The 56227-nt window shown below is 73.5% G+C and carries 48 protein-coding genes and 1 tRNA gene (1 of these 49 cut by a window edge); 20 read left to right on the top strand and 29 right to left on the bottom strand.

The window, feature by feature from the left end; translation table 11 throughout:
• Positions 1 to 205 carry the start of a transcription-repair coupling factor gene (gene mfd, locus ACFWAR_RS08690; RefSeq protein ID WP_385774520.1) on the bottom strand. It extends 3335 nt beyond the left edge of the window, so 205 of the gene's 3540 nt are visible here — the first part of the coding sequence; its start codon is at positions 203 to 205; its stop codon lies beyond the left edge, outside the window.
• A 216-nt stretch (positions 206 to 421) separates the two neighbouring features.
• On the opposite strand from mfd, the gene ACFWAR_RS08685 reads away from it, so the two are divergent.
• Genes ACFWAR_RS08685 through ACFWAR_RS08675 form a run of 3 tightly spaced genes read left to right on the top strand, consistent with a single transcriptional unit; the run spans position 422 to position 2932 of the window.
• Positions 422 to 910 (top strand): SigE family RNA polymerase sigma factor, encoded by a 489-nt coding sequence (locus tag ACFWAR_RS08685; protein ID WP_385774518.1) that lies wholly within the window; start codon positions 422 to 424, stop codon positions 908 to 910.
• Positions 903 to 1484, top strand: a complete 582-nt coding sequence (locus tag ACFWAR_RS08680) for a hypothetical protein (protein WP_385774516.1) — start codon at positions 903 to 905, stop codon at positions 1482 to 1484. The genes ACFWAR_RS08685 and ACFWAR_RS08680 overlap by 8 nt, the downstream gene beginning before the upstream one ends.
• Positions 1481 to 2932 (top strand): DUF2079 domain-containing protein, encoded by a 1452-nt coding sequence (locus ACFWAR_RS08675; protein ID WP_385774514.1) that lies wholly within the window; start codon positions 1481 to 1483, stop codon positions 2930 to 2932. Before ACFWAR_RS08680 ends, ACFWAR_RS08675 begins: the two co-directional genes overlap by 4 nt.
• Positions 2933 to 3371: 439 nt before the next feature.
• On the opposite strand, the gene ACFWAR_RS08670 is transcribed toward ACFWAR_RS08675, so the two are convergent.
• Both ACFWAR_RS08670 and ACFWAR_RS08665 read right to left on the bottom strand, forming a co-directional pair.
• A complete protein-coding gene (locus tag ACFWAR_RS08670; RefSeq protein ID WP_385774512.1) occupies positions 3372 to 5948 on the bottom strand; it encodes an ABC transporter permease in 2577 nt (858 codons plus the stop codon).
• Positions 5945 to 6721 (bottom strand): ABC transporter ATP-binding protein, encoded by a 777-nt coding sequence (locus ACFWAR_RS08665; RefSeq protein WP_385774687.1) that lies wholly within the window; start codon positions 6719 to 6721, stop codon positions 5945 to 5947. Before ACFWAR_RS08665 ends, ACFWAR_RS08670 begins: the two co-directional genes overlap by 4 nt.
• A 357-nt stretch (positions 6722 to 7078) precedes the next feature.
• Here ACFWAR_RS08665 and ACFWAR_RS08660 point away from each other — a divergent pair, with 357 nt between their 5' ends.
• Entirely contained in the window at positions 7079 to 8686 is a 1608-nt protein-coding gene (locus tag ACFWAR_RS08660) for an MDR family MFS transporter (protein WP_385774510.1), read from the top strand.
• 81 nt (positions 8687 to 8767) lie between these two features.
• Positions 8768 to 9736 carry a hypothetical protein gene (locus ACFWAR_RS08655; protein WP_385774508.1) on the top strand — a complete coding sequence of 323 codons (969 nt, stop codon included), beginning with the start codon at positions 8768 to 8770 and terminating at the stop codon, positions 9734 to 9736.
• A gap of 72 nt (positions 9737 to 9808) precedes the next feature.
• On the opposite strand, the gene ACFWAR_RS08650 is transcribed toward ACFWAR_RS08655, so the two are convergent.
• On the bottom strand, positions 9809 to 10726 hold the full coding sequence (locus ACFWAR_RS08650; RefSeq protein ID WP_385774506.1) for an ion transporter: 918 nt from the start codon (positions 10724 to 10726) through the stop codon (positions 9809 to 9811).
• Between the two features lie 182 nt (positions 10727 to 10908).
• Positions 10909 to 11478 (bottom strand): CGNR zinc finger domain-containing protein, encoded by a 570-nt coding sequence (locus tag ACFWAR_RS08645; RefSeq protein ID WP_385774504.1) that lies wholly within the window; start codon positions 11476 to 11478, stop codon positions 10909 to 10911.
• 97 nt (positions 11479 to 11575) lie between these two features.
• Here ACFWAR_RS08645 and ACFWAR_RS08640 point away from each other — a divergent pair, with 97 nt between their 5' ends.
• Positions 11576 to 12487 carry an alpha/beta fold hydrolase gene (locus ACFWAR_RS08640; protein WP_385774502.1) on the top strand — a complete coding sequence of 304 codons (912 nt, stop codon included), beginning with the start codon at positions 11576 to 11578 and terminating at the stop codon, positions 12485 to 12487.
• 28 nt (positions 12488 to 12515) lie between these two features.
• Here the strand turns inward: ACFWAR_RS08640 and ACFWAR_RS08635 are convergent, their stop codons facing one another.
• The 3 genes from ACFWAR_RS08635 to ACFWAR_RS08625 form a co-directional block, all read right to left on the bottom strand.
• Positions 12516 to 13397: a cellulose-binding protein gene (locus tag ACFWAR_RS08635; RefSeq protein WP_385774500.1), complete on the bottom strand. Its 882-nt coding sequence runs from the start codon at positions 13395 to 13397 to the stop codon at positions 12516 to 12518.
• Between the two features lie 232 nt (positions 13398 to 13629).
• Complete coding sequence (locus ACFWAR_RS08630; RefSeq protein WP_385774498.1) at positions 13630 to 16191, bottom strand: SUKH-4 family immunity protein; 2562 nt, start codon at positions 16189 to 16191, stop codon at positions 13630 to 13632.
• 7 nt (positions 16192 to 16198) lie between these two features.
• Entirely contained in the window at positions 16199 to 17182 is a 984-nt protein-coding gene (locus tag ACFWAR_RS08625) for an SMI1/KNR4 family protein (RefSeq protein WP_354380536.1), read from the bottom strand.
• Positions 17183 to 17434: 252 nt separating this feature from the next.
• Here ACFWAR_RS08625 and ACFWAR_RS08620 point away from each other — a divergent pair, with 252 nt between their 5' ends.
• Together ACFWAR_RS08620 and ACFWAR_RS08615 are read left to right on the top strand one after the other, a co-directional pair.
• Positions 17435 to 18022, top strand: coding sequence for a YwqJ-related putative deaminase (locus ACFWAR_RS08620; protein WP_385774496.1), 588 nt, complete (start codon positions 17435 to 17437; stop codon positions 18020 to 18022).
• Positions 18023 to 18032: 10 nt separating this feature from the next.
• Positions 18033 to 18539: an SUKH-3 domain-containing protein gene (locus ACFWAR_RS08615; protein ID WP_385774494.1), complete on the top strand. Its 507-nt coding sequence runs from the start codon at positions 18033 to 18035 to the stop codon at positions 18537 to 18539.
• A gap of 79 nt (positions 18540 to 18618) precedes the next feature.
• Here the strand turns inward: ACFWAR_RS08615 and ACFWAR_RS08610 are convergent, their stop codons facing one another.
• The gene (locus tag ACFWAR_RS08610; protein WP_385774492.1) at positions 18619 to 19887 is read right to left on the bottom strand and encodes a sensor histidine kinase; all 1269 of its coding nucleotides are present in this window, start codon (positions 19885 to 19887) and stop codon (positions 18619 to 18621) included.
• A gap of 158 nt (positions 19888 to 20045) precedes the next feature.
• On the opposite strand from ACFWAR_RS08610, the gene ACFWAR_RS08605 reads away from it, so the two are divergent.
• From ACFWAR_RS08605 to pth, 5 genes are all read left to right on the top strand, one after another.
• Positions 20046 to 20120 (top strand) — tRNA-Gln (locus ACFWAR_RS08605).
• 108 nt (positions 20121 to 20228) lie between these two features.
• Positions 20229 to 21674, top strand: a complete 1446-nt coding sequence (gene glmU / locus ACFWAR_RS08600) for a bifunctional UDP-N-acetylglucosamine diphosphorylase/glucosamine-1-phosphate N-acetyltransferase GlmU (RefSeq protein WP_385774490.1) — start codon at positions 20229 to 20231, stop codon at positions 21672 to 21674.
• Between the two features lie 135 nt (positions 21675 to 21809).
• Complete coding sequence (locus ACFWAR_RS08595) at positions 21810 to 22787, top strand: ribose-phosphate diphosphokinase (protein ID WP_112451977.1); 978 nt, start codon at positions 21810 to 21812, stop codon at positions 22785 to 22787.
• Between the two features lie 178 nt (positions 22788 to 22965).
• The gene (locus ACFWAR_RS08590; protein ID WP_385774488.1) at positions 22966 to 23541 is read left to right on the top strand and encodes a 50S ribosomal protein L25/general stress protein Ctc; all 576 of its coding nucleotides are present in this window, start codon (positions 22966 to 22968) and stop codon (positions 23539 to 23541) included.
• Positions 23542 to 23625: 84 nt separating this feature from the next.
• Complete coding sequence (pth, locus tag ACFWAR_RS08585; protein ID WP_385774486.1) at positions 23626 to 24216, top strand: aminoacyl-tRNA hydrolase; 591 nt, start codon at positions 23626 to 23628, stop codon at positions 24214 to 24216.
• Between the two features lie 65 nt (positions 24217 to 24281).
• Here the strand turns inward: pth and ppc are convergent, their stop codons facing one another.
• Positions 24282 to 27044 carry a phosphoenolpyruvate carboxylase gene (ppc, locus tag ACFWAR_RS08580; RefSeq protein WP_385774484.1) on the bottom strand — a complete coding sequence of 921 codons (2763 nt, stop codon included), beginning with the start codon at positions 27042 to 27044 and terminating at the stop codon, positions 24282 to 24284.
• Between the two features lie 334 nt (positions 27045 to 27378).
• On the opposite strand from ppc, the gene ACFWAR_RS08575 reads away from it, so the two are divergent.
• Both ACFWAR_RS08575 and ACFWAR_RS08570 read left to right on the top strand, forming a co-directional pair.
• Positions 27379 to 28362, top strand: a complete 984-nt coding sequence (locus tag ACFWAR_RS08575) for an acyl-CoA desaturase (RefSeq protein WP_385774482.1) — start codon at positions 27379 to 27381, stop codon at positions 28360 to 28362.
• Positions 28362 to 29033, top strand: coding sequence for a TetR family transcriptional regulator (locus ACFWAR_RS08570; RefSeq protein WP_385774685.1), 672 nt, complete (start codon positions 28362 to 28364; stop codon positions 29031 to 29033). The genes ACFWAR_RS08575 and ACFWAR_RS08570 overlap by 1 nt, the downstream gene beginning before the upstream one ends.
• A 107-nt stretch (positions 29034 to 29140) precedes the next feature.
• Here the strand turns inward: ACFWAR_RS08570 and ACFWAR_RS08565 are convergent, their stop codons facing one another.
• Both ACFWAR_RS08565 and ACFWAR_RS08560 read right to left on the bottom strand, forming a co-directional pair.
• Positions 29141 to 29509: a VOC family protein gene (locus ACFWAR_RS08565; protein WP_385774480.1), complete on the bottom strand. Its 369-nt coding sequence runs from the start codon at positions 29507 to 29509 to the stop codon at positions 29141 to 29143.
• Positions 29510 to 29513: 4 nt separating this feature from the next.
• The gene (locus ACFWAR_RS08560) at positions 29514 to 30365 is read right to left on the bottom strand and encodes a trans-aconitate 2-methyltransferase (RefSeq protein ID WP_385774478.1); all 852 of its coding nucleotides are present in this window, start codon (positions 30363 to 30365) and stop codon (positions 29514 to 29516) included.
• Positions 30366 to 30554: 189 nt separating this feature from the next.
• On the opposite strand from ACFWAR_RS08560, the gene ACFWAR_RS08555 reads away from it, so the two are divergent.
• Positions 30555 to 31052 carry a MarR family transcriptional regulator gene (locus ACFWAR_RS08555; protein ID WP_330330854.1) on the top strand — a complete coding sequence of 166 codons (498 nt, stop codon included), beginning with the start codon at positions 30555 to 30557 and terminating at the stop codon, positions 31050 to 31052.
• Here ACFWAR_RS08555 and ACFWAR_RS08550 read toward each other — a convergent pair.
• The 3 genes from ACFWAR_RS08550 to ACFWAR_RS08540 form a co-directional block, all read right to left on the bottom strand.
• Complete coding sequence (locus ACFWAR_RS08550; protein WP_385774476.1) at positions 31011 to 31793, bottom strand: LuxR C-terminal-related transcriptional regulator; 783 nt, start codon at positions 31791 to 31793, stop codon at positions 31011 to 31013. The two genes, ACFWAR_RS08555 and ACFWAR_RS08550, sit on opposite strands and share 42 nt — an antisense overlap.
• A 490-nt stretch (positions 31794 to 32283) precedes the next feature.
• A complete protein-coding gene (gene galE / locus ACFWAR_RS08545; RefSeq protein WP_385774474.1) occupies positions 32284 to 33270 on the bottom strand; it encodes a UDP-glucose 4-epimerase GalE in 987 nt (328 codons plus the stop codon).
• A gap of 113 nt (positions 33271 to 33383) precedes the next feature.
• Complete coding sequence (locus ACFWAR_RS08540) at positions 33384 to 34052, bottom strand: LuxR C-terminal-related transcriptional regulator (RefSeq protein ID WP_354380561.1); 669 nt, start codon at positions 34050 to 34052, stop codon at positions 33384 to 33386.
• Between the two features lie 403 nt (positions 34053 to 34455).
• On the opposite strand from ACFWAR_RS08540, the gene ACFWAR_RS08535 reads away from it, so the two are divergent.
• Entirely contained in the window at positions 34456 to 35064 is a 609-nt protein-coding gene (locus ACFWAR_RS08535; protein ID WP_385774472.1) for a hypothetical protein, read from the top strand.
• Between the two features lie 117 nt (positions 35065 to 35181).
• On the opposite strand, the gene ACFWAR_RS08530 is transcribed toward ACFWAR_RS08535, so the two are convergent.
• From ACFWAR_RS08530 to rsmI, 10 genes are all read right to left on the bottom strand, one after another.
• The gene (locus tag ACFWAR_RS08530) at positions 35182 to 35592 is read right to left on the bottom strand and encodes a hypothetical protein (protein ID WP_385774470.1); all 411 of its coding nucleotides are present in this window, start codon (positions 35590 to 35592) and stop codon (positions 35182 to 35184) included.
• Between the two features lie 130 nt (positions 35593 to 35722).
• Positions 35723 to 37438: a PQQ-binding-like beta-propeller repeat protein gene (locus tag ACFWAR_RS08525; RefSeq protein WP_385774468.1), complete on the bottom strand. Its 1716-nt coding sequence runs from the start codon at positions 37436 to 37438 to the stop codon at positions 35723 to 35725.
• 61 nt (positions 37439 to 37499) lie between these two features.
• Positions 37500 to 39194 (bottom strand): PQQ-binding-like beta-propeller repeat protein, encoded by a 1695-nt coding sequence (locus ACFWAR_RS08520; RefSeq protein ID WP_385774466.1) that lies wholly within the window; start codon positions 39192 to 39194, stop codon positions 37500 to 37502.
• Between the two features lie 154 nt (positions 39195 to 39348).
• On the bottom strand, positions 39349 to 41151 hold the full coding sequence (locus tag ACFWAR_RS08515; protein WP_385774464.1) for an ABC-F family ATP-binding cassette domain-containing protein: 1803 nt from the start codon (positions 41149 to 41151) through the stop codon (positions 39349 to 39351).
• A 164-nt stretch (positions 41152 to 41315) separates the two neighbouring features.
• Entirely contained in the window at positions 41316 to 42245 is a 930-nt protein-coding gene (locus tag ACFWAR_RS08510) for a 4-(cytidine 5'-diphospho)-2-C-methyl-D-erythritol kinase (RefSeq protein WP_385774462.1), read from the bottom strand.
• Positions 42242 to 43099, bottom strand: coding sequence for a 16S rRNA (adenine(1518)-N(6)/adenine(1519)-N(6))-dimethyltransferase RsmA (rsmA, locus tag ACFWAR_RS08505; RefSeq protein ID WP_385774683.1), 858 nt, complete (start codon positions 43097 to 43099; stop codon positions 42242 to 42244). Before rsmA ends, ACFWAR_RS08510 begins: the two co-directional genes overlap by 4 nt.
• A gap of 92 nt (positions 43100 to 43191) precedes the next feature.
• Positions 43192 to 44607 (bottom strand): ubiquitin-like domain-containing protein, encoded by a 1416-nt coding sequence (locus tag ACFWAR_RS08500; protein ID WP_385774681.1) that lies wholly within the window; start codon positions 44605 to 44607, stop codon positions 43192 to 43194.
• Positions 44608 to 45335: 728 nt separating this feature from the next.
• Positions 45336 to 46247: a TatD family hydrolase gene (locus ACFWAR_RS08495; RefSeq protein WP_385774460.1), complete on the bottom strand. Its 912-nt coding sequence runs from the start codon at positions 46245 to 46247 to the stop codon at positions 45336 to 45338.
• 69 nt (positions 46248 to 46316) lie between these two features.
• Complete coding sequence (locus ACFWAR_RS08490) at positions 46317 to 46826, bottom strand: hypothetical protein (protein ID WP_385774458.1); 510 nt, start codon at positions 46824 to 46826, stop codon at positions 46317 to 46319.
• A gap of 162 nt (positions 46827 to 46988) precedes the next feature.
• Positions 46989 to 47897 carry a 16S rRNA (cytidine(1402)-2'-O)-methyltransferase gene (gene rsmI / locus ACFWAR_RS08485; RefSeq protein WP_385774456.1) on the bottom strand — a complete coding sequence of 303 codons (909 nt, stop codon included), beginning with the start codon at positions 47895 to 47897 and terminating at the stop codon, positions 46989 to 46991.
• A 109-nt stretch (positions 47898 to 48006) separates the two neighbouring features.
• Here rsmI and ACFWAR_RS08480 point away from each other — a divergent pair, with 109 nt between their 5' ends.
• Positions 48007 to 49788, top strand: coding sequence for a dolichyl-phosphate-mannose--protein mannosyltransferase (locus ACFWAR_RS08480; RefSeq protein WP_385774454.1), 1782 nt, complete (start codon positions 48007 to 48009; stop codon positions 49786 to 49788).
• A gap of 91 nt (positions 49789 to 49879) precedes the next feature.
• Positions 49880 to 51508 carry a penicillin-binding transpeptidase domain-containing protein gene (locus ACFWAR_RS08475; protein ID WP_385774451.1) on the top strand — a complete coding sequence of 543 codons (1629 nt, stop codon included), beginning with the start codon at positions 49880 to 49882 and terminating at the stop codon, positions 51506 to 51508.
• Between the two features lie 207 nt (positions 51509 to 51715).
• On the opposite strand, the gene ACFWAR_RS08470 is transcribed toward ACFWAR_RS08475, so the two are convergent.
• The 4 genes from ACFWAR_RS08470 to ACFWAR_RS08455 are packed head-to-tail and all read right to left on the bottom strand — an operon-like array spanning position 51716 to position 55533.
• Positions 51716 to 52885 carry a serine hydrolase domain-containing protein gene (locus tag ACFWAR_RS08470; RefSeq protein WP_385774448.1) on the bottom strand — a complete coding sequence of 390 codons (1170 nt, stop codon included), beginning with the start codon at positions 52883 to 52885 and terminating at the stop codon, positions 51716 to 51718.
• A gap of 44 nt (positions 52886 to 52929) precedes the next feature.
• On the bottom strand, positions 52930 to 53718 hold the full coding sequence (locus ACFWAR_RS08465; RefSeq protein ID WP_385774446.1) for an energy-coupling factor ABC transporter ATP-binding protein: 789 nt from the start codon (positions 53716 to 53718) through the stop codon (positions 52930 to 52932).
• On the bottom strand, positions 53706 to 54467 hold the full coding sequence (gene cbiQ / locus ACFWAR_RS08460; RefSeq protein WP_354380511.1) for a cobalt ECF transporter T component CbiQ: 762 nt from the start codon (positions 54465 to 54467) through the stop codon (positions 53706 to 53708). Before cbiQ ends, ACFWAR_RS08465 begins: the two co-directional genes overlap by 13 nt.
• A 1-nt stretch (position 54468) precedes the next feature.
• On the bottom strand, positions 54469 to 55533 hold the full coding sequence (locus ACFWAR_RS08455; protein WP_385774444.1) for an energy-coupling factor ABC transporter permease: 1065 nt from the start codon (positions 55531 to 55533) through the stop codon (positions 54469 to 54471).
• Positions 55534 to 55735: 202 nt separating this feature from the next.
• On the opposite strand from ACFWAR_RS08455, the gene ACFWAR_RS08450 reads away from it, so the two are divergent.
• Positions 55736 to 56134, top strand: a complete 399-nt coding sequence (locus ACFWAR_RS08450; RefSeq protein WP_385774442.1) for an SsgA family sporulation/cell division regulator — start codon at positions 55736 to 55738, stop codon at positions 56132 to 56134.
• Positions 56135 to 56227 lie beyond the last annotated feature (93 nt).

The raw sequence follows: 56227 nt of genomic DNA, 5'->3' as shown, positions 1-56227 counted from the left end.
CCAGGTCCTCGGCCTCCCGCCCGGTCGCGGTGACCGCGAGCACGGTCCGCTCGGTCCGCCGGGCCAGCGCCGCGATGGCGAAGGGCCGCGCCGCCGCCGGACCGACCAGGTCCAGCTGCATCCGGTTCCCGTCCGCGGCCGCCTGGACCGCCTCGGTGAGCGCGGGATCCCGGGTGACGGCGTCGAGCAGTCCGTACAGGCTCATGAAGGCGGCTTTCCGTCCGGTGAGGGGGCAACGCGAAGGGCCCGACACGTGAGACGGGCCGGGGTTCCCACCTTACGGCGCACCCCGACGCCGCGCGCGGGGGATTGCCGCCCGGGCGTCGGCCCGGCCTGCGCCGAAGATCTTGGGCCGCGACGTCAACCTGGACGGGGGGCAGGGGCGTATACCCATCGAAATCTGTCCAGCACCGGGAGCCGCATGACCGTCGAGGAGTTCGAGGAGTTCTACGCGCACTCCGTGAAACACCTGGTGGGACAGGTCTACCTGATGATCGGCGACCTGCACGAGGCGCAGGACGTGGTGCAGGAGGCCTTCGTACGGGCCTGGGCCAGGAGGTCCCGGCTCTCCCGGGACGCCGGGCCCGAGGCCTGGATCCGCACGGTGGCCTGGCGGCTCGCCGTGAGCCGCTGGCGTCGGCGCGGGCGGGCCGCCGAGGCCTGGCGGCGCCACGGCGCCCCGGCACCGGCCGGGGCCGATTCACCCGATCCCGCGACGGTGGCGCTCGTCGGCGCCCTGCGCACGCTGCCCGAGCGGCAGCGGCGGGTGGCCGTCCTCTTCTACGTCTGCGACCTGTCCGTGCAGCAGGTGGCCACCGAGACCGGCATCGCGGAGGGCACCGTCAAGACCCACCTGTCCCGGGCGCGCGCCGCGCTCCGGCCGCACTTCGAGGAGGCGCGCGGTGAGTGATTCCCCGGACCCCCAGGACCCCGCCCGCTACGACGACCTGCTCGGCGACGCCTTCAAGCGGGCCGCCGGGGAGGGCGGCGGCCGGGTGCTGCCCGCCCCGGTCGCCCTGGTCGAGGCGCGCGGGACCCGGTACAGGCGGCGCCGGATGGCGGCCGTGTCCGCCTGCGCGGTGTGCGTGCTGGGCGCGGGCGGCGCGCTCGCCGCCGTCGGCCTCGGTACGGGCCCCGGGCAGCGGGAGGTGCCCCCGGCCGCGCCCTCCGCGCCCCGGATCAGCGGGCCGCACGCCGACCGGTCCGGGCCGCAGGGGCTGCCCCCGTCGGGCCCGTCCGGGTCGGTCTTCCCGTCGGGGCCGCCCGAAAGCGGCGTTCCCGGGTTCGGATCGCCCTCCCCCGGCGGCGTTCCCGGCACCGGCGACGGGGCGGGCATCACCGCGACCCCCTCGGCCCCGGACCCGGGAACCAGCGCCCCCGGGGACCCCGGGCTCACCCCGAGCCCCGGCTCCTCCGGGCACTCGGGCTCCCCCGGGCCCTCCCGGTCACCGGGCGGACCGGGCAGCGAAAGCCCGCTCCGGTGACCGCGCTGCACGCCCCGCCGCGGGCCGCGCCGCCCGCCGCCGCGCCCGGGGGCGGTGCGGCGGCGGGTCCCGGGTCGGCGCCCCGACCGCCGGGGCACCGGTCCCCGTACCTCCTCGGCGCGGTCCTCTTCGTCCTCTACGCGCTGCTCTCGGTGCTGCGCTACGAGCGCCTGGAGACCATGTCCTGGGACCTCGGGATATTCGAGCAGGCGATCCGGTCCTACGCCCACCTGCGCGCGCCCGTCGTCGACCTCAAGGGGCCGGGCACCAACGTCCTGGGCGACCACTTCAGCCCGGTCACCGCGCTGCTCGCGCCCCTCTACCGGCTCTTCCCGACCCCGGTCACCCTGCTCCTCGCGCAGGCCGCGCTCTTCGCCCTCTCGGCCGTGCCCGTCGCCCGGGCCGGGGTCCGGCTGCTGGGGCGGGCGCGCGGGCTGGCCGTCGGGGCGGCGTACGGCCTGTCCTGGGGGATCCAGCGGGCCGTCGAGTTCGACTTCCACGAGATCTGCTTCGCGGTCCCGCTGATCGCCTTCGCCCTGGAGGCGCTGCTGCTGCGGCGTTGGCGGGCGGCCCTGCTGTGGGCGCTGCCGCTGGTGCTGGTCAAGGAGGACCTCGGGCTCACGCTCGCCGCGCTGGCCTGCGTGGTCGCCCGGCGGGCCCGGGCGGACGATCCGCGCGCGGCCCGGCTCGCCGTGCTGGCCGCCGCGGCCGGGACGGCCGCGTGCGCGCTGGTCTTCACCGTGGTCATACCGGCCTTCAACACCGCCGGGAGCTACGACTACTGGGCCAAGATGACGGGCGGGGGGCCCGGCGCCGCCCTGGCCGACGGGCTCGACGTCAAACTCGCCACCCTCGGCTGGCTGCTGATCCCCACCACCGGGCTGCTGGCCCCGCGCTCACCGCTGCTGCTGGTGGCCGTGCCCACCCTGGGCTGGCGGTTCCTGTCCGGGGACCCGCACTACTGGTCCACCGACTGGCACTACAGCGCGGTCCTGATGCCGGTCCTCGCGCTGGCCCTCGTCGACGCGGTGGACCGGGCCCGGCGCTCGCCGCGGCCGTGGCTGCGGGCGTACGCGCTCCAGCTGCCCTCCGCGGTGCTGGCCACCGCGCTCGCGCTCACCGTGACGGTGCTGCCGATGGGCCGGCTGGCCGAGCCGGGGACGTACCGGATACCGGACCGGGTGGCGGCGGCCGAGCGGCTCCTCGCGGGCATCCCGGACGGGGCGAGCGTGGAGGCGGACGTCGCGCCGATCGCCCGGCTGACCTCGCGGTGCCGGGTCTTCTGGATCGGCGGCACCCGTGGCCTCGTGCCCGACTGGATCGTCTTCGCGGACACCCCGGGCGACACCGGTGACCCCCGCGCCGAGGCCCGCCGCCTCCACCCGACCGCGGAGTTCGTCCGCACGGACGAAGCCGGCGGCCTCGTCCTGCTCCGCCGGGTCCCGTAGCCGCCGCCTCCCCGCCGGGGGGCGAGGCCGCCCGGGGGCGCCTCAAACGCCGGCGAGGCTGGGATGGTCGGCCCCGCCCGGAGGCTGAAACGGCCGGGCAGGACCAAGGCCAGCTCCGCCGTCCGCCTCAAACGCCGGCGGGGCTGGATTCCCAGCCCCACCGGCCTTTGAGACGCCCACGGCGGGACCGACACTTCCAGCCCCGCCCGGCCGTTCCAACCTCCGGAGGGGTCGACACATCCAGCCTCGCCGGCCTTTGAGACGCCCACGGCGGAGCCGACACATCCAGCCTCGCCGGCGTTTGAGGCGCCCCCGGAGGGCCGACAAGGCTGCGGCCCCGGGACCGGCCCCGAGGGGCAGGGGCCGGGGCCGCGGCCACATCCAGCCCCGCCGGCGATTGAGGCGCCCCCGGAGGGGACGGGCGGCCGCCGCTACGCGGTCACTCGCTGCCGATCGCGTTCAGGACATTCATCCGGCCCGCCCGAAAGGCCGGGACCAGCGCCGCGAAGAGGCCCACGAAGGCCGACCCGGCGAAGACGCCCAGGATCGTCGGCCACGGAATCTCCAGCACCTTAAGGCCCTGGAGCGCCAGCAGCTGCTGCCCGGCGACCCCCCAGCCCATGCCCAGCCCCAGCCCCAGCAGCGCACCGAAGAGGGCGATGACCACCGACTCCAGACGGATCATGCGGCGCAACTGGCGGCGGGAGAGCCCGATGGCCCGCATCAGCCCGATCTCGCGGGTCCGCTCGACCACCGAGAGGGCGAGCGTGTTCACCACGCCCAGCACCGCCACGATGATCGCGAGGGCGAGCAGGCCGTAGACGATGTTGAGCAGCTGGCCGACCTGGTCCTTGAGGCTCTTCTTGTAGTCGGCCTGGTTGCGCACGTCGTACTGCGGGTACGCGGCCATCGCGTCCTTCATGGCGCTGTAGGCGGCGTCCTGCTTCCCGTCCCGGGCCTTGGCGAACATGATCAGGTTCTGCGGCATCTTGTCGGCTGGCACGTACTGGGCCGCCGTCGCGATGCTCGTGTACATCGCGCCCCGGTCGATGCTGCCCTCGTCCGAGGTGATCGCCCCGACCTTGAGCTTGGCGCTCGATCCGGCCTTGAAGGCGACCGTCACCTCGTCACCGAGCTTCAGGCCGTGGTCCTTCGCGTAGCCCTCGCCGACCGACAGCGCGTTCTTCGCGTACGCCCCCGCCAGCTCGCCGGAGACGGTCTTCTTGCGCACGTCCTGGGCGTAGGTCGGGTCGGCGGCGGACAGCGTCTTGTCCTCGGCCCTGCCGTCCGGCGTGGTGATCTTCGCGTCGAGGACCTTGTACGCGGTGACGTGGTCGATGTCGGGGACGGAGCGCAGCGCCTGGTCGGCCTGCGGGAGCACCGGCTGGCCGTTCTGCGACTGGATGATGAAGTCCGCCCCGACCGAGCGGTCGAGCTCGTCGGTGGCGGAGGCCACCATCGAGGAGCCGACCACCGACAGGCAGGCCACCAGCGCCAGGCCGATCATCAGCGCGGCCGCGGTGGCGCCCGTACGGCGCGGATTGCGCAGCGCGTTGCGCTCGGCGAGCCGACCGACCGAGCCGAAGGGCCGCAGCACCGCACCGGCGAGCACCTTGACCACACCACCGGCCAGCAGCGGGCCGATCACGATGAAGCCGATCAGGGTGAGGACCACGCCCAGGCCGAGCCACAGCGACCCGGTGGTCGCCTTGGCGGCGCCCGCGGCGGCGAACAGGGCGGCGCCACCGGTACCGGTGAGGACCAGGCCGATGACCGCGCGGACCACGCCCGCCTTGCGGTCGCCGGGGGTACCGGCGTCGCGCAGGGCGGCCATCGGGGAGACCTTCCCGGCGCGCCGGGCCGGGAGGTAGGCGGAGACGACGGTGACGACGACCCCGAGCAGGATGCCGAGGACCGGGGTGGTCCACAGCACGGTCAGGTCGTCGGTGGACAGGTGCATCCCCATCTGACCCATGAGCTTCATGAGCCCCACGGCCAGGCCGACGCCCGCGCCGACGCCGAGCACCGAGCCGACCACGCCGAGCAGCAGGGCCTCGACGAGGACGGAGCGGTTGACCTGCCCGCGGTCGGCGCCGATGGCGCGCATCAGGCCGATCTCCCGGGTGCGCTGGGCGACCAGCATCGAGAAGGTGTTGAAGATCAGGAAGATGCCGACGAGGAAGGCGATCCCGGCGAAGGCGAGCATGGCGTACTTCATGACGTCGAGGAAGGAACCGACGTCCTTGCGGCCCGCGTCCGCGGACTCCTTGGCGGTCTGCAACTTGTAGGTGCCCGCGCCGACGGCGGCGGCGACGTTCTTCTTCACCTGGTCGTCGCTCACGCCGTCCTCGGCGACGACGTTGACGTGCGTGAAGGAACCGGGGGCGCCGAGCAGGACCTGCTGGGCGGTGGGGGTGTCGAAGTAGACGACGGCCGCGCCCGGGTTGGTCACCGTGAAGGTGGCGATGCCGGTGATCTTCGCGCGCAGGTCACCGGTGAGGGCGATCGTGCGCAGCTCGTCCCCGAGCGCGAGGTGGTGCTTCTTCGCCGTGTCGGCGTCGACCATCACCTCGGTGGGCCCGCGCGGCGCGTGCCCGGAGCTGATCTTCATGGACTTGAGCTCGTTGTCGTTCCAGCTGCCCGCGATGGTCGGGGCGCCGGTCGTCGAGCCCATGTTCTCGTTCTTGGCGTTGACCACGGTCACGGCCATCGAGATGACGCCGCCCTCGGCGGACTTGACGCCCTCGACCTTCTTGATCTGGTCGACGACCGATCCGGCGAGCGCGTCGGGGCGGCCGCGCTGCTGGGTCTCGCCCTCGTCCGCGGCCTCCTTGGGGGTGACCGTGACATCGGCGCTGGTGACCCCGAACAGCTTGTCGAAGGTCGTGTTCATCGTGTCGGTGAAGACGAGCGTGCCGCAGACGAAGGCGACGGAGAGCAGCACGGCTATCGCCGAGAGCGCCATCCGGCCCTTGTGCGCGGCGAAGTTGCGCAGCGAGGTCTTCATGACGGTCATGACGTCCGCCCGCGCGCGTCGAAGTCCTTCATGCGGTCCAGGACCGACTCGGCGGTCGGGTCGAACATCTCGTCCACGATCCGGCCGTCGGCGAGGTAGAGCACCCGGTCCGCGTAGGACGCGGCGACCGGGTCGTGGGTGACCATGACGATCGTCTGGCCCAGCTCGTCGACCGAGCGGCGCAGGAAGCCGAGGACCTCGGCCCCGGCCCGGGAGTCCAGGTTGCCGGTCGGCTCGTCGCCGAAGATGATCTCGGGGCGCGCGGCCAGGGCGCGGGCCACGGCCACGCGCTGCTGCTGGCCGCCGGACAGCTGGGTCGGGCGGTGCCCCAGGCGCCCGGAGAGGCCGACGGTCTCCACGACCCGGTTCAGCCACTCCGCGTCGGGCCTGCGGCCCGCGATGTCCATCGGGAGCGTGATGTTCTCCAGCGCGTTCAGCGTCGGGAGCAGGTTGAACGCCTGGAAGATGAAGCCGATCCGGTCCCGGCGCAGCTGGGTGAGCTTCTTGTCCTTCAACCCGGTGATCTCGGTGTCGGCGAGGTGGATCTGCCCGCTGCTCACCGTGTCGAGACCGGCCAGGCAGTGCATCAGCGTGGACTTGCCGGAGCCCGACGGGCCCATGATCGCGGTGAAGCGGCTGCGGTGGATGTCCACGTCGACGCCGTCGAGGGCGACGACGCGGGTCTCGCCCGTGCCGTAGGCCTTGACGACCTGCCGCGCTCGCGCCGCGACGGCCACATGCCCTCCAGCTCCCCCGTGCCGGGTATCGGTCATTGCGGTTGTCACGGCGCTCTCCTCGGTGTTCTTCCGGACCGGTTCCCGGTCCGCGTCGAAGTCTGTGCGGCGGTGGCGGGCGGCGCCCTGGTGCCAGTGGCCGGATGCATACGGGGGCCAGCCCCACCCCCGTGGGAGCCGCCCCGTGCGGGCCGCCCCCCGCGGCCCGTAGGAACCAGTTAAGAAGCAGGGGGGACTTTCGGCCTCCTCCGTCGGGACGAAAGGCCTCTGCTCCTTACTGGGGAGCACCCCCTAGGGGACGTCCACCCTGTGGGCGAGGGGGCCTGGGGGATACCGCCGGTAGGACCGCGGTGAGATGGTGTTCTCCGCCGATGCGTGCACAGTGAAGGGATCTTGGTGGCTACGGGGGAAGCGGGAACAGGGGCGGGAGCCGACGCCGACGTGGAGACGGGCGGGACCGACGGGGCGCGCGCCCGGCCCCGTACCGCCGTGGTCGCCGCACTGATGCTGACGATGGGTCTGGTCGCCCTCGACAGCACGATCGTGGCCACCGCCGTCCCGCAGATCGTCGGCGACCTCGGCGGCTTCTCCGTCTTCTCCTGGCTCTTCTCCGGCTACCTGCTCGCCGTCACCGTCTCCCTGCCCGTGTACGGGAAGCTGTCCGACACCTTCGGCCGCAAGCCCGTGCTCCTCTTCGGCGTGGCCCTGTTCCTGGTCGGCTCGCTGCTGTGCGCGGCCGCCTGGAACATGGCCGCGCTGATCGCCTTCCGGATCGTCCAGGGCCTGGGCGGCGGCGCCCTCCAGGGCACGGTGCAGACCTTGGCCGCCGACCTCTACCCACTCAAGGAGCGGCCGCGGATCCAGTCCCGTATGTCCACCGTGTGGGCCACCTCGTCCGTCGCCGGTCCCGCGGTCGGCGGGCTGCTCGCCGCCTACGCGGACTGGCGCTGGATCTTCCTGATCAACCTGCCGTTGGGCGGTCTGGCGCTGTGGCTGATCGTCCGGCACCTGGTCGAGCCGGTACGGGCCGCGGGCGCCCGGGGCCGGATCGACTGGGCGGGCGCGCTGGCCGTGTTCGCCTGCGGCGGGCTGCTGCTCTTCGCGCTGGTCCAGGGCGGGGTCGCCTGGCCCTGGCTGTCCGCGCCCTCGCTGGGCCTGCTGGCCGGGAGCGCGGCGCTGGCCGCGGTGGTGGTCCGGGTGGAGCGCCGGGCCGAGGAACCGATACTGCCGGGGTGGGTGTGGCGTCGGCGCACCATCGCGGCCGTCAACCTCGCCATGGCCGCGCTGGGGCTGCTGATGGTGGCCCCGATGGTGTTCATGCCGACGTACGCGCAGGCCGTGCTCGGCCTCGGGCCCATAGGCGCCGGGTTCGTCATGTCGGCGATGACCCTGAGCTGGCCGATATCCGCCGCGTTCAGCCAGCACGTCTACCGGCGCATCGGCTTCCGCGACAGCGCCGTCATCGGGATGTCCCTGGCCGCCGCCGTCCTCTTCTCCTTCACCCTGCTCCCGGCGCACGCCCGGCCCTGGCAGCCCGCGCTGGTCATGCTGGCGCTGGGCTGCGCGCTCGGGTTGTTCCAACTGCCGCTGATGATCGGCGTGCAGTCCACGGTGGGCTGGGCCGAGCGCGGCACCACCACCGCCTCCGTCCTCTTCTCCCGGCAGGTCGGCCAGAGCGTCGGCGCGGCGCTGCTGGGCGCCGTCGCCAACGCCACCATCGCGGCCCGGCTGGCCGACGCCCCGATGGGCGGGCTGCCGGCCCACCTGGACGACGTGTCCAAGGCCCTGGCGGAGCCGGGCGCGCTGCCCGCCGGGGCCGCCGACTACCTGCGGGGCGCGGTGGCCACCGCCGTGGACCACATCTACCTGGGGGCGACCGCGGCCGCGGTGGCGGCGGTGCTGGTCCTGCTCCTGCTCGCGCCGCGCAGGTTCCCGGTGCTGACGGAGGCCCAGGAGCGCGCGGACCGGGCGGAGCGGACGGACCCGGGCGACCCGCGGGGCTGACGTCCCGTCGGCGTGGCGCGCTTGTCATGGACCCGGCTACGCGGTACACCACGGACGGGGACCGAACTGGGGGAAACGACGATGGCCTGGCTACCCGCTCTACTCACGCTCGTGGCCGCGCTCGGCCTGGCCTACTGGGCCCTGCGCGCCCACCCCGGCCTGGTCACCGGCCGCGACGGCAGACTGTCCACGTCCAAGACGCTCGCCGCCGCGTGGACCGGTCTGCTCGTGTGGATGCTGATCGTCCTGCTCGGCTACGGACTCACCCGGGGCATCGGCTACTTCCGCGGCCCCGAGAACCCCTTCGGCCCCCTGACCGACGTCTATCTGCCGCTGCTCGGGGGCCCGTACCTGGCCCTCATCGGGGCCAAGGGCGTGGTCGGCCTGCGCGTGCAGAACGGGCGGCTCTTCAAGCCGGAGAAGCAGCCCGCCCCCGGCGCGCCGCCCGCGCAGCCGCTGCCGATGGGCGAGATCGTCTCCAACGACTCCGGCCAGACCGACCTGATGGACCTCCAGTACGTCGCCTTCAGCATCGTCACGATGCTCTACGTCGCCGCCTTCTTCGTGGCCGACGTGGGCGCGGGCCTGCCGAAGCTGCCGACGGAGATCTGGGCGCTCACCGGGGCCCCGGCCGCGGCCTACCTGCTCAACAAGGTGGCCACCCGGCCCAATCCGGTCATCACCCGCGTCACGCGCTCGGGGGACCGCCTGCTCATCGAGGGCGGCGGCTTCGGTGACGACGCCGTGCACGGCCGGGCCAAGGTCACCATCGGCGCGGAGCCGCAGCAGGAGGCCGACCTGGGCGCCGACGGCTCACTGACCCTGGTCCGCCCGGCTCCCGCCACCGGCCCCGAGGCCCCCTTCACGGTGTACGTCACGGCCCGCGGCCTGCGCAGCGACCCGTACCCCTACGAACCCCCGGCCCCGACCCCCGAGGCGCCTCCCGCGGGTGCCCCGGCCGCAACCCTGGCGGCGGCCCCGGTCGTGGCCCAGCGGACCGCCCCGGCGGACCACCCGGAACCGGAGCCGGAACCGGAGCCGCGGGGCTAGGCGGTTTCCTCCGGATCCCGCCGGTCTCCGACCGACCCTCCGGCGGAGTTCTGGGCGCCCCCGGGGGGCGGGTCAGCGCGCCGACTCCAGCTCGCGCTCCGGCGCGCGTTCCCCCGGCGGCTTCGCGGGGGCCGGGAGGCGGGTGAGGCTCGCCTCCAGGTCGTCCAGGGCGAGCCGGGCCGCGGCGATCCGGTCCCGGACCTCGTCGGCCGGATCGGTGTCGTGCGCGGCGCGCTCCCGCGCCCGGGCGTCGGCCTTCTCCATCTCGCGCGCCTCGTCGAGGGAGTTGAGGACCACCCCGATCAGCACGTTGACCAGGACGAACGAGGCGAGCAGGGCGTAAGAGGCGTAGTAGACGATGCTGAACCGGGAGATCTCCAGCCCGGCCCGGACGGCGTCGGTCAAGCCGTCGAGGGTGGTCAGCAGGAACAGCGTCAGCATGGCCCGTCCGATCGAGCCGAAGTGGCCGGGGTCGGACCCCGCGAAGCAGACCCAGCCCACCATCGCGTACACGTACAGCACCAGCGCCCCGACGAACAGGAAGCTGGCCGTGCCCGGCAGGCTGCGGCCGACCGCGAGCAGCAGGATCCGCAGGTGCGGCAGGAAACGGGCGGTGCGCAGGACGCGGGCCAGCCGCAACAGCCGCAGGAGGGTGGTGTTCTCGCGCAGGAACGGGAGGAAGGCCGAGGCCACGATCACGAGGTCGAAGATGTTCCACGGGTCGCGGAAGAATGCTTTCGGCCGGTCGGCGAAGGCGCCCAGCCGCAGCAGCATCTCGAGGGTGAAGAGGGTCAGGCACGCCTCCTCCGCGAGATGCAGGGCCGGGCCGTACGTCCGGGCGAGCCCGCTGTAGGTCTCCGCCCCCATCAGCCCCGCGTTGATCAGGATGACGGCGAAGACGCCCACCCCGAACCTCGGCGCTTCGGTGATCTTCCGGCAGCGGGCCGCCAGTCCGCTTCTACCGGTCGCGCCCGCGGTCAGGTCCGTCATTTCGCTCCTCGTACAGGTGTCCGCCACTGTCGGCACGGGGCCGCGACCGGGCGGAGCACGAGCGCCCGCGCCGGTCCGTCCCTCCGTCCCTCCGCCCGTCTAACGCCGCGCGGTCGTACGGGTTTCAGCGAAGACCACCGCCGCGCGGGCGGCGACGCGGCCGCCCCGCGGGTACGGATCCGCTAGAGCTCGCCCTTGGTGTGACGGGCGTAGTGGCGCGCCACCCGGGCCCGGTTGCCGCAGAGGGCGGCCACGCACCAGCGCCGCCGCGGGTTCGCCGGCAGGAAGAGCAACGCGCACTCCACCCCCTCGCAGCCGCGGACGTCCGCCACCCGGGGGTCGGTCAGCAGGTCCGCCACCGCCCCGGCCAGCTCCGCCGCGAGCCGACGCCCGGGATCGGTCGCCCGCAGCCGCACGGCCGCGGTGAGCCCTCCGGCCGGCGTCCAGCCGAGCTCGCGGTGGGCCGGGGCCGCGGCCAGGGCCTCGTTCAGCACCCGCAGCGCGCCGACCGGCGGCTCCTCGCCCCGCCGGACCGCCTCCAGCGCCTCCCGCGCGGCCCCCCGCACCGCGTGGACGCGGGCCAGCTCCGCGCCGGTCGCCGGGGCGGCGAGCGGGGTCAGCCGCCCCGGCTGCGCGTCCAGCCAGGCCGCGAGACCCGCCGGGTCGGCGATCAGGTCCCCCACGGCCGGAGTGCTGGTGTTGACGAGGTCCAGGGCCAGCGGCTCGCCGAGGAGCGGAAAGGTCACGGTCATGCCCCCACCCTACCGCCGGACTAATGCATGAGACACCTCTTGACCCATTAGGTCATCTCGGCAAGACTCATGCCACCAAGCCACGGGGAGGCATGTGATGAGCACTCCGCTCAGCGTTTCGGTTCCGCAGGTTCCGCAGGTGCACCAGGTGCACCAGGTCCGCCACGGACACGTCGACGTGCAGGGCGTCCGCGTCTTCTACCGCGAGACCGGCCCCGCCGACGGCCCGGTCCTCCTGCTGCTGCACGGCTTCCCGACCGCCTCGCACCAGTTCCGCCGACTGATGGACGCGCTCGGCACCTCCCACCGCCTGATCGCCCCGGACTACCCCGGCTTCGGGCACACCGAGGCCCCCGAGGGCTTCACCTACACCTTCGACCGGCTCGCGGACATCGTCGAGGGCTTCACCCTGGCCCTCGGCCTCGACCGCTTCGCCCTCTACGTCTTCGACTTCGGCGCCCCGGTCGGCCTGCGCCTCGCCACCCGCGCGCCCGAGCGGATCACCGGCCTCATCGTCCAGAACGGCAACGCCTACGAGGACGGACTCTCCGACATGGCCCGCGAGTTCTCGGGGCTGCGCCGCGCGGTACCGGGCCACGAGGAGCAGGTCCGCGGCCTGTTCACGCTCGACGGCACCCGCTTCCAGTACGAGGCGGGCGTCGCCGACCCCGCCCTGCTCTCCCCCGACAGCTGGACCCTGGACCAGCACTTCCTGGACCTGCCCGGCCGCGCCGACGCCCAGGCCGACCTCGCCTTCGACTACGGCAACAACATCACGCTGTACCCGGCCTGGCAGGAATGGCTGCGCGCGCACCGGCCGCCGACGCTCGTCCTGTGGGGCGCCGGCGACCCCTTCTTCCTGCCGGCGGGCGCCAAGGCGTACGCCCGCGACCTCCCGGACGCCGAGGTCCACGTCTTCGAGGGCGCCGGGCACTTCGCCCTGGAGACCCACCTGCCCGAGATCGCCCCGCTGATCGACGGCTTCCTGACCGCCCTGCGGACCGCCTGACCCCGGCGCCGCGGGCCCCGGCGGAGCGTCAGCCCTCGGCCGGGGCCCGGCCCGTCAGGGCCGCCAGGCTGGAGCGGACGTGGTTCATGTGGGCCCGCATCTCCTCCTGCGCCGCCTCGTGCTCCCGCAGGATCCGCTCCGTCTCGCGCACCGTGCGCTCCTCGCGCACCCGCGCCCCGGCCAGCAGCTCCGCCGCCCGCGCCTCCGCGTCCTCCTGGCCGTGCCGGGCGGCCTCCTCCTGCTCCGCGGACTCCCGCCGCGCGTCCGCCAGCCGCGCCTGCGCGTGCCGCTCCAACTCGGCGTGCCGGGCCTCCAGCTCGGCCTCCCGCGCGGCCAGCTCGCGCTCCGCCGCGTCCCGGCGCTCCACGTGGTCCTGCCCCTGGTCCGCCAGCAGCGCCTCGCAGCGGCGCCGGGTCTGCGTCAGGGTCGCCTGCGCCTGGGTCCGCAGGGCCGTCGCGTCCTGGCGGGCCTGCGCGCGGGCGTCGTCCGCCTCGCGCTGGGCGTGCGCCAGGCCCTGACCGGCCCGCACCTCCGTCTGGTCGCGCACCGCGTCCGCGTCCTGGCGGGCCAGGTCCGCCGCACGGTCCGCGTGCGCCTCGGCGGCGCCCTGGATCGCCGACACGTCCGCCCGCGCGTCCGCCCGTACGCTGTCGGCCTCCTCCCGCACCAGCGCCAGGATCCGCCGCGCCCGCTCGCTCAGGTCGTCGTACGTCTGGGGCGCCAGCGAGGCCACCGCCACGGCCAGCCGCTGCGACTCCTCCTCCAACTGGCGCACGAGCGCCGTCAGCCGGGCCACCCGTTCCCACGCCTCGTCACGGCCGCCGGAGAGCCGGGCGAGGTAGCGGTCCACCTCGTCCGTCCGGTAGGCGCGGCCGCGCACGGTCGCGAAACCCTGAGGTCGCGGTGACATGGGTGCACTCATCCTGAAAGCGCCTCTCTCGCGTGGCGTGCGGCTTGTGGCCGATGCGCGTTGATTCCTGCCAAGGATGCGTCATTTACCTACAGAAGCGGCAATGGCCGGGGCGGGGCCCCCGTGGGGGGGGGCGGGCCCCGGGGGGGGGGCCCCCCCCCCGGCCATGCACAAGAGATGCCCACCCGATCTTCGGATCAACCGAGGATCGGGTGATCCTTCCATCGGGTCGTCAGAGCAATCCGTCCCACATCTGCTCCAGCAGCACGGACCACCAGTTCTCCGGCGATGCCAGCGCGGCGCTGTCCAGCGCCGCCAGCTTCATCTGGAAGTCGGTCGTCCAGCGCCCCGCCTGTTCGGGCGTCAGGTGCATGCGCAGCCGCCACATGTACCCCAGCATCGCCAGGCAGCGCGCGAACTGCGGCAGGCTCGAGTTCACGAACTGGGGCGCGACCGTGCCACCGCCCGGGCCCGCCTCGACGGGCACCGCCACGATGTGCGCCGTCCCGTACTGCACGCAGATCGCCTTGCCGAAGTCGCTGCCGACGACCAGGTACGAACCGGCGTCCGGTGCCGGCTGTACCTGCCGCTGCGCGGCCAGCTCCGCCAGCGTCGGCACCGGCTGGCCCGGCACCGCCTGCGCCCAGAAGAACGGACCGAAGTCCACCGGCAGACCCGACCACACCAGCGTCTGCGCCACGATCTCCGGCACTCCCTGACGGGACACCGCGCGCTGCTCGAAGCGGAAGACGCCCTGCGGGCCGAAGGCCTGCGTCAGCTCCGACGCGATCGCCTCCAGCGGGATCGCGGGCTCCAACGGCACCTGCGACAGCGGCGCGCGCACCGGCGCGGGACGCGCCGGACCGTCCGCCACCTGGTGCAGCTCGCCCTGGTGGGTGAGCAGGTGGCGCATGCCCTGCTGGCGGCCCGCGTGGTCGGTGCCGTAGGGCGCCACGCTCGTGATCCGCACCTGCGGCCAGGTCTCCCGGATCATCCGGGCGCAGTAACCGCCGGGCAGCTCACAGGACTCCAGCTCGGTGTGCAGCTCCAGGACCTGCTGCGGGGGCACGCCCATCGCGCGCAGCTCGTGCAGGATCTGCCACTCCGGGTGCGGGGTGCCGGGCGCCGAGCGGCGGATGAGCTGCTGCTCGGAGCCGTCCTGGCCGCGGTAGCGCAGCACGGCCTGATAGCCGGGGCCGACCGTGGGCACCCCGGGCTGCTGCGGCGCGTGCGACTGCGCCTGCGGCGGCTGGGGCGCCTGCGGAACGGGCCCGGGCGGCGCCGGCGGCCGACCCGCGGCGCCCGGACCGGCCAGCATCGTCGCGGCGTGCTGGGCCGCGCCCGCGCCACCACCGGGCGCGCCGGGCGGACCGGGCGGCGCGGGCGGCTGGCTCACGGCCGGACCGGCGAGCATCGTGGCCGCGTGCTGCACGCCACCGGCCCCACCACCCGGGGCACCCGGCGGACCGGGCGGCACGGACGGCTGACCGGCACCGGGCGCACCCGGAGCACCGGGCGGACCCGGCGGCTGGCTCACGGCCGGACCGGCCAACATCGTGGCGGCATGCTGCACCCCACCGGCCCCACCACCCGGGGCACCGGGCGGACCGGGCGGCGCGGACGGCTGACCGGCACCGGGCGCACCCGGAGCACCGGGCGGACCCGGCGGCTGGCTCACGGCCGGACCGGCCAACATCGTGGCCGCGTACTGCGCCTGGCCTCCCCCGCTGCCACCGGGCGCGCCGGGCGGACCCGGCGGCGCGGGCGGCTGGCTCACGGCCGGACCGGCGAGCATCGTCGCGGCGTGCTGCACCCCACCGGCCCCACCACCCGGAGCACCGGGCGGACCGGGCGGCACGGACGGCTGACCGGCACCGGGCGCACCCGGAACGCCGGGCGGACCCGGCGGCACCGACGGCGAGGGCCGGTTCACCCGGGCCTTGCTCGTGGGCGCGTCGGCGATGTCGCTCCCGGGCACGGGGGACGCGGCGCCGGGCGCACCGGGCGCACCGGGAGCCGCGGGCCCGACCGGAGCCGCGGGAGCGGGCGCGGCGGGCGCGGGCGGCGCGGCCGGAGCCGCACCCTGGGCCGGCCGCGGACCGGCGCCCAGCGCCGGGGCGATCGCGGTCGCCGGGAGCTGGCTGCCGCCCGAGAGGAGCTGCGTCTTGGCCTCCGCCGAGACGGCGGGCCGCGGAGCGCCCTCCAGGTCCGTCCCGGACAGCGGCGGCGCGAACACCGTCGCGGGCAGCGGCACGGACACGTCGTCCGACCCCGCGTTCACGTCCGTACCGGCCCACGGCGTCTCCCCGACGGGCCGTGCGGCGGGCGCGGCGGGCGCGGCCGGAGCCGCGGGAACGGCGGGAGCGGGCGCGGGCGCGGCCGGAGCCGGAGCCGGAGCGGCGGGCGCCTCGGCCCGCGGTGCGATCCCCGCCCGGTCCGCCGCCTCCTGCAACCACTCCGGCGGGCTCAGGATGAAGGAGGTCTGCTCCGCGTCGATCCGCTGCGGCGGCACCGACGGTTCCGGCGCGGACGCCGACACCCCGTACTCCTCCTCGTAGCGCCGGATCACCTCGCCCACCGGCAGCCCCGGCCACAGCGTCGCCTCACCGCTGTCCCGCGCGATCACCAGCCGCTGCCGACCACCGGCCGACACCGGGCCGCCCGCCCGGTCCTCGGCCCACACCACGAAACCGAGGCCGAACTCCCGTACCCGCACCTCGCGCTGCTGGTATCCGGGCACGTCCCCGTTGATCCACTCCTCGGCGCGCTCCTGCGCCTGCGCAAACGTCACCACCGCGCCGTCACCCCTCCACCGTTGCCGGAACCGAACGCGCGAATCCGCCGTCCACCATCAGACCGGCCACCGTCTCCAGCTCCGGCGGGTTGCCCGCCAACCGTTCGAGAAAGGCGTCGAAATCGGTACCGCACGGCAGCAACAGACGCTCCACGCGCTCCTGGACCGACCAGCCGTCCCGGTCGCGCGCGTCGTCGTACGGGGAGAACCACACCGAGCCGAGCGCCTCGCCCTTGACCTTCACCGCGATCAGACCGCCCTGCGCGAAGGCCACGCACAGGTAGTCCTTCGTCAGGTGGTCCCGCAGACACTTGTTGACGTACACCAGGTCGTTGACGGCCGCCTCCTCGCGCACCGTGAAGAACGGCTGGTCCACCAGCAGCCCCAGGTCCACGTCCAGCCCGGCCCCGACCGGCGCGCAGCCGCCCGCCGCCTTGAGGAACGAGCGGTACGCCTCCGGCAGCCGGTAGCCGAGGTCCTCCTCGACGCCCTGCACCTGCGCCTCGGACACCGACACCACCGACTTCGGCAGCCCCAGGTGCACCGGGCGGACCTCCTGGAGGGCCCGCGTCCCGCGCTTGTCGTGGTCCACCGGCGCCGTCGCCAGCCCGGCGTGGTGCCGCAGCAGGGCCTTCACCTCGACCGGGACCAGCTCCAGGCGCCGCGAACGGGCCACGTGGTGCCAGGTCCAGCCGTGCGGGGTCGCCACCGGTCCCACGGTGTCCCACAGCTCGTGCCCGGCCGCGTGCATGGCGGCGTTCGCGGACACGTAGTCCGTCAGCCGCAGCTCGTCGACGCCGAAGCCCTCCGGCGGTTCGGCGATCTCCACCGCCGCCCGCGCGTACCGCGCGAAGTCGGGATGACCGTCCCCACCGATCCGCACTCCCTGGGGATGGCGCGCTGCCCGGACCGGGTCCGGGAAGTGCACGACCTGCCCCGAGTACGCGGCGTTGGGTGGCACGGCCTGCTGCCCGAGCCGACCTGTCGTCATGGCGGTAGCCCCCTGCTGGATCTGGCTGGTTCAGCACAGCCTAAGCGGTGCGGCAAGACCGGCACCCTCCCCCGGCCGGGCCCCTGACGGCCGCCCGGGGCCCCCGACCGGGAACATCCGAATTGATACGAATATTCGACCCCGCTTCCGCACCACAGGGGACATTTGACAGGCTGTCCCCGCAGCACGGGGGCGTGCGCGACAGCGGCCCGACAGCGGTCGGCGCCGCGGCCACGGGAGGGAAAGCGCCAGATGCGGAACACGATTGCCAGCACACCGGCCCGCGCGGACCGGCAGAACGGCCCGGCGGGAGACGCACCCGACGGCGCCACCGCGCACACCACCGGCACCGCGGGCGACCCCAGACTGCGGTGGAGCAGCACCGACGGCCCCGCCGTCCCGGTGCTGCGCTTCCGCCGCGACGGCATCCTCCCCACCATCGCCGCCGCCCTCTCCGTCCGCGGCGAGACCCTGACGGGCACCGCGGGCAAGGCCGACCAGCCACCCGTGCTGCACCACCTCGTCCAGGACTTCCTCGACACCCTCACGAGCGGCCAGCGCGAACGTTTCACCGGCCGGTGTCCGGAGGCGATCCTGCTCTCGCGCCACCTCGCCGCCGTCGAGGACGGCCGCAGCCGCCGCGCCTCCCGCAAGCCGCTGACCCCGAACGAGGCCCGCCGCTCGCTCAAGCACGCCAAGATCACCGCCAGCCGCATCCGCGAAGCGGGCGACCCCCTGCACGGCAGCTACGCACCCCCGTGCCGCTCCTGCGACGCGATGCTCGCCCACTTCGGCGTCCGGGCCGTCGACCTCACCGCACCCGCCCCCGAGAAGGCCTGACCCCACGCCGATGACCCCCTCAGCCTCCTACGACCGCTCCTCGGCGACCCGCTTCCCGCAGGCCGTCGACACCGCGCTGCGCACCGCCGGGTGGCAGCCCGGCCGCTGGGACATCAAACAGGCCGAGTACTGGGCCGACTCCCTGCGCGACCACACCACCCCCGCCGGTCACCGGCACACGGTCTTCCCCGCCGCCGTCGAGGCCTGGGCCGAATTCGGCGGGCTCACCGTCACCGCGCACGGTCCGGGCCGCCAAATAGCCCCGACGACCGTCCGCATCGACCCCCTCACCGGGCTGCACCTCGCCCGCACCTTCGCCGACCTGGGCCGCGCCCTGTCCACCCGGCTCTGCCCCCTCGGCACCGAGACCGACGGGGCCTCGCACCTCGCCGTCGACGCCGAGGGCCGCGTCTACTGCGTCGACCACACCGGCGACTGGTACCTCGGCGCGAGCATCGACGAAGCCCTCACCGCCCTCCTCACCGGCCTCCAACCAACCCGCCTCACAACAGCCTGAAACCACCCCCGGCCCCCCTCCAGCCCCGCCGGCGTTTGAGGCGCCCCCGGAGGGACCGGCGGGGGCGGGGGCGGGGGCGTCAGGCCCCCGTCGGCAGTACCGCCGAGACGCGGAAGCCACCGGCTTCGGTCGGGCCCGAGACGAAGACCCCGCCCAGCCCGAGCACCCGCTCCCGCATGCCGACCAGCCCGTTCCCCCCACTGGGCAGCCCCGGCTCGGCCACCCCCGCCTCGCACGGCCCGTTCTCCACCTGCATGGCCACCTCGCCCGCCCGGTGCGCCAGCCGTACGACGACCCGCGCGCCCGGCGCGTGCTTGTGGCAGTTGGTCAGCGCCTCCTGCACCACGCGGTAGGCCGTCTGCTCCACCTCGGCCGCGTACCCCGCGGCCGCCCCCGCCGGCTCCCCGTGCACTTCGAGGTCCACCGCCATCCCGGCCGCCCGGGACTGCCCGACCAGCGCCTCCAGCTCGCCGAGCGAGGGCCCGTCCTCCGCCGCCTTGGCCGGGGCCACCACGGCCCGGGCCGGGGCCGGGGCCGACGAGGAGGCCCGCAGCACCCCGAGCATCTCCCGCAGCTCCGTCAACGCCTGGCGCCCCATGTCACCCACCAGCGCGGCGTTCCGTACCGCCTTCGCCGGGTCCTTCACCGCCACCGCCTCCAGGGCCGCCGCGTGCACCACCATCAGCGAGACCCGGTGGGCCACCACGTCGTGCATCTCGCGGGCGATCCGGGTGCGCTCCTCCGTACGGGCCCACTCGGCCCGTTCCTCCGCCCGGTCCGCCAGCAGCGACAGCTCCCGCTCCAGCGAGTCCGCCCGCTCCTGGAGGCTCTCCATCAGCCGCCGCCGGGCCCCCAGGTAGAGCCCGAACAGCACCGGCGGCACGGTCAGGGCCACCGCCATGAACACCGACAGCACGACGACGAGGAACCCCTCGCCCTCGACGTCCCCGCGCGTGCGCACGTAGGTGACGACGAAGGTCCCCGCCAGCGACATCGACCCCAGCACCACGGTCACCCGGCGCGGCGCCTCGGAGGCGGCCAGGGTGTAGAGCCCCACCACGCCCAGCAGGAACCCCATCGCCGCCGGTGTGATCGCGATCCCGAGCACCACCACGGCCACGGGCCAGCGCCGGCGCACCACCAGCGCGCTCCCGACCAGGACCCCCAGCAGCACCCCGAGCACCGGGGGCGTCCCGGCGTCGCGCGCGAACGCAATCCCCTCGTAGCCGCACTCGGCGGCGGACACCACGCCGAGCCCCACGTCCAGCGCGGCCTCCCGCGGCCGCTCCCACCACCACAACGGCCCGTCCCGCCCGGCGCCGCCCCGCTCTTCCCCCGTCAAGGTCATGCGGCCAGCCTACGCACGGCCCCTCGCGCGCACCCGCGCGAATCCCTGCCTTGAAGTGCTGCCATTTACCGTCGCACGCAGGGCGTCCGGTGCGGCATAGTGGGGGCGGCACAGATCGGGGCCAAAGCAGGAATGTCCAGGTTTGAGTTGATTGACCATCCCCTGTGGTGTAATTGGCAGCACTGAGGCTTTTGGTGCCTTATGTCCGGGTTCGAGTCCTGGCGGGGGAGCCACACGCGTACGGGTCCTGACCTCCTCGGTCGGGACCCGCGTTCGTTCGGGGCCTCCCACCCCCCGGTATCCTTCGTCGGGTCCAGCACCCGAAGCCGAAGGGCCCATCCGTGAGCGCCAATCGCCCGGCAGCCGTCGTCGTACTCGCAGCGGGGGAAGGCACCCGCATGAAGTCGGCGACCCCCAAGGTTCTGCACGAGATCTGCGGGCGGACCCTCGTCGGTCACGTCGTCGCCGCCTCGCGCGAGCTGGACCCCGCGCACCTCGTCGTGGTCGTCGGCCACGCCCGCGAGCAGGTCACCGCCCACCTCGCCACCGTCGACGCCGCCGTCCGCACCGCCGTCCAGCACGAGCAGAACGGCACCGGGCACGCCGTCCGCATGGGCCTCGAAGAGCTCGGCGGAGAGATCACCGGCACGGTCGTCGTCGTCTGCGGCGACACCCCCCTGCTGACCGGCGAGACCCTGGCCCGGCTGACCGCCACGCACGAGGCCGACGGCAACGCCGTCACCGTGCTGACGGCCGAGGTCCCCGACTCCACCGGCTACGGGCGGATCATCCGCGACGCGGCCGGCGCCGTCACCGCCATCGTCGAGCACAAGGACGCCACCGACGACCAGCGCGCGATCCTGGAGATCAACTCCGGGGTCTTCGCCTTCGACGGGGCGCTGCTCAGCGACGCGCTCGGCAAGGTCCGCACGAACAACAGCCAGGGCGAGGAGTACCTCACCGACGTCCTGGAGATCCTGCGCACGGGCGGGCACCGCGTCGGCGCGGCCGTCGGCCCGGACCACCGCGAGATCCTCGGGATCAACAACCGGGTTCAGCTGGCCGAGGCCCGCGCCCTGCTCAACGCGCGCCTGCTGGAGCGGGCCATGCTCGCGGGCGTGACGGTGATCGACCCGACCTCCACCTTCGTCGACGTGACCGTGAGCTTCGGCCAGGACGCGATCGTGCACCCGGGGACCCAGCTCCTCGGCGCCACGCACCTCGCGGAGGGCGCCGAGGTCGGCCCCAACACCCGCCTCAAGGACACCACGGTGGGCGCGGGCGCCCGCGTGGACAACACGGTGGCCGACACGGCCGTGATCGGGGCCGCCGCCTCGGTGGGGCCGTTCGCGTACCTGCGTCCGGGCACGAACCTCGGGGTCAAGTCCAAGGCCGGTACGTACGTCGAGATGAAGAACGCCACGATCGGCGAGGGCACCAAGGTGCCGCACCTCTCCTACGTCGGCGACGCGACCATCGGCGAGTACACGAACATCGGCGCCGCGAGCGTCTTCGTGAACTACGACGGCGAACACAAGCACCACACGGTCGTCGGCTCACACTGCAAGACGGGCTCCGACAACATGTTTGTGGCTCCCGTCACCATCGGGGACGGCGCCTACACGGCGGCCGGATCGGTGATCACGAAGGACGTTCCGCCCGGCGCACTGGCCGTGGCCCGTGGCCAGCAGCGGAATATCGAGGGCTGGGTGGCCCGCAAGCGTCCGGGAAGCGCCGCGGCTCAGGCGGCCCAGTCGGGGGCCACGGAGGGCTCCGACAAGGCCTGAGGGTGAACTGACCGGAAACAGGTGCGCCCGCGACGGCGTACCGTGATAGGTGCACGCAATTCGGCTGGCTCACCGTGTGCGGGACGGACGCACATGGGGGCGAGCAGCTTTCAACACGTCTGAGGAGACTGTGCTGTGACCGGGATCAAGACGACCGGCGAGAAGAAGCTGATGCTCTTCTCCGGCCGCGCCCACCCCGAGCTGGCCGAGGAGGTCGCGCACCAGCTCGGTGTCGGTCTCGTGCCGACCAAGGCTTTCGACTTCGCGAACGGCGAGATCTACGTCCGCTTCCAGGAGTCGGCTCGTGGCGCGGACTGCTTCCTGATCCAGAGCCACACGGCTCCGATCAACAAGTGGATCATGGAGCAGCTGATCATGATCGACGCGCTCAAGCGCGCGTCGGCCCGCTCGATCACCGTGATCGTGCCGTCCTACGGCTACGCCCGTCAGGACAAGAAGCACAAGGGCCGCGAGCCGATCTCGGCCCGCCTGGTCGCGGACCTGCTCAAGACCGCGGGTGCCGACCGCATCCTCACGGTCGACCTGCACACCGACCAGATCCAGGGCTTCTTCGACGGCCCGGTCGACCACCTCTCCGCCCTGTCGGTCCTCGCGGACTACGTCGGCGCCAAGGTGGACCGTTCCAAGCTGACGATCGTCTCGCCGGACGCCGGCCGCGTGCGCGTCGCCGACCGCTGGTGCGACCGCCTCGACGCGCCGCTGGCGATCGTGCACAAGCGCCGCGACAAGGACGTCGCCAACCAGGTGACCGTCCACGAGGTCGTCGGTGAGGTCAAGGGCCGCGTCTGCGTCCTGGTCGACGACATGATCGACACCGGTGGCACCATCTGCGCCGCCGCCGACGCGCTCTTCGCGCACGGCGCGGAGGACGTCATCGTGACGGCCACGCACGGCATCCTGTCGGGCCCGGCCGCGGACCGCCTCAAGAACTCCAAGGTCAGCGAGTTCGTGTTCACGAACACGCTGCCGGACCCCTCGGACCTGGAGCTGGACAAGATCACGGTGCTGTCCATCGCCCCGATGATCGCCCGCGCCGTGCGCGAGGTCTTCGAGGACGGCTCGGTCACCAGCCTGTTCGAAGAGCAGCAGTAGATCCTTTTGGGCCACGGCCTCCCCGCCGGGTACACTCTTCGAGTTGCTCGGCGAGGGAGGCCGTACCTGTTTTCGAACGGGTTGCGGTGCTCCGTTATCGACGCGCTCTTCGTAGCAGGCCGTGATTTCGGCCGGGTGACGTTCGAGTCCAAATTCCGTCATCCCACGAGGAGTGAACATGGCTGAGATCAAGCTTGCCGCCAAGACCCGTACCGACTTCGGCAAGGGCGCGTCCCGCCAGGCCCGTCGCGACGGCTTCGTCCCCGGCGTCATCTACGGCCACGGCACCGAGCCGAAGCACGTCGACGTCGAGGCGCACACCCTGCAGCTCGCGCTGCGCACCGCGAACGTCCTGCTCACCCTGGACATCGCCGGCGGCGGCTCCGAGCTGGTCATCCCGAAGGCCGTGCAGAAGCACCCGCTGAAGCGCTCGATCTCCCACGTCGACTTCCTGATCGTCAAGAAGGGCGAGAAGGTCACCGTCGACGTCGCGATCGTGACCGAGGGCGACCTGGCCGCCGGTGGCAACATGCTGGAGACCCTCCAGAACACCATCTCCGTCGAGGCCGAGGCCACCCACATCCCGACCGAGGTCACCGTCTCCATCGCGGGCCTCGAGGCCGGCGCCACCATCCACGCCAAGGACCTCGTCCTGCCGGCCGGCACCACGCTGGCCGTCGACGGTGACATCGCCGTCCTGCAGGTCGTCGCCCCGCAGGCCGAGGAGCCGGCCGCCGAGAGCACCGAGGCCTGAGCCTCCCCGCTCATCAGTTGCTGACCGACCGCCGTCCGGCTCCACTGGAGCGGGACGGCGGTCGTTTCGTTGAAGGAGCTTTTGATGTCGGACGACACGGCGCCCTGGCTGATCGTGGGTCTGGGCAACCCGGGCGCCGAGTACGCGGGCAACCGGCACAACATCGGGTTCATGGTGGTCGACCTGCTCGCGGAGCGGATGCGCGGGAAGTTCAAGGCGCACAAGGCGCGCGCGCAGGTCGTCGAGGGGCGGATGGGCCCGCCGGGGCCGCTGAACCGGCGCGTGGTGCTGGCGAAGCCGATGTCCTTCATGAACCTGTCGGGCGGACCGGTCACGGCGCTGCGCGACTTCTACAAGGTTCCGCTGGACCGGATCGTGGCGGTCCACGACGAGCTGGACATCGACTACCCGACGCTGCGGCTCAAGCTGGGCGGCGGGGACAACGGGCACAACGGCCTCAAGTCGATGACGAAGTCGATGGGCCCGGACTACCACCGGGTGCGCTGCGGCATCGGTCGTCCGCCGGGCCGGATGCAGGTGGCCGACTTCGTGCTCAAGGACTTCTCCTCCACCGAGCGCAAGGAGCTGGACTGGTTCGTGGACCGGTCGGCGGACGCGGTGGAGTGCCTGCTCCAGGAGGGCCTGGAGCGCGCGCAGTCGACGTACAACTCCTGAGGTGAACGGGCGGGGCCCCCACCGGATCGGATCCGGTGGGGGCCCCGTCGTGCGTACGGGCGTGCTCAGCCGGTGTTGCGCAGGCCGGCGGCGACGCCGTTGACCGTGAGCAGCAGGGCCCGGGCGAGCAGCGGGTCGGCTTCCTCGCCGCGCTCGGCCGCCGCGCGCTGGCGGGCCAGCAGCGAGACCTGGAGGTAGGAGATCGGGTCCAGGTAGGCGTCGCGGACCTCGAAGGTCTGCTGGAGCACCGGCTGGGAGGCGAGCAGCGTGTCGCCGCCGGTGACCCGCAGGACCTCGCGGACGGTCAGCTCGTGCTCGGCCTCGATGCGGGCGAAGACGTGCTTGAGGTGCTCGGGGACGAGCGTGTCGACGTAGTGGCGGGCGATCCGCAGGTCCGTCTTGGCCAGCGTCATCTCGACGTTGGAGAGGAAGTTGCGGAAGAAGTGCCACTTCTGGCCCATCTCCGCGAGCACGTCGTCCTGACCGGCCTCGCGCAGCGCCTTGAGGCCGGAGCCGACGCCGTACCAGCCGGGGACGATCTGGCGGGACTGGGTCCAGCCGAAGACCCACGGGATGGCCCGCAGCCCGTCCAGGCCCGCGCCCGAGTCGGGGCGGCGCGAGGGCCGGGAGCCGAGGTGCAGGTCGGCGAGCTGGTCGACGGGGGTGGCCGCGAAGAAGTACGACGGCAGGTCGGGGTCCTCGACCAGGGCGCGGTAGGCGCCGTGGGCGGCGTCCGAGACCGTGTCCATGGCCGCGTCCCAGCGGGCGAGGGCCTCGTCGGACTGGCGGGGCGCGGTGTGCAGGGCGGAGGCCTGCAGGGTCGCGGCGACGGTCAGTTCGAGGTTCTCGCGGGCCAGCGAGGGGACGAGGTACTTGTCGGAGATGACCTCGCCCTGCTCGGTGACCTTGATCTCGCCCTCCAGCGTGCCCCAGGGCTGGGCGAGGATCGCGTCGTGCGAGGGGCCGCCGCCGCGGCCGACGGTGCCGCCGCGGCCGTGGAAGAGGCGCAGCCGCACGCCGTAGCGGTGGGCGACGTCGCGCAGTCGGCGCTGGGCGCGGTGGATCTCCCACTGGCTGGTGGTGATGCCGCCGAACTTGGAGGAGTCGGAGTAGCCGAGCATGACCTCCTGGACCTCGCCGCGCAGCGAGACGAGGCGCCGGTAGGAGGGGTCGGCGAGCATCTCGTCGAGGATGACGTCGGCGGCGCGCAGCTCGTCGGTGGTCTCCAGCAGCGGGACGATGCCGATCTTGGCCCAGCCCGCGTGCAGGTCGATGAGACCGGCCTCGCGCGCCAGGACGGCCGCGGCGAAGACGTCGTCGGCGCCCTGGCACATCGAGATGATGTAGGACTCGATGACCTCGGGGCCGAACTTCTCGAAGGCGTCCTTGATCGCGCCGAAGACCCCGAGGGTCTTGTGGCCGGCGGCGTCCAGGGGCGCCGGGGTCGGCGCCAGCGGGCGCCGCGAGCGGAGCTCCTTGGCGAGGAGCTTCTGCCGGTAGTCGCGCGGCATGTCCGCGTAGCGCCACGACTCCTCGCCGAGGCGGTCGAAGAGCTGCCCGAGGGCGTGGTGGTGGGCGTCGGCGTGCTCGCGCACGTCCATGGTGGCCAGCTGGAGGCCGAAGGCGGCCAGCGTGCGGATCGTGCGGTCCATGCGGCCGTCGGCGAAGAGCGCGCCGCGGTGCTCGCGCAGCGAGGTCTGGATCAGCGTGAGGTCGGTGAGCAGCTCGGCGGTGCCGAGGTAGTCGCGGCCGTCCTCGTGCGCGGTGCCCTTGGCGAGGCGCTCGCGGGTGTTGACCAGCTTCTGCCGGATGCAGGTGGCCTTGAGCCGGTAGGGCTCCTCGGCGTTGAGGCGCTTGTAGCGGGGGCTGATCTCCGGCAGGCGTTCGAGGTCGGCCTGGAGGGAGGTCAGCAGCTCCTCGGTGGCTCCGGTGTAGCGGATGGAGTTGGAGAGCAGGCCGCGCAGGAAGTCGACCAGTTCGAGGGCGTCGGTGATGCCGTGCTCGTGCTGGAGGATCAGGACGTCGCGGGTGACCTCGGGGGTGACGTTGGGGTTGCCGTCGCGGTCACCGCCGATCCAGGTGCCGAAGGTGAGGGGACGGGTGCCCGGGGGGAGCTCGACGCCGACGCGCTGGAGTTCGGCGGCGAGGTCCTCCAGGACGTCACCGACGGCTCCGGCGTGGAGTTCGTCGAGGTAGTAGATCGCGTTGCGGGCTTCGTCGGCGGGCTCGGGGCGCACCACGCGCAGCTCGTCGGTCTGCCAGACGAGGTCGATGTTCTCGGCGAGGCGCAGGTCGTGGCGGCGCCGGTCACCGGCACCGGTGACCGGCTCCTCCAGCAGGGCGGCGATGCGGCGCAGCTTGTTGAGGACGCTGCGGCGCGCGGCTTCGGTGGGGTGCGCGGTGAAGACGGGGCGCACGTTGAGGTTCTTGACCGTCTCGCGCAGGTGCTCGGGGTCGGCGTCCTTGAGCATGTCCGCGGTACGGGCCAGGAGGCTGCCCTCGGCGGCGCGGTGGGCGCGCAGTTCCTTGCCGCGGTGCACCTGCTCGGTGACGTTGGCGAGGTGGAAGTAGGTGGAGAAGGCGCGCACCAGCTTGGCGGCGGTCTCCAGGTCGGTGTCGCCGAGGAGGGAGGCGGCGGCTTCGCCGTCCGTGCGGGTGAGGGCACGGACGCGTTCGACCAGGTCGAGGAGGTCCTGGCCCTCCTGGCGTACGAGGGTCTCGCCGAGGAGGTCGCCGAGGCGGCGGATGTCCGCGCGCAGCTCCGCGTTGGCCATGTCTGCTGTTGTAACCGTGGCCGGGGTGACGGGGGCCTGGTCAGCACTGCTCACAGGTGCGGCTCCTTGCAGTGTTTCGAGCGCTACTGGGGCGGGGGCCGCCGGAGTGCGCACGGCGGCGCGTGCCCGGACGGCAGTCCGGGGGTACCCCTGCCTGTCGCGCAGCTCGGCTGCCCGTGCGGACCGCGCTGTCCGACGACACCAGGATAGGTGTCCGGGCCAGGTGTCCGGCGCGCCGCTCGACTCCGTCTCGCGATCCGGTCCCGCCGCGGGGGGCGCCAGCGGCGCCGCTCTTGCCGCGGGGCTCACCTTTGCCATACTTACGTCGCCGTAGGTTACGGGTCCGTAGCCGGGCTCCTGCCGACTCCTTCACCCCCCAGGGGACCCCATGACCGTAAGCCCCGATCTGATCGAGGACGCCTCGGCGGACTCCGGATCACCCCATCCTTCCGCCACGCTCGGCGGCGAGAACAAGAGGTCCGTCGAACAGATCGCGCTGCTGCTCTTCATCACCGTGCCCTTCCTGGCGGTGCTGGCGGCGATCCCGCTGGCCTTCGCCTGGGGCGGGGTGAGCTGGCTGGACCTGGGCCTGATGGTGTTCATGTACTTCCTGGCCTGCCACGGGATCACCATCGGTTTCCACCGCTACTTCACGCACGGTTCCTTCAAGGCGAAGCGGCCGCTGCGGATCGCGTTGGCCGTCATGGGCTCGATGGCGGTGGAGGGGCCGCTGGTGCGCTGGGTGGCCGACCACCGCAAGCACCACAAGTACTCCGACCACGAGGGCGACCCGCACTCGCCGTGGCGCTTCGGCGAGACGCTCCCGGCGCTGATGAAGGGCCTGTGGTGGGCCCACATCGGCTGGCTCTTCGACGAGGAGCAGACCAACCAGGCGAAGTACGCCCCGGACCTGATCAAGGACCCGGCGATCCGGCGGATCTCGCGCGACTTCATCTACTGGACGATGCTCTCGCTGGCGATCCCGCCGCTGGTGGGCGGTCTGGTCACGATGTCCTGGTGGGGCGCCTTCACGGCGTTCTTCTGGGGCTCCCTGGTCCGGGTGGCGCTGCTGCACCACGTGACGTGGTCCATCAACTCGATCTGCCACGCGGTGGGCAAGCGCCCCTTCAAGTCCCGCGACCGTTCGGGCAACGTGTGGTGGCTGGCCGTCCTGTCCTGCGGCGAGTCCTGGCACAACCTGCACCACGCCGACCCGACGTCGGCGCGCCACGGCGTGTTGCGCGGGCAGGTCGACTCCAGCGCCCGGCTGATCCGTTGGTTCGAGCTGGCGGGCTGGGCGAGTGACGTCCGCTGGCCGTCGGCGGAACGCATCGACGGCCGGCGCAAGGAAAAGGCGTCGAGCGCGGCATGATGGGTGACGTGGCGATCGACGGCGGTACCCCCAGCAGCGACAAACCCCGGCGGAGCCGTCGGGTCCGGATGACGGGCGCCGAGCGGCGTCAGCAACTGCTGGAAATCGGTCGCACGCTGTTCGCGGAGAAGGGCTTCGAGGGCACGTCGGTGGAGGAGATCGCGGCCAAGGCCGGGGTGTCCAAGCCGGTGGTCTACGAGCACTTCGGCGGCAAGGAGGGCCTGTACGCGGTCGTCGTGGACCGCGAGATGCGCCAGCTGCTGGACGGGGTGACGGGCGCGCTGACGGCCGGGCACCCGCGGGAGCTGCTGGAGCAGGCCGCCTTCGCGCTGCTGGACTACATCGAGTCGTACACGGACGGCTTCCGGATCCTGGTCCGCGATTCGCCGGTGGCGCAGTCGACGGGCACCTTCGCCTCGCTGATCAGCGACATCGCGACGCAGGTCGAGGACATCCTGGGCCTGGAGTTCAAGGCGCGCGGCTTCGATCCCAAGCTGGCGCCGCTGTACGCGCAGGCGCTGGTCGGGATGGTCGCGCTGACCGGGCAGTGGTGGTTGGACGTCCGCAAGCCGAGGAAGGCGGAGGTCGCGGCGCACCTGGTGAACCTGGCCTGGCACGGCCTGGACAAGCTGGAGTCGAAGCCGCGCCTGGTGGGCCACCGCAAGAGCTGACGCCCCCGGGCGCACGCGCGGCGGCGCCCCGTCACCGGTGATCCCGGTGGCGGGGCGCCGCCGCGCGTGGTGGGGGCCGTACGGGCGTCCGCGCGGCCCGCGGGGCGTCAGCGCGCCGGGTCGGGCTCCAGGAACTCCAGCCGGTTGCCGACGGGGTCCTCGGAGTAGAAGCGCCGGTGCCCGGGCAGGTTGTCGTCCCAGACGACGGTGGCGCCGCGGGCGGCGAGCCGCTCCGCGTAGGCCGCTATGCCGGTGACGCGCAGTCCCGGATGGGCCTTGCGGGCCGGGCGGAAGTCCTCCTCGACGCCCAGGTGGAGCTGGACGGGTCCGGCTGCGAACCAGCAGCCGCCGCGCGCCGCGAGGACGGGCGGCTTGGGGATCTCGGTCATGCCGAGCACGTTCCCGTAGTACGCGCGCAGCGCGTCCTCGGAACCGGGCGGTGCGGCGAGCTGGACGTGGTCGACGGCGCTGAGCACGGGGTCAGTTCTCCTTGCGGGCGATGGCGAAGATGCGGCGGAACGGGAAGACGGTGCCGCGCGGACCGGCCGGGTAGGCCGCGCGCAGCAGGTCACGGTAGGCCGCGAGGAACTCCTCCACGGCCACCCGGTCGTCGCCGAGGGCGGTCAGGACGGGTCGCAGCGCGGTCCCCTTGACCCAGTCGAGGACCGGGTCGGGGCCGGTGAGGAGCTGGTAGTACGTGGTCTCCCACACGTCGACGGCGCAGCCGAGCCCGGTGAGGCGCTCCATGTACTCGGCGGGTTCCAGGACGTGGCTGTGGCCGGCGCCGAGCCCGGAGAGCCGGGAGCGCCAGCGCGGGGTGTCGCACAGGGCGTGCAGCAGGGCGTGGCTGGGCGCGGTGAAGTTGCCGGGGATCTGGAAGGCGAAGGTGCCGCCGGGGCGCAGTCCGTTGATCCAGGCGGCGAGCGAGCCGGGGTGGCCGGGCACCCATTGCAGGGCGGCGTTGGAGACGATCAGGTCGTAGCTCTGTTCGGGGAGCCAGTCCGTCAGGTCGGCGGGGGCGAAGTCGAGGGAGCCGCCGCCGGGGGTGGGGCCCGCGTACTCCTCGGTGGCGCGCCGGAGCATCTCCGGGGAGAGGTCGAAGCCGGTGATCGCGGCGTCGGGCCAGCGCTCGGCGAGCAGCGTGGTGACGTTGCCGGGGCCGCAGCCGAGGTCGGCGATGCGGGCGGGGCGGCCGGGTGCGGTGGGGAGCGCCTGGATGCGGCCGAGCAGGTCCAGGAAGGGGCGGGCGCGGTGGTCCGCGTGGCGCAGGTACTGCTGCGGGTCCCACGTCGGGGTGGGCGCGGCGCCCTTGGCCGCGGTGTCGGAATGCATGAACGAGCCTCCCTGCGGATGGTGCGGGTGGAAGCGTCTGGGTTCCGGCCGCTCCATTCCCCATGGTCACTCCGAATATATCTTGATGTCAAGAGACTCGATGACGAGAAACTCCTTGTCAAGAAACTCCTTGTCGAGAGACTTAATATCAAGAGACTTCACGTCGACATACCCCTTACACTGATCGGCATGGAGGACGAGGTCGACCGATTGGTCGCGGCATGGCGGCGCGAGCGCCCTGACCTCGACGTGGAACCGCTCGAAGTGCTCAGCCGCGTGAGTCGGCTCGCGCGCCACCTGGACCGGGCCCGCAGGCTCGCCTTCGCCGAGCACAGCCTGGAGCCGTGGGAGTTCGACGTCCTGACGTCGCTGCGCCGCGCGGGCGCGCCCTACCAGCTCTCCCCCGGGCAGCTGCTGACGCAGACCCTGGTGACCTCGGGCACCATGACCAACCGGATCGACCGGCTCGCGAAGAAGGGTCTGGTCGAGCGACTGCCCGACCCCAACGACCGGCGCGGCGTCCTGGTCCGGCTGACCCCCGAAGGGCGCGACCGCGCCGACCAGGCACTCGCCGGGCTGCTCGCCCAGGAGCGGGCGATCCTGGCCCAGCTGTCCCGGTCCGAGCGCGGCGACCTGGCCTCGCTGCTACGCCAGTTGACCGCTCCGTTCGACAACATCCCCGGCTAGGTCCGCGGGACGCACGCCCGCGCGCCGGGCCAGCGCCACGGCCGCCAGGGTGGAGTGCACCCCGAGCTTGCCCAGCACGTTCTGCATGTGGGTGCGCACCGTGTGCGGGGACAGGAACAGCCGCGCCGCGACGTCCTTGCGGCCCAGGCCCGCCACCATGCAGCGCAGCACCTCGTGTTCGCGCGGGGTCAAGGACTCCACCAGGCGTTCGCTGTCGGTGCGGTGCTTGCGCGCCTGGGTCAACTCCCGCAGCACGCCGGTGAGCAGGGCGGGCGGCAGGTGGGTCTCCTCGCGCAGGACGCCCCGGACCACGGCGAGCAGCCGCGACAGCGAACAGTCCTTCGCCACCCAGCCGGAGGCCCCGGCCTGCAGGGCGTGGGCGGCCCGGCGCGGTTCGTCGCGCTCGGCGAGGACGACCGTACGGACCCCCGGATGCGCCGTGCGCACGGCCGCGACCAGCGCGAGCCCGTCGCCCGGTGGAGCACCGGCGCCGTGCTCCCGCTGCGCGGGGAACGCCCCGGCGGCGCCGGCCGGACCTCCCGGCGCGCCGCTGAGATCGGCGTCGACGAGCAACACGTCGAAGCGGCGCCCCTCGCTGACGCCCCGTTCGAGGCAGCGCAGCGCGGCGGGGCCGCTGCCGGCCGCGGACACGTCCACGTCCGGCTCGGCCGCGAGCGCGGCGGCGAGCGACTCGGCGAAGATGCGGTGATCGTCCACCACGAGAACCCGGATGCGAACCACAGAACCCCCAAGGGTCGGGGAACGGACAACTGCGGGTACGGCGCCCGGACCGGGTGATCCGCAGCTGCCGCGGCCGCCGCCGTGACACCTCTGCACTACCCCGGAGCGGACGTCGTACCCGACTCGTCTCGACCCCTGAATCAACACCGGCCCCCACCGGTGTCACGCATCAGCGTAGGGCCGGGGGCCGCTCGTGGTTGGCCGAATAGCAGAAGTTTTCCGAGGCATTTTCCGGTGCACCGGCCTGTGAGGAGGCTATGCGTGGCTTGATGTCGCCCATCGCTGCGGGCCGGAATCCCGTTTCCGCTTCGGCCCTTGCCACGGGCAGGTGCACGGGGGCATTTCACGCAGCGCGCGCACGCCGGGCGCCCGCGCACAGCGCCCCGCACCCGCGCGCGCCCCACTGCTCGCGCCCCCGGCGCACCGGCGCGCGAAAGCCGCCACCGCGCGGTGCGGTGACGGCTCTCGGAGGGGTGCGACCGGCTGCGCGTCAGCGCTGCGCGAAGGCCCAGGCGTCCGCGACGATGCCCGCCAGGTCCGCGCGGGAGGGGGTCCAGCCGAGGCGCTCCTGCGCCCGGTCCGCGGAGGCGACCAGGACGGCCGGGTCACCGGCCCGGCGCGGGGCCACGACCTCCGGGATCGGGTGCCCGGTGACCTTGCGGACCGTCTCGATGACCTCGCGCACCGAGAAGCCGCTGCCGTTGCCCAGGTTGCAGATCAGGTGCTCGCCGGAGGCCGGCACGGCCACCGCGGCCAGGTGCGCCTCGGCGAGGTCGGCGACGTGGATGTAGTCGCGCACGCAGGTGCCGTCCGGCGTCGGGTAGTCCTCGCCGAACACCGAGATCGACTCCCGCTGCCCGAGGGCGACCTGGAGCACCAGCGGGATCAGGTGGGTCTCGGGGTCGTGGCGCTCGCCGAACTCCTTGTACGCACCGGCCACGTTGAAGTAGCGCAGCGAGACCGCCGTCAGCCCGTGGGCCGCGCACTCGCCGCTGATCATGTGGTCGACGGCCAGCTTCGAGGCGCCGTAGGGGTTGGTCGGCTTGGTCACCGACTCCTCCGTCAGCAGCCCCTCGGTGGGCTCGCCGTAGGTCGCGGCGGTGGAGGAGAAGACGAGCTTCTTCACCCCGGCCCCGCGCATCGCGGTGAGCAGCGCGAGCGTGCCGCCGACGTTGTTGTCCCAGTACTTGCCGGGGTTCACCACGGACTCGCCGACCTGCGAGAAGGCGGCGAAGTGCAGCACCGCGTCGAAGGAGGCGTCGAGGTGGCGGGCGGCGTCCTGGATCCGGCCGTGGACGAGCGTGGCGCCCTGCGGCACACCGGCCTCGAAGCCGGTGGAGAGGTCGTCGAGGATGGTGACCTCGTGTCCGGCCTCCAGCAGATGGGCCGCGACGACGCTGCCCACGTATCCGGCGCCACCGGTGACCAGGTACTTGCTCACTCGCCTACTACCTCTCGAAGTCGCACGGCCGCACATGCGCGCGACCCGTTCCCCCCTGGCTTACCGCATGTCCGCGCCCGTGGGGAAATCGCGCACCCGTCACGGCACCCGGGGCGGACCGGGGACCGGCAGGATCCGGCGTGGGCGGACTAGCCGCGGGCCGCGCGGTCCAGCAGGCCGGTACGGGCGGCCAGCGCGGCCGCTTCCAGGCGGGAGCCCACGCCGAGCTTCATCAGCACCCGCTGCACGTGCGTGCGCGCGGTGCTCGGGGCGATGGCCATACCGGCCGCGATCAGCCGGGTGTCCTCGCCCTCGGCGACCCGGACCAGCACCTCCACCTCGCGCGGGGTGAGCAGCCCGAGCAGCCTGCTGCCCTCGTCGTCCGGCGCGGCGGTGGGGTTGAGCAGTTCCGCGAAGGCGCTCTGGAGCAGCTGCGGCGACACCGCCGCCTCCCCGGCCCGCGCCTTGGCCAGGGCCCGCTCGACGCCCTCGATCCGCTCGTCCTGGCGCACGTACCCGCAGGCACCGGCGGCGAAGGCGGCGGCGATCCCGCGCGGACTGGGCACCGGGCCCAGCACCACCACGGCGATCTGCGGTCTCTCGCGCCGGATCCGCACGATCGGCTCGAAGATCCCCGGCTCGGCGGGGGTGGCGGTGCCCAGCAGGCAGACCTCGGGGGCACGGCTGATCACCAGCTCGGCGGCCCCGGCGGCCGGAGCGGCCGCGGCCAGCACCCGGTGCCCCCGCAGCTTGAGGGCCGAGGCGAGCGCCTCGGCCAACAGCCGGTGATCGTCAACGACCATGACCCGTACGCCCATTGCGGCGCTCACCCCCGACCCTTCTGACCCGGCAAGCTACACGCTTGTTCGACGCCGCGAGGTGGATACGGAACAGAAGCCCCCGTCAGTGGCTCCCACCCCCGAGGGCCTTGACATCCCGCCGCAGGGTCCGGGCGGCGTCGACAAGATCACCGTGAACATCACGGGCGGCCGACCCGCTCCAGCGCCGCTTGCCGCCTCGCCACCAACGCGGCGCGGACTGCGCGGAGTTCCGCTTCCACCCCGGCGGGCACACCCGGCGGCTCGGCGACCCGGAGCACGAGCGCTGGTGTCCGGCCACCCCGCGACAGTGGCTCCTTTAAGCCTGTCCACGCCCGGACGCGCCGCCCTAGCATCGCCCGCGGCCTCAACAGGGGCCTCCAACGAACGGGGAAGGCCACACATGAAGCTCACGATCGAGTCCCAGCTCGCGGCCGTACGGAGCTCCGGCCGGCGTCTGGCGGCCCTCACGGGAGCCATCTGCAGCACGGCCGCCCTGCTCACCGCCGTGGGGACGGTCCCCGCCCACGCCGCCACCTGTTACAACTCGGGCAATCTCCAGACGCTCGGCCCGTCCACCCCGGTGACGGTGAGCAACCGCTACGGCTCCACCACGATCGGCTACCTGTACATCGGCTGGGACAAGACCTCCTTGTGCTCCTACGCCGAGATCGACTGGCTCAACGACGCCAGCGGCCGGAACTGGAGCAACAACGTCTCCGGGGACATCTACCTGAACTGGAACGACCCCGCCCACAACAGCGCCGAGGGCAAGCGTCACTTCAATGCCGGACAGGCCAACTCCTGGGTGTCCTGGTTCATCTACCAGGGCCCCGGCACGGCCTACAAGCCCGGCCGGTCCTTCACCGCCGCCGTCGACAAGGTGAACATCGTCATCACTGCCCCGTGGGGCGGCGCCACCACCTGCACCACGGGGGTCAGGACCGGATCCACCCACGACTTCGGCAGCGGCGGGAACAGCGGCCCCGGCAGCGTCAACTGCAACTACTGACGGAGCCGGGGCGCTCGGGCCGCGCCGCGGAACACGTACGCCGGCGAAGGCCGCGACCCGGTCGGGGAAGAACATCACGCCGAACTGGCAGACCACCGGGTCGAAGCCCCCGGCTCGTCACCCGTAGGGATTCCAGTTCAGGTCGGAGTAGCCGCAGTCCTCGATGCCCGCGGGCGCCACCCGGCACACCTGGAGCTGGATCCAGTCGACGCCGCTGGAATCGTAGAGGTAGGTGCTCTCCTCCGTGGTGTCGCCGACCGCCGTGCGCCACGCGTAGTACTTGGTCCCCGTGCCGGTGCCCGCGATGATCCGGAGCTTGGCGACCCTGCCGTCCACACGGGTGTCGGTCACCTGCATGGAGATCGGATCGACGCGGGACGAGCTGATGAACCTGAAGTCGATCCGGCCGGCGGCGCCGTCGGTCGACGCCACGGCCCGGCTCCCCACCGCCCACGCGGGTCCGCCCATCAGCACCACACCGACGACCGCGCTCGCCACGATGCCGGCCGCCCGCCACACACTCTTCATCAGACTCCCCGATCCACGTCCCGGCCGGGTCGCCCGGCCGAAGTGACGCCTGATCGTACAGACGCGACGCCCCCCGGAAGAAGAGGTCTTCCGGGGGGCGCTCGGTGCCGTCGGCTCGCGGAGCCGGAGGTCAGCCCGTGGTGAAGGACACGAAGAGGTACGACGGGTCAGCGGTCTCCGAGTAGGGCTTGCTGATCAGCGTCTGGGAGATGAAGAACCGCCCGTTGTGGTAGCGGAACTCCGCACCGTTCGGGGACATGCTGGTCTCGGGGCGCCGGATGTTCTTGTCCGCCGGCATCTCCATCAGCAGCGTTTCCTTCATCGTCGCGGTGTCGATGCTGACGACCTGGCCGCCCTTGTTGTAGGGGGGCAGCTTGTAGGCGATGACGTTCGGCCCGTCCATGCGCAGCGGCATGATCGTGTACTGCTCGCCCGCGTCGGCCCGGTCCGTGGTCTGCTTGCCGGTGCTCAGGTCGAAGGACAGCAGCTCGTTGGTACGGCCGTACTGGTCCTTGCCCTGGTGCTGCGCGGCCGGCACGTAGATCTTGCCGTTGCCGACGACCATCTTCTGGCACTGCTCCACCGCGGTGGGAGCGCAACGGACGTCGTAGTTGCCGGAGGAGACCGGGATCCGGGCCTTCAGGGCGCCCGTGTCGTCGAGGACGAAGAGGTCGCTGACCGCGCTGCCGCCCTTGGCCGCGCCGCCCACGTTCGCGCCGACGACCAGCGGCTGGGTGGAGACGATCGCGGCGTAGTCGATGCCCTGCGACATCTTGTACGAGGACTTGGGCGCCCCGGTCGCCGGGTCGAGGTTCTGGGCGAGCAGGTACTGGCTGCCGTACGGGCCGCACTTGCGGATGACCGCGAGGGCCGGGCCACCGGCGTAGCCGAGGTCGTAGCAGCCTTCGCCGTCGACCTTGGCGGGCCACAGGTTCTTGCCGTCGGCGAGGTTCCAGCCCGCGCCGCCCTGGAGGCCGCCCGCGGCGACGGTGTTGCCGCTGAGGGTGATCTCCTTGAACTCCACCGGCTTGTCACCGCTGGTGGCGGCCTTGATGGTGGTCGACCAGGCCAGCTTGCCCGCGTTCAGGTCGATGACGCCGACCTGGTTGCAGCGGGGGTACTTGTTCGCGTCGCTGGCCAGCGCCTCCTTGAAGAGGATCGCGCTCTTGCCGCCGCTGATGTGCGCGGTGGCCCCGCACAGCTCGGCCGGGAGCGCGATGGACCACTTCTGGGCGCCGGTGTTCAGGTCGTAGCCGACGACCTTGGCGACGTCGGACTTCACGTAGAGCGTGTCCGTGACCCAGGAGCCCTCGACGTGCGCGAGGTCGGCGACCTGCGGCTGCGCGAGGTTGACCAGGGTCTTGGCCTTGGTGTTCGCCGGGGCCTTCTCGGTGGCGACCCCGCCACCGGGCTTGTCGCCCCCGCCGCCCGGGCCGGGGCTCTTGCCGTCGGTCGGGCCGTTGGCGACGTCCGTCTTGCCGCCGTCGCCGTCGGAGACGTACCAGAAGCCGCCGCCCACGATCAGGGCGATGGCCACGAGCGCGGCGACCACGATGAGGATCTGGTTGCGCAGGTCGTTGCCGCCCCCGCCCCCGCCGCCACCGCTCGCGGGCGGGGCGTAGGAGGGTGCGGCGGCGGGCGCGGCCGGCGCCGCCTGCGGGTAGCCGTAACCGGGCTGCGGCTGCTGCTGCGGGTAGCCGTAGGCCGGGCCCGGCGGCTGCTGCGGGGGCGCCGGCGGGGCGGGCGGCGCGGCCGGCGGCGGCGCGAAGCCGCCCGGCGGCGGGTCCTGGGGCGCGCCGAAGCCGCCCGACGGGGGCTGGTTCGGCGGGGGCGGCGGGGTACTCATCGGGTGCTACTGCCTCTCGTGGGCGGCCGGGTGGACGACGGGACTACGGACGCGGACACGGTCACTTGCCGAAGACCATCAGGAACTTCTCGTCCTTGCCCTCGCCGGTGATGTGCGTGGAGGACATGAAGAGCCGTCCGTCCGCGAAGGCGATCTGCGGGGTGTAGAAGGAGTTCTCCAGGGGCGCGGCGGGCCCGGACGGGTTGTGCAGCACCGTGGTGGGCTTGCCGCCGCCGAGCGGGACCGAGACGACCTCGCCGCCGGTGGCCTTGTCCGCCGCGCTGTTGTAGGCGTAGAGCTTGCCGCCCTCGGCCTTGAGCGGGACCAGGACGCGCTTGTCGCCGGCCGGGGTGCGCCACTTGGCCTTGCCGGTGCCCATGTCGAAGGCGACCAGCTCGTTGGAGACGCCCTCGGTCGGCAGGACGATCGTGTCGGAGCCCGCGTCGACGACGATGCCCCAGCAGTCCTGGAGCGGCCGGTCGACGATCGGGTCGTCGCAGCGGGGCGTGAACTGGCCCTCGCCGCTGAGCTGCGAGCGCTGCTTGCCGTCGGGGCCGATGACCATGATGGAGCGCAGGCTCTTGTCGCGCTCCTTGACGTCGACGACGAGCGGGTTGACCGAGTAGACCTTGCTGACCTTCCAGCCCTGCGGGAAGCGGTACGTCCAGCTCTTCTGGCCGCTGACCGGGTCGGTGCCCTGGAGCTCCTCGATGCCGTCGGCGCAGGTGGCGACGGCGACGACCTTGCCCTGACCGGCCGCGTAGGAGCCGGGCGAGCAGCCCTCGGGGACGTTGGAGCCGAACAGCCGGTCCCCCGTGCTCACCTTGAAGGCGCTGGCGGCGCCGACGCGACTGGCGGTGACGGTGTCACCGGTGATGGCGAGGCTGGGGGTGACCATGATGTCGAACATCCCCTCCTTGGGGATCTCCTTCGTCCACCCGCCCGCGCCCGTCTTGAGGTCGACCATCTTGAGCTGGTTGCAGCTCGCCTGCTCGGACTCGCCGTTCATGAAGGCCACGACGACCTTGCCGTCGGTGGTGGTCTGGTAGGGGGTGCTGCAGACCTTGGCGGGGAAGTCGAGCTTCCACTTCTGCTTGCCGTCGGTCACGCCGTAGCCGATGAGCGACTTGAAGAGGGACTTGACGACGGTGTCGCCCACGACCCACTGGCCCGTGGCGTCCCCGCCGCCGCCGGGCAGTTCGGTGGCGTTGGTCTTCATCCACAGCACCTTGCCCTCGCCGGGCTTGCGGCCGGAGTTGAGGTCGGCGTCGCTCATGCCGTTGCCGCCCTTGCCGTCGCCCTTGTCGACGGAGGGCGAGCCGGAGGGCTGGGTCACGGGTGCGGAGCTGCCCGCCGCGGCCGGCTTCTTGCCGTCGCCGTCGCCCCCGGCGAAGGCGAAGTACGCGCCGGTGCCGAGCACCAGCGTGACGACCACGGAGGCGGTGACCAGCAGCTGCGTCCGGCCGCGGGGCGGGGTCGGCCCGGCGGGCGGCATCCCGAGCGGCGCGGTCGGGGGCTGCGGATATCCGTAACCGGGCTGCGGCTGCTGGCCGTACGGGCCCTGCGCGGCCGACGGCGGCTGACCGGGCTGCGGCGGCTGACCGGGCTGCTGACCGGGCTGCGGCTGCGCGTACGGGTTGTCGCCCTGCGGCGGGAAACCGTACGCGGAGGGCGGCGGCGGGCCGGGCAGGTGTCCGTAACCGGGAGGTACGGCTGGCTGGTTCGGCGGCGTCGGCGGACTCGGCGGCTCGGTCATCAGCGGTACCTTCGGGGTCGGTCGGGCGTGGGGGATGCCCTTTCTATCACTGCGAACACACGCCGGACGGGCCGGTCCAGCCCCTGTGCCCAAGGGAGGACCGGCCCGTGACGTGGTCGTTATCCGGCCAGTTGGTGCCCGACCGAGGCGGAACCTACGCGTCCTCGGCCAGCTCCAGCCAGCGCATTTCCAACTCGTCCCGGTCTGAGATGAGTTCGCGCAGCTCCGCGTCGAGCTTGGCCACCTTGTCGAAGTCGGTGGCGTTCTCCGCGATCTGAGCGTGCAGGCTCGTCTCGCGGTCCGACATCTTGTTGAGCTGGCGCTCGATCTTCTGGAGCTCCTTCTTCGCGGCGCGCGAGTCGCCGGAGGAGGTGGTCTTCTCCTTGGCGGCGGCCGGGGCGGGCGCGGGCGCCGCCTCGGCGATCATCCGCCGGCGGCGCTCCAGGTACTCGTCCAGGCCGCGCGGCAGCATCCGCAGGCTCCGGTCGCCGAGCAGCGCCATCACGGTGTCGGTGGTGCGCTCGATGAAGAACCGGTCGTGGGAGATCACGATCATCGACCCGGGCCAGCCGTCGAGGAGGTCCTCCAGCTGGGTCAGGGTCTCGATGTCGAGGTCGTTGGTGGGCTCGTCGAGGAAGAGGACGTTGGGCTCGTCCATCAGCAGGCGCAGGATCTGCAGTCGGCGGCGCTCGCCACCGGAGAGGTCGCCGACCGGCGTCCACTGCTTCTCCTTGGTGAAGCCGAACTGCTCGCACAGCTGGCCCGCGGTCATCTCGCGGCCCTTGCCGAGGTCGACCCGGTCGCGCACGCGCTGCACGGCCTCCAGCACCCGCAGGGACGGGTCGAGTTCGCCGACCTCCTGCGAGAGGTAGGCGAGCCGGACCGTCTTGCCGACGGTCACCTTGCCCGCCGCGGGCTGCTCGTCGCCCTGGGTGCGGGCGGCGGTGGCGAGCGCGCGCAGCAGCGAGGTCTTGCCCGCGCCGTTGACGCCGACCAGGCCGACCCGGTCGCCGGGGCCGAGGTGCCAGGTCAGGTGCTGGAGCAGGGTCTTGGGACCGGCCTGGACGGTGACGTCCTCCAGGTCGAAGACCGTCTTGCCCAGGCGCGCGTTGGCGAACTTCATCAGCTCGCTGGTGTCGCGCGGCGGCGGCACGTCGGCGATCAGCTCGTTGGCCGCCTCGATGCGGTAGCGCGGCTTGGAGGTGCGGGCGGGGGCGCCGCGGCGCAGCCAGGCCAGCTCCTTGCGCATCAGGTTCTGCCGCTTGGACTCCTCGGTGGCGGCGATCCTGTCGCGCTCGGCGCGGGCGAAGACGTAGTCGCTGTAGCCGCCCTCGTACTCGTGCACGTCACCGCGCTGCACGTCCCACATGCGGGTGCAGACCTGGTCCAGGAACCACCGGTCGTGGGTCACGCAGACGAGCGCGGAGCGGCGGCTCTGCAGGTGCTGGGCCAGCCAGGAGATGCCCTCGACGTCGAGGTGGTTGGTGGGCTCGTCGAGGACGAGCAGGTCCTGGTCGGCGATCAGGAGCTGCGCGAGCGCGATCCGGCGGCGCTCGCCACCGGAGAGCGGGCCGATGACGGTGTCCAGGCCGTGCTCGAAGCCGGGCAGGTCCAGGCCGCCGAAGAGGCCGGTCAGCACGTCGCGGATCTTCGCGTTGCCCGCCCACTCGTGGTCGGCCATGTCGCCGATGATCTCGTGGCGGATGGTGGCGGCGGGGTCCAGGGAGTCGTGCTGCGTGAGCACGCCCATCCGCAGTCCGCCGTTCTGGGTGACCCGACCGGTGTCGGGCTCCTCCAGCTTCGCGAGCATCCGGATGAGGGTGGTCTTGCCGTCGCCGTTGCGTCCGACGACGCCGATCCGGTCCCCCTCGGACACGCCGAGGGAGATGCCGTCGAGCAGGGTACGGGTTCCGTACACCTTGCTGACTGCCTCGACATTGACCAGATTGACGGCCATCAGACGCGCTCCAGGGAAGGGGGTGGGTCAAGCCCCTCACCCTAACCTTCCCGACCGGGGCCGACCGCTGCGCGAGCGGCCGTGCGGGTGCGCGCGGACCGCGCGGGAGTCCGTACGGGCCCCCGCGCGGTCGGGCGTACGGGCCCCCGCGCCGCCGGTCGGGCTCAGTGCCGGGTGGCGCCCGGGGCCGGGGAGGTGGCCACGCGGGTGGTCCGGCAGGTGCCGGAGGCCGCCAGCGCCTCGGCGACCTTCGCCGCGGACTCGGGGTCCCGCACCAGGAAGGCGGTCGTCGGCCCGGAGCCCGAGACGAGGGCGGCCAGCGCCCCGGCCCCCAGGCCCGCGTCCAGCGTCCGCCCCAGCTGCGGGCGCAGCGAGAGCGCCGCGCCCTGCAGGTCGTTGACCACGGTGGCGGCCAGCGCGTCCGGGTCCCCGGCGGCCAGCGCGGCCAGCAGCCGCGGCGAGGCCTCGGGCACGGGGATGTCCGTACCGGCCTCGGCCGCCAGCCGGTCGAACTCGCGGAACACCGCCGGGGTCGACAGGCCGCCGTCCGCCACGGCGAAGACCCAGTGGAAGATCCCGGACTCCAGCGGGGCGAGCTGCTCGCCCCGTCCGGTGCCGAGCGCGGCGCCGCCCACCAGGCTGAAGGGCACGTCGCTGCCGAGCTCGGCGCAGATCTCCAGCAGCTCGGCCGGTGTGCTCTCCAGGCCCCACAGCAGGTCGCAGGCGAGGAGCGCGCCCGCGCCGTCGGCGCTGCCGCCCGCCATGCCGCCCGCGACGGGGATGTTCTTGGCGATGTGGATGTGGACGGCCGGGTCCAGCCCGTGCCGGGCGGCGAGCAGCTCGGCGGCCCGCGCCGCCAGGTTCGTCCGGTCCAGGGGGACCTGGTCGGCGTCGGGGCCGGAGCAGGTGACGGTGAGGGCGTCGGCCGGGGTGACCGTGACCTCGTCGTAGAGGGAGACGGCCAGGAAGACGTTGGCCAGGTCGTGGAAGCCGTCGGGGCGGGCCGCGCCCACCGCCAGCTGCACGTTGACCTTCGCGGGCACGCGGACCGTGACCGCGCCCGTGACCGCGCCCGTCACCGCCCCGGCGCTCACAGGGCCGCCTGCTCGTGCACCGGCTTGTTCTCCGCGATCCGCGCGAACTCCTCGACCGTGAGCCCCTCGCCACGCGCCTGCGGCGAGATCCCGGCCGCGACCAGCGCGCTCTCGGCGCCCGCGGCGGACCCGGCCCAGCCGGACAGCGCGGCGCGCAGCGTCTTGCGGCGCTGCGCGAAGGCGGCGTCGACCACGGCGAAGACCTCGCGCTTGGAGGCGGTCGTCTTGACCGGCTCCGCCCGGCGGACCAGGGAGACCAGGCCCGAGTCGACGTTGGGCGCGGGCCAGAAGACGTTGCGCCCGATGGACCCGGCGCGCTTGACGTCGCAGTACCAGGCGGCCTTGACCGAGGGCACGCCGTAGACCTTGTTGCCGGGCTTGGCGGCCAGCCGGTCGGCGACCTCCGCCTGCACCATGACCAGCGTCCGCTCGATGGTCGGGAAGCGGTCGAGCATCGTCAGCAGCACCGGCACGGCCACGTTGTACGGCAGGTTGGCGACCAGCGCGGTCGGCGCCGGGCCGGGCAGTTCCTTCACGAGCATCGCGTCGGAGTGCACCAGCGCGAAGCGGTCCGCGCGCGCGGGCATCCGGGCCTCGATGGTCGCGGGCAGCGCGGCCGCCAGCACGTCGTCGATCTCGACGGCGGTGACCCGGTCCGCGGCCTCCAGCAGCGCCAGCGTCAGCGAGCCCAGACCCGGGCCGACCTCGACGACGACGTCGTCGGGCCGCACCTCGGCCGTGCGCACGATCCGGCGCACGGTGTTGGCGTCGATGACGAAGTTCTGCCCCTTCTGCTTCGTCGGCCGCACCCCGAGCACGGTCGCCAGCTCCCGGATGTCGGCCGCGCCGAACAGCGCGTCGCCCCCCTGCGCCGGGGTGGCCTGCGGCGACTGCTCGCCGTCGTGCTTCTCGTTGCCGTGCTCTGCGGTGTCGTGCTCTGCGGTGCTCACCGGTAAAGCCTACGGCCGCAGTGCGGCCACGGACTCGCCCCCCGCTGCACGTAGAGCTTCTTGGCCCGGTAGGTCTGCTCCGCGCCGGTCGCTTCCTGGGCGCGGCCGCTGCCGCCGAGGCTCTGCCAGGTCTGGACGTCGAACTGGTAGAGGCCGCCGTAGGTGCCGGAGGCGTCGGTGGCCGAGGGGCGGCCGCCGGACTCGCACTGGGCCAGCGCGCCCCAGTCCAGGCCGTCGGCCCCGGCGACCGAGTTCGGCAGCGGCCGGGTGCCGACCTTGACCAGCTGGGTGACCGGCTCGCGCAGGGTCTCCTCGGCGATCCGGCGGGGCTTCTGCCGGACCCCGTTGACGCTGCGCAGGCTGTAGGTGACCCGGCGGGCGCCGGGCCGCCCGACGCGCTCGACGACCTCGGTCCCGGCGAACTGCTCCGGGTCCTTCACCTTCTCGATCTCGAACGGGATGCGCTCCTCGCGGACCTCGCGGGTGCCAGTGATGCGCAGCACGGTGACGGTCTGGCCGTCGCGGGGGAAGGAGGCGGCGGGCACGGAGGTGGTGTCCTGGGCGTGCAGGGTGATCCCGGCCTGGTCCAGGGCCTCCTGGACGGTCGCGGCGTTGGTGCGGATGGTGCGTTCGCGGCCGTCGGCCATGAAGGTGACGCTGCGTTCGGTGCGCACGTTCAGGGTGAGGCCGCGGCGCGGTACGGGGGTGGTGCGCGGGGCGGAGAGGTACGCGCCCTCCGCGCGCACGCCGAGCTGGCGCAGCGCGCCGTCCACGGTGGCGGCGGTGGTCCACACCTGGCGCCGTCGGCCGTCGAGGGTGAGCTGGAGGGGGCGGCCGTAGCGGACGACGATCTCGTCGCCGTCGTCGAGGGCGGTGGTGCGGGCGGGTGCGACCAGGTCGTGGGCGCCGACGCCCAGGCCCTCCGCGTCGAGCAGCTCGTCGACGTCGTCGGCGAAGGTGTGCAGGGTCCGGGGCACGCCGTCCACGGTGAGGCGGACCGCCTTGTCGGCGGCGACGAAGGCGGAGGTGCCGCCCGCGAGGAAGGCGACGACCAGGGCCTGCGGGACGATCCGGCGCCAGCTGGCGGTGCCGCGCCCCGCCTTGGTGCCCCGGCGCGCCCGGGTGGCGGTGGCTCCGCCGCGTCTGGCCCGTCGGGATCCGCCGGGCTCGGGGCGGGGCGGGGCGGGCGCGGTGTCCGTGTCGTCCGGCCGGGGGCCCGCGTCGCCCGGCCGGGCGGGCCCGGGAAGCAGCGGCTCGGTCCAGCCCCCGGGGCCGGGGGCCCCCGGCCCCGGGTCGAAGCCGGGGTCCGGGTCGAAGCCGGGGGCGGGGGCGGGGCCTTGGCCGAAGCCGGGGCCCAGGTCGAAGCCGTGGACCGGGGCCGGGCTCGGGTCGAAGCCGGGGCCGAGGTCCAGGCCGGGGCCGCGGCCGTAGTCGTGGCCCGCGCCGTGGTCGGCACCGGATCCGGGGCCGCGGCCGTAGTCGTGGCCCGGGCCGGAGCCGGGGTCGCGGGCGAAGCCGTGCCCGGGGTCGGGGGCGGGAGCGGTACCGGCGCCGATACCGGGGCCGGGGCCGAAGGCGCTGTCGAGGTCGCGTTCGAGGTCGTGGCCCAGGGAGCGTTCGAAGTCGCGGTCGAGGTCGCGTTCGAGTTCGACGAGGTCGAGCTCCAGGTCCAGGGCCAGGGCCAGCTCCGGACCGAAGGCGCCGTCGTCGGCGCCCGGGGCGCCGGGGACGCCCGCGCCCCCGGCGTCGTCGTCGCCCTCCGGCCAGGCCGTCCCGACGGCGCCCACCGACGGCGGCGGCAGCGGGGACCGGCCGCGGGCCCGGCGTCCCGTGGGGCCGTCGGCCTTGCGCCGGCGCGCGGCCCGCCGCTCACCGGCGCGGGGGGCCGGGACGGCCGCGTCCCGCTCGTCCGGGGCGGGGGTCGGGTCGGCGGACAGCGCCGAGTCCAGCCAGCCCGCGGGGGCCGCGGCGTCCGGCTCGTCCCGGCCGCCACGGCGGTGGCCGCCCTGGGTATCGCTCACGACGCTCGCTCCACTGGTCCGGTCCCGTTGGTTCGGGCACGGCACCCTAGCGGAGCGTTCGTCACGCAACAAAGTCGACCCACTACCCAGCGTGTCGCCGGGTGCGGGTCGACCGGCGGTCAGTAGGCGAAGGCGCGGGCCGTGTTCGCCGCCAGTGCGGTGGCCATCGCGTCCTCGTCGATGCCGCGGGCGGCGGCCATCGCACGGACCGTGAGCGGAATCAGGTACGGCGCGTTGGGCCGTCCGCGGTACGGCGCGGGGGTCAGGTACGGCGCGTCCGTCTCGACCAGCAGCAGCTCGGCCGGGGCGATCGCGACCGCTTCCCGCAGCGCCGCCGCGTTCTTGAAGGTGACCGTCCCGGCGAAGGACATGTAGTAGCCGGCGGCCGCGCACTCGCGGGCCATGGCGGCGTCGCCGGAGTAGCAGTGGAAGACGGTCCGCTCGGGCGCGCCCTCCTCCCGCAGCACGCGCAGGACGTCGGCGTGGGCCTCTCGGTCGTGGATGACGAGCGCCTTGCCCCGGCGCTTGGCGATCTCGATGTGCGCGCGGAAGGAACGCTCCTGCGCGGCCATGCCCTCGGGGCCGGTGCGGAAGTGGTCGAGCCCGGTCTCGCCGACCGCCTTGACGTGGTCGAGGGCGGCCAGCGCCTCGATCTCGGCGAGGGCCTCGTCCAGGGCCGCCTCGCCGCCGCCCGGTCGGGCGCCCTGGCGCGACCATCCGTCGGGGTCCCCGTGGACGATGCGGGGCGCTTCGTTCGGGTGGAGGGCGACCGCCGCGTGGACGTTCTCGTACGCGGCCGCGGTCTCGGCCGCCCAGCGCGAGCCCTTCACGTCGCAGCCGACCTGGACGACCGTGGTCACGCCCACCGAGGCCGCCTTGCGCAGCGCCTCCTCGACGGTGCCGCGCTGCATGTCGAGGTGGGTGTGGGAGTCCGCCACCGCGACCCGGAGGGGCTCCGGGAGCGGCGGCGGGGTGTCCCGGTCGTCGTCTTTGCGGCGGGAGCTGGACGGGGTGGCGGGGCTGGCACTCATGCGGCCGATCCTATGACCGGTCGCACGTCCCCCGCCGGGTCGGCCGCCGGGTCGGGCCCGCCGCGCGGCTCAGGCCCCGCGGATGCGCCGCCACAGGCGGCCCAACAGGCCCCTGCCCTCGCTCGCGTCCCGCGCGTCGGGGTCGATGGCGACCGGCCCGGGGGCGTCGTGCAGCCGCGAGCCCTTGCGCGGCTTGGGCATCCGCGACGGGGCGGGAGCGGCGGCGCGGTGATGGTGGTGGTGGAGCTGGTCGAGCATGCCGAGAACCGAGGACACCTGGCCCTCCCGCATGATCCGCACCACGTGCCCGCCGCAGTTCATGCAGGTGGGGTTGGACAGCGGGGACGGGACCCGTTCGCCGCCCTTGACCGTGTAGACGATGAACGGCTGGCCCCTGCCGTCCACGTGGTGCTCGATCTCGTAGGCCTGTTCCCAGCCGTACCCGCACTTCATGCAGGCGAAGGAGTACGCCTCGTGAGCGGTGCGTACGGGCGGCGGGGTGGTCCTGACGGCGGCGACGGTCGGTGCGGTCGCGACCGGCGGGGCCGCGGGAACCGGGGTGTCTGCGATCTCACTCATGCCAGCTCCTCTTGTCCGCTGGTAGTTCACTCACCAGTGGACGCCTGTTCCGGCGGGAGCGCATCAGGCCCTGTCCAGTGTTGGACGGCCTTTGGGCAAGGCATGCCCAAAACGCCCTGTGCCCGGTCTGAGCTTTGCTTTTCAGCCTAGCTCTTTACCGACCTACGGCACCTTTTGTGCCGCATTCTTTGCCGCGACCACCGCGTCGAACACCTCGCGCTTGGGTACGCCGGCCTCGGCGGCGACGGCCGCGATGGCCTCCTTGCGCCGCTCCCCCGCCTCCTCCCTCACGCGCACCCTGCGCACCAGCTCGTCGGCGTCGACGTCACCGGGCGCCGCGGCGGGCGCGCCCTCGACGACCACCGTGATCTCGCCACGGACGCCCTCGGCGGCCCACTCGGCGAGCGCGGCCAGGCCGCCCCGCTTGACCTCTTCGTAGGTCTTGGTCAGCTCGCGGCAGACGGCGGCCCGCCGGTCGGGTCCGAAGACCTCGGCCATCGCGGCCAGGGTGTCGTCGAGGCGGTGCGGGGCCTCGAAGTAGACGAGGGTGCGGCGCTCCCCCTCGACCTCGCGCAGCCGACCGAGGCGCTCGCCGGCCTTGCGCGGCAGGAAGCCCTCGAAGCAGAAGCGGTCCACCGGCAGCCCGGACATGGCCAGCGCGGTCAGGACGGCGGACGGGCCGGGCACGGCCGTCACCTTGATGTCCTTCTCCACGGCGGCGGCGACCAGCCGGTAGCCCGGGTCGGACACCGACGGCATGCCCGCGTCCGTCACGAGGAGGACCCGGGAGCCGGCGAGGAGCGCCTCGACCAGTTCGGGGGTGCGGGCGGACTCGTTGCCCTCGAAGTAGGACAGGACGCGCCCGGTGGTGTGCACGCCGAGGCCCTGGGTCAGGCGGCGCAGCCGCCGGGTGTCCTCGGCGGCGATCACGTCGGCGCGCTCCAGCTCGGTGGCGAGCCGGGGCGGCGCGTCCGCGAGGTCCCCGATCGGGGTGCCGGCGAGGACGAGCACGCCCGCCGCGTCGGTGGTCGGGTGGGTGGCTTCGGTACCTCGGGGCTGCGCAGTGGTCACCCGCACATCCTCTCAGCCCGGGGCCGCGTGCCCCGGCCACTCCCCCCTTGATCGATCCGGTCGCCCCCGCTACTGGGGTTCGCACAGGGCTGTTCCCTACGATGACCCGGTGACCAGTACCGCGACGCCGCAACCCAGCCCCGCCGGGGCCCCGCCCGCGCCGCCCGGTGGCGGCGAGAACGAGCCGCCGACCTGGCTGCGCCGCCTGCGCGGCTTCGGCTACGCACCGCCGGGCGGCCCGGGCGGCGGTGCGGGGCCGCGCGCCGACGTCCGCGACCGCCTGGTGCCGCCGTACGCGAAGCCCTCGGTGGCGCTGTGGACCGCGCTCGGCGTGCCCGCCGCGGCGACCGCGACCTGGCTGCGGGTGCTGGCGTGGGCGGGTCCGCTGCTGGTGGCGCTGGTGGCCGGGGTGCTGCGGTTCGTGCACCTGGGCACCCCGAAGGCGGTGATATTCGACGAGACGTACTACGCCAAGGACGCCTGGGCCACGATCCAGCAGGGCTACGAGGCGACCTGGCCCAAGGACATCGACAAGGCGATCCTGGCCAATCCGGACGGCGTCGTGCTGCCGACCGACCCGGGGTACGTCGTGCACCCGCCCGTCGGCAAGTGGGTGATCGGGCTCGGCGAGTGGATGTTCGGCTTCGATCCCTTCGGCTGGCGCTTCATGACCGCGCTGCTCGGCACCCTGTCGGTGCTGATGCTGTGCCGGATCGGGCGGCGGCTGTTCCGCTCCACCTTCCTGGGCTGCCTGGCGGGCGCCCTGCTGGCGGTGGACGGCCTGCACCTGGTGATGAGCCGGACCGCGCTGCTCGACCTGGTGCTGATGTTCTTCGTGCTCGCCGCCTTCGGGGCGCTGCTGATCGACCGTGACAAGGCCCGGGCCAGACTCGCGGCGGCGCTCCCGGTGGACGACGAGGGCCGCACCAGGCCCGATCCACGGATCGCCGAGACCTTGAAGCTGGGCTGGCGCCCGTACCGGATCCTCGCCGGGGTCAGCCTCGGCCTGGCCTTCGGCACCAAGTGGAACGGCCTGATCGTCCTCGCCTTCTTCGGCGTGCTGACCGTGCTGTGGGACGCCTCCGCGCGCCGCGTCGCGGGCGCGGGCACCCCGTACGCGTCGATGCTGCGCCGGGACGCGCTGCCCGGCTTCCTCTCCACGGTGCCGGTGGCGGTCGCGGTGTACCTGGCCTCCTGGACGGGCTGGATCCTGAGCCCGGACAACGGCAAGGGCGGCTACTTCCGCGACTGGGCGCGCACCCAGGACCAGGGCAGCTCGATGTCCTTCCTGCCGGAGTGGCTGCGCAGCCTGTGGCACTACGAGACGGCCGTCTACGACTTCCACGTCGGCCTGACCTCGGGCCACACCTACCAGTCCAACCCCTGGAGCTGGCTGGTCCTGGGCCGCCCGGTCTCGTACTACTACGAGTCCCCCGCCCCCGGCACCGACGGCTGCCCGGCGACCGCGGCGGGCAAGTGCGCCCGCGAGGTCCTGGCGATGGGCACCCCGCTGCTGTGGTGGGCGGGCTGCTTCGCCCTGCTGTACGTGCTGTGGCGCTGGCTCTTCCGCCGCGACTGGCGGGCCGGCGCCATCGCCTGCGCGCTGGCCGCGGGTCTGCTGCCCTGGTTCAACTACCAGGAGCGGACCATCTTCTACTTCTACGCGGTCGTCTTCGTCCCGTACCTGTGCCTGGCGGTGGCGATGATGATCGGCGCCCTGCTGGGCCCGGCGGGCTCCTCGGAACGCCGCCGGGCGGTGGGCGCGATCGGAGCGGGCGTCCTGGTCCTGCTGATCGTGTGGAACTTCATCTACTTCTGGCCGATCTACACCGGCCAGTCCATCCCCATGGACTCCTGGCGCGGCCGCATGTGGCTGGACACCTGGGTGTAGCACGGCGGCGCCACGGGCGGGGGTCGGCTGGACAGCCGCCCCCCGCCCGCCCAGCATGTTCAAACAGAAGTTACTCCTGGGGAGGGGCTGTATGAACGGGGCGGCGAAGGGTGCCATCGTCGGCGGGGTGTTCCTGACCATGGTCGGGGCGGCCGGGTACGGGGTGTACACGCTGGTAGGCGAGGAGGGCGGCGGCGCAGCGGGCGGCGGAACGGAGACCCGGACGGAGCGCCGGACCGGGCCGCCCGACGCCGCGGAGACCGCCGCGGCGGCCAAGGCGTTCCTCGCGGCGTGGGCGGCCGGGGACGAGCGGGCCGCGGCGGACCTGACGAACAATCCGGCGCTCGCGCAGCCCGCGGTGGGCGAGTTCAGGACCAAGGCGTACGTGTCGAAGGCCGTCATCACCCCGGGTACGCCGACGGGGACCACCGTCCCCTACACGGTCGCGGCCGAGGTCACCTTCGAGGGGGTCACCAAGCCCCTGGCGTACGAGTCCAAGCTGACCGTGGTCCGCGGGCTGACCACCGGGAAGGCGCTCGTCGACTGGCAGCCCTCGGTGCTCCACCCGCAGCTCCAGCGGGACGAGAAGCTGCGCACGGGCGCGGCCGCGGCCGCGCCCGTCAAGGCGGTGGACCGGGACGGCCAGGAGCTGACGGCGCAGAAGTACCCCTCGCTCAAGCCGGTGCTGGAGCAGCTGCGCAAGACGTACGGGCAGGCCGTGGGCGGCAAGCCCGGCGTCGAGACCTGGATCGAACCGGCCGCGCGGGACGCGCCCAAGCGGGTCCTGCTCACGCTGTCGGAGGGCGCGCCCGGCCTGCTGAAGACCGTGCTCGACGCGGACGTGCAGGCGGCCGCCGAGAAGGCGGTCGCGGCCTATCCGGAGTCCTCGGTGGTCGCGGTCCAGCCGAGCACGGGGCACGTCCTGGCGGTCGCCAACAACCGCGCGGACGGCTTCGACGCGGCCCTCCTCGGCACCCGGGCGCCCGGTTCCACGCTGAAGGTCCTGACGGCCGCGATGCTGATCGACCGGGGTGTGGTGAGCGCGGACAAGCCGGTGGAGTGTCCCAAGACGGTCTCCGGGGGCGGCCGGTCCTTCCACAACCTGGAGAACATGGAGCTCAAGGGCGCGAGCTTCGCGACCGACTTCGCCGTCTCGTGCAACACGGCCTTCATAGGCCAGATGAAGGCCGTCGGCGACGAGTCCGCGCTGGCGGACGAGGCGCGCCGGGTCTTCGGGCTCGGGCTGGAGTGGAAGGCGGGCGTCCCGGTCTTCGACGGTGACGTGCCGGCGGCCTCGGGGCCGGAGGCGGCCGCCGCGTACATAGGCCAGGGCCGGGTGCGGATGAGCCCGCTGAACATCGCCTCCGTCACGGCGACGGCGAGGACGGGGGTCTTCCGCCAGCCGGTGATCGTCGAGGAGGGCGTCGGGGATCGCGTACTGGCCCGGGCCGAGCGGCAGATGCGGTCGGGGACCTCGCGCCAGCTGGTCCAGATGATGCGTCAGACCGCGGCCAGCGGGACGGCGGCGGGGGTGATGTCCTCGGTCGGCGGGGACAAGGGGGCCAAGACCGGCTCGGCCGAGGTCGACGGCTCGGCCGCCCCGGACAGCTGGTTCACCGGCTTCAGCGACGACGTGGCGGCCGCGGCCATGGTCCAATCCGGCGGCCACGGCATCGACGCGGCGGGCCCCTTGGTGGCCCGCGTCCTGAACGCCGACTAGCCCGCGCGCCTCAAGCCCCGCCGGCGCTTGAGGCGCGGCACCGGACGAGGCCGACCCCGGGCCGCGCACATGAAGCCCCGCCGGCGCTTGAGGCGCGGCACCGGACGAGGCCGACCCCGCGCCGCGCACACCAAGCCCCGCCGGCGCTTGAGGCGCGGCACCGGCCCGGGCCGACCCCGGGCCGCGGGCATCGGGCCCCGCCGGGGGCTAAAGGGTCGAGCGGACCGCGCGGACCAGCGCCTGCGCTCGCGGGTCGGCCGTCACCGAGGCGGCCAGGGCGTTGGTGACGTAGCCGAAGGCGACCCCGGCCTCGGGGTCCGCGAAGCCCAGGGAGCCGCCCCGCCCGGGGTGCCCGAAGGACGCCGGGGACAGCAGCGGCGACGCCGGCCCGTGCAGCATGTACCCCGGCCCGAAGCGCGTGTCGACCACCAGCACCCGGTCCGGCCCCGCGGACAGCTCCCGCCCCGCCAGCGCCACCGTCTCCGGGGCGAACAACCGCTCCCGCCCCTCCACCTCCCCGAGCGTGGCCGCGTAGAAGCCGGCCAGCGCACGGGCCGTACCGATCCCCGTGGACCCGGGCAGCTCGGCCGCCCGGTACCCGGGGTCGTTCTCGTCCGGCAGCGGGGTGATCGCGGCGAAGGCGCGCCGCGTGAGGGAGTCGGGGTCGGCGTAGGCCTCGGAGACGTTCCGCTTGGGCCGGGTCCGCAGCCCGCCCGTGGTCCGCGGCGCCTCCAGCGCCGCGCTCCGCCCCACCCGGTGCGCCGCCGCCTCCGGCAGCCCGATCCAGAAGTCCAGCCCGCGCGGCCCGGTGACCTCCTCGGCCAGCCACTTGCCCAGCGAGGCCCCGGTGACCCGCAGCACCAGCTCGCCGAGCAGCCAGCTGAAGGTGTGGGGGTGGTAGCCGTGCTCCGTACCGGGCGCCCAGAAGGCGCTCTGCCCGGCGACGGCCCGCGGCCCCGAGCTCCCGTCGGTGGCCTCGGCGGGGCTCAGCGGGCGGTCCAGCGCCGGTACGCCCGTACGGTGCGAGAGCAGGTCGCGGACCAGGGCCCGCTCCTTGCCGCCCGCCTTGAACTCCGGCCAGTACTCCGCCACCGGCGCGTCCAGGTCGAGCAGCCCCCGCTGGTGCAGGAGCAGCGGAACGGCGGCGGCGACGCCCTTGGTGGCGGAGCGGACGATCTGCGCGGTGTCCCGCTCCCAGGGCGCCGCGTCCGCGCCGGTGGCGTCCGCGTCCCGGACGCCGCCCCACAGGTCGACGACCTTGCGGCCGTCGCGGTAGACGGCGACGGCCGCGCCCCGGTCCCCGAGCACCTCGAAGTTGCGCACGAAAGCGTCCCGGACCGGTTCGAAACCGTCCGCCACCTCACCCTGAATGTTCACGAGCGGTGCAACGCCCGAACACGCGTGCTTATGCCACGGACCGCTCAGGCAACGGACACCGAGCGCGGGTCGAAGCCGAAGGGCAGCTCCAGCCGGTGCGCCCGCATCAGCTCCTCGTCGCACAGCAGGTCCTGGGTGCGTCCGTCGGCCGCGATGACCCCCTCGCTGAGGATCACGGCGCGGGAGCACAGTTCGAGGGCGTACGGCAGGTCGTGGGTGACCATCAGCACGGTGACGTCCAGCGAGCGCAGGACGTCGGCCAGCTCGCGCCGCGAGGCCGGGTCCAGGTTGGACGAGGGCTCGTCCAGGACCAGGATCTCCGGCTCCATGGCCAGCACGGTCGCGACGGCGACCCGGCGGCGCTGCCCGAAGGAGAGGTGGTGCGGCGGGCGGTCGGCGAAGTCGGCCATGCCGACCTGTTCCAGGGCGCCCCGCACCCGGCTCTCCAGCGCCGCGCCGCGCAGTCCGGCGGCGGCCGGGCCGAAGGCGACGTCCTCGCGCACGGTCGGCATGAAGAGCTGGTCGTCGGGGTCCTGGAAGACGATCCCGACCCGGCGCCGGATCTCGGCGAAGTTCCGCTTCCGCACGGGCAGCCCGGCGACGGTGACGGAGCCGACCCCGCCGGTCAGGATGCCGTTGAGGTGCAGGACGAGCGTGGTCTTGCCCGCGCCGTTGGGCCCGAGCAGCGCGACGCGCTCCCCGCGCCCGACGGTCAGGTCGACCCCGAAGAGGGCCTGGTGCCCGTCGGGATAGGCGTAGGCGAGCCCGGACACTTCGAGGGAGGGCACGTCGGTGGCGGCGGAGGCGGGAACGGCAGGGGTCACAGGGTCCATCCCATCAGACAGACGGCCAGGGCCGTCACCGGGAGCACGGCCGCGTACGCCCACTGGGCGCGGGTGGCGCTCACCTCGTCGATCACCGGCATGGAACCGGCGTAGCCGCGGCTGACCATCGCCAGGTAGACGCGCTCGCCGCGCTCGTAGGAGCGGATGAAGAGCGCGCCCGCGGTCTTGGCGAGCACGCCCCAGTGCCGTACGCCGCTGGCCTCGAAGCCGCGGGAGCGGCGGGCGATCGTCATCCGGCGCAGTTCGTCGCTGATCACGTCGCCGTAGCGGATCATGAACGAGGCGATCTGGACGAGCAGGGGCGGCAGCTTGAGCTGCTGGAGGCCCAGCAGCAGCGCCCGCAGCTCGGTGGTGGAGGCGAGCAGGACGGACGCGGCGACGCCGAGGGTGCCCTTGGCCAGTACGTTCCACGCGCCCCACAGGCCCGAGACGCTCAGCGACATGCCGAGCACCTCGACCCGCTCGCCCTGGGCCACGAAGGGCATCAGGACGGCGAAGGCGACGAAGGGGACCTCGATCAGCATCCGCTTGAGGAGGAACCCGGCGGGGATCCGGGCCGCCGCGGCCACCCCCGCGAGCAGGACGGCGTAGAGGCCGAAGGCCCACACCGCCTCGCGCGGGGTGGACACCACGACCACGACGAAGCAGAACGCGGCGGCGAGCTTGCAGTGCGGCGGCAGCGCGTGGACGGAGGTGTGTCCGTGCCGGAAGAGCTTGTGGGCGTGGCCCGCGCCCATGTCAGAGCGCCGCGGACGCGGCGGTGCGGTCGTCGGCGCCGTGGTCCTCGGCGCGGCGGCGGCGCACGGCCCAGAAGACGCCGGAGCCGACCGCGACGGTCGCGCCGACGCCGATGACCCCGGCGAGGCCGCCGGACAGGCGCGCGTCGCCGACGTCCTTGACGCCGTAGTCGGCGAGCGGGGAGTCGGCGGCGGCGTGCTCGGTGACCTTCTGGTCGATGCCCTGGTCGGCGGCGACCTTCTCCAGGCCGTCCGGGCTGGAGGAGGCGTAGAAGGAGACGAACCCGGCCAGCAGCAGGGCGGTGACCAGGCCGGTCGCCCAGATCTTGCGGTTCGGGCGGGTGGTGGCCGGGGCCGCGACCGGGGCGGCGGCGGGCGCGTCGACGAGCCGGCCGTCCACGCGCAGCTTGAGCGGGGTGACCAGGGAGCCGGCGCCGTGGACCAGGTCGGGGCGGACGGCGAGGACGGCGCCGACGGTGAGCGCGGTGATCGCCGCCTCGCCGATGCCGATCAGCACGTGGACGCCGACCATCGCGGTGAAGACCTTGCCGACGGGCACGTCGGTGGTGCCGCCGAGGGCGTAGAGCAGGGTGAACATGCCGGCGGCGGCCGGGACCGAGAGGAGCGCGCCGGTGAAGGCTGCGGCGGTCACCGAGCGGCGGGTGTCGGGGAGGATCTTGACCAGGCCGCGGAAGACGGCGTAGGCGACGATCACCGTGACCACGGCCATGTTCATGACGTTCACGCCGAGCGCGGTCAGGCCGCCGTCGGCGAAGAGGAGGCCCTGCATCAGCAGCACCACCGAGACGCAGAGCACCCCGGTGTAGGGGCCGACCAGGACCGCGGCGAGCGCACCGCCCAGGAGGTGGCCGCTGGTACCGGCGGCGACCGGGAAGTTGAGCATCTGGACGGAGAAGATGAAGGCGGCGACGAGCCCGGCGAGCGGCGCGGTGCGCTCGTCCAGTTCCCGGCGCGCTCCGCGCAGGCTGACGGCGACGGCGCCCGCGGCGGCGACTCCGGCGGCTATCGAGACGGGGGCGTTGATGAAGCCGTCGGGCACATGCATGGGCGCTGCTCCGCTTCCTGCGGTGATCTTGCGGTGAACGGCCGGATTCCCCGGCCGTTCGAGAACCTTTCAAGAGTAGTGCCCAGTTGCGAATGGTTGGCAAGAGCGTGCGCACCACAAAAGGCGTCTCGCATGTTCGTCGGAATATGCGATTCTGGGGTGAATACGGACGCATATGTTCCGCTTTTGAGGAGACCGGTCGATGTCTGCCACCGCCGAGAATCCCCGCGCGACCGCCGTCGCCACGCCCGACGCCCCCGTCGAGGTACGGGTCACCGCACGCGTGATCACCGACGATCCCCTCTACCGCAAGATCCCCGTCTCCCTGCGCTTCGCCCCCGACGAACCCCTGGCCGTCCGGATCGTCTTCCCGGCGGACCTCTCCCCCGAGGGCACCGACAACGAGTGGGTCTTCCCCCGCGCCCTGCTGGAGGCCGGCCTCCAGGCCCCGACCGGCAGCGGCGACGTCCGCGTCTGGCCGTGCGGGCGGGTGCAGGCGGTCGTCGAGTTCCACTCGCCCGAAGGGGTCGCCGTCGTCCAGTTCGACATCGCGGCGCTGCGCCGCTTCCTGCGCCGTACGTACGCGCCCCTCACCCGGTAGGCCCATCCGCACCGCGACGCTCGCGTCACGGAGCACCGCACCGCGGCGGATACGGCGAAGGGCCCGGCCCCGCACCCCCGATCGGGGGTGCGG

Source organism: Streptomyces sp. NPDC059917 (assembly GCF_042730635.1).
GTDB lineage: Bacteria > Actinomycetota > Actinomycetes > Streptomycetales > Streptomycetaceae > Streptomyces.
This window is presented reverse-complemented; position numbering and strand designations above follow the sequence as displayed.

What these genes read in the sequence shown, in the direction of transcription:
- ACFWAR_RS08685 (WP_385774518.1), top strand. Translation starts at nt 422, where the DNA reads ATGACCGTCGAGGAGTTCGAGGAGTTCTACGCGCACTCCGTGAAACAC.
- ACFWAR_RS08670 (WP_385774512.1), bottom strand. Translation starts at nt 5,948, where the DNA reads ATGACCGTCATGAAGACCTCGCTGCGCAACTTCGCCGCGCACAAGGGC.
- ACFWAR_RS08665 (WP_385774687.1), bottom strand. Translation starts at nt 6,721, where the DNA reads ATGACCGATACCCGGCACGGGGGAGCTGGAGGGCATGTGGCCGTCGCG.
- ACFWAR_RS08655 (WP_385774508.1), top strand. Translation starts at nt 8,768, where the DNA reads ATGGCCTGGCTACCCGCTCTACTCACGCTCGTGGCCGCGCTCGGCCTG.
- ACFWAR_RS08650 (WP_385774506.1), bottom strand. Translation starts at nt 10,726, where the DNA reads ATGACGGACCTGACCGCGGGCGCGACCGGTAGAAGCGGACTGGCGGCC.
- ACFWAR_RS08645 (WP_385774504.1), bottom strand. Translation starts at nt 11,478, where the DNA reads ATGACCGTGACCTTTCCGCTCCTCGGCGAGCCGCTGGCCCTGGACCTC.
- ACFWAR_RS08640 (WP_385774502.1), top strand. Translation starts at nt 11,576, where the DNA reads ATGAGCACTCCGCTCAGCGTTTCGGTTCCGCAGGTTCCGCAGGTGCAC.
- ACFWAR_RS08635 (WP_385774500.1), bottom strand. Translation starts at nt 13,397, where the DNA reads ATGTCACCGCGACCTCAGGGTTTCGCGACCGTGCGCGGCCGCGCCTAC.
- ACFWAR_RS08625 (WP_354380536.1), bottom strand. Translation starts at nt 17,182, where the DNA reads ATGACGACAGGTCGGCTCGGGCAGCAGGCCGTGCCACCCAACGCCGCG.
- ACFWAR_RS08620 (WP_385774496.1), top strand. Translation starts at nt 17,435, where the DNA reads ATGCGGAACACGATTGCCAGCACACCGGCCCGCGCGGACCGGCAGAAC.
- ACFWAR_RS08615 (WP_385774494.1), top strand. Translation starts at nt 18,033, where the DNA reads ATGACCCCCTCAGCCTCCTACGACCGCTCCTCGGCGACCCGCTTCCCG.
- ACFWAR_RS08610 (WP_385774492.1), bottom strand. Translation starts at nt 19,887, where the DNA reads ATGACCTTGACGGGGGAAGAGCGGGGCGGCGCCGGGCGGGACGGGCCG.
- ACFWAR_RS08590 (WP_385774488.1), top strand. Translation starts at nt 22,966, where the DNA reads ATGGCTGAGATCAAGCTTGCCGCCAAGACCCGTACCGACTTCGGCAAG.
- pth (WP_385774486.1), top strand. Translation starts at nt 23,626, where the DNA reads ATGTCGGACGACACGGCGCCCTGGCTGATCGTGGGTCTGGGCAACCCG.
- ACFWAR_RS08575 (WP_385774482.1), top strand. Translation starts at nt 27,379, where the DNA reads ATGACCGTAAGCCCCGATCTGATCGAGGACGCCTCGGCGGACTCCGGA.
- ACFWAR_RS08570 (WP_385774685.1), top strand. Translation starts at nt 28,362, where the DNA reads ATGGGTGACGTGGCGATCGACGGCGGTACCCCCAGCAGCGACAAACCC.
- ACFWAR_RS08560 (WP_385774478.1), bottom strand. Translation starts at nt 30,365, where the DNA reads ATGCATTCCGACACCGCGGCCAAGGGCGCCGCGCCCACCCCGACGTGG.
- ACFWAR_RS08555 (WP_330330854.1), top strand. Translation starts at nt 30,555, where the DNA reads ATGGAGGACGAGGTCGACCGATTGGTCGCGGCATGGCGGCGCGAGCGC.
- galE (WP_385774474.1), bottom strand. Translation starts at nt 33,270, where the DNA reads ATGTGCGGCCGTGCGACTTCGAGAGGTAGTAGGCGAGTGAGCAAGTAC.
- ACFWAR_RS08540 (WP_354380561.1), bottom strand. Translation starts at nt 34,052, where the DNA reads ATGGGCGTACGGGTCATGGTCGTTGACGATCACCGGCTGTTGGCCGAG.
- ACFWAR_RS08535 (WP_385774472.1), top strand. Translation starts at nt 34,456, where the DNA reads ATGAAGCTCACGATCGAGTCCCAGCTCGCGGCCGTACGGAGCTCCGGC.
- ACFWAR_RS08530 (WP_385774470.1), bottom strand. Translation starts at nt 35,592, where the DNA reads ATGAAGAGTGTGTGGCGGGCGGCCGGCATCGTGGCGAGCGCGGTCGTC.
- ACFWAR_RS08525 (WP_385774468.1), bottom strand. Translation starts at nt 37,438, where the DNA reads ATGAGTACCCCGCCGCCCCCGCCGAACCAGCCCCCGTCGGGCGGCTTC.
- ACFWAR_RS08520 (WP_385774466.1), bottom strand. Translation starts at nt 39,194, where the DNA reads ATGACCGAGCCGCCGAGTCCGCCGACGCCGCCGAACCAGCCAGCCGTA.
- ACFWAR_RS08515 (WP_385774464.1), bottom strand. Translation starts at nt 41,151, where the DNA reads ATGGCCGTCAATCTGGTCAATGTCGAGGCAGTCAGCAAGGTGTACGGA.
- ACFWAR_RS08495 (WP_385774460.1), bottom strand. Translation starts at nt 46,247, where the DNA reads ATGAGTGCCAGCCCCGCCACCCCGTCCAGCTCCCGCCGCAAAGACGAC.
- ACFWAR_RS08490 (WP_385774458.1), bottom strand. Translation starts at nt 46,826, where the DNA reads ATGAGTGAGATCGCAGACACCCCGGTTCCCGCGGCCCCGCCGGTCGCG.
- ACFWAR_RS08475 (WP_385774451.1), top strand. Translation starts at nt 49,880, where the DNA reads ATGAACGGGGCGGCGAAGGGTGCCATCGTCGGCGGGGTGTTCCTGACC.
- ACFWAR_RS08465 (WP_385774446.1), bottom strand. Translation starts at nt 53,718, where the DNA reads ATGGACCCTGTGACCCCTGCCGTTCCCGCCTCCGCCGCCACCGACGTG.
- cbiQ (WP_354380511.1), bottom strand. Translation starts at nt 54,467, where the DNA reads ATGGGCGCGGGCCACGCCCACAAGCTCTTCCGGCACGGACACACCTCC.
- ACFWAR_RS08455 (WP_385774444.1), bottom strand. Translation starts at nt 55,533, where the DNA reads ATGCATGTGCCCGACGGCTTCATCAACGCCCCCGTCTCGATAGCCGCC.
- ACFWAR_RS08450 (WP_385774442.1), top strand. Translation starts at nt 55,736, where the DNA reads ATGTCTGCCACCGCCGAGAATCCCCGCGCGACCGCCGTCGCCACGCCC.